49 protein-coding genes and 1 tRNA gene (2 of these 50 cut by a window edge) are annotated in these 57,671 nt (G+C 63.1%); 31 read left to right on the top strand and 19 right to left on the bottom strand.

Annotated features, from left to right (window positions below; all coding sequences use genetic code 11):
- A protein-coding gene (locus ACOY6C_RS08170; RefSeq protein ID WP_420904986.1) for a CHASE domain-containing protein crosses the window boundary here: on the top strand, positions 1 to 2,450 show its 3' portion. Its footprint begins 271 nt before the window's first position; the window shows 2,450 of its 2,721 coding nt (coding positions 272–2,721); its start codon lies beyond the left edge, outside the window; the stop codon is at positions 2,448 to 2,450.
- Positions 2,451 to 2,989: 539 nt separating this feature from the next.
- Here the strand turns inward: ACOY6C_RS08170 and ACOY6C_RS08165 are convergent.
- From ACOY6C_RS08165 to ACOY6C_RS08150, 4 genes are all read right to left on the bottom strand, one after another.
- Positions 2,990 to 5,383: a cache domain-containing protein gene (locus ACOY6C_RS08165; RefSeq protein ID WP_420904985.1), complete on the bottom strand. Its 2,394-nt coding sequence runs from the start codon at positions 5,381 to 5,383 to the stop codon at positions 2,990 to 2,992.
- Positions 5,384 to 5,714: 331 nt separating this feature from the next.
- Entirely contained in the window at positions 5,715 to 6,587 is an 873-nt protein-coding gene (locus ACOY6C_RS08160) for a CheR family methyltransferase (RefSeq protein WP_420904984.1), read from the bottom strand.
- 47 nt (positions 6,588 to 6,634) lie between these two features.
- Positions 6,635 to 7,744, bottom strand: a complete 1,110-nt coding sequence (locus ACOY6C_RS08155) for a protein-glutamate methylesterase/protein-glutamine glutaminase (RefSeq protein WP_420904983.1) — start codon at positions 7,742 to 7,744, stop codon at positions 6,635 to 6,637.
- Between the two features lie 306 nt (positions 7,745 to 8,050).
- Positions 8,051 to 10,894, bottom strand: a complete 2,844-nt coding sequence (locus tag ACOY6C_RS08150) for a bacteriohemerythrin (protein WP_420904982.1) — start codon at positions 10,892 to 10,894, stop codon at positions 8,051 to 8,053.
- A gap of 285 nt (positions 10,895 to 11,179) precedes the next feature.
- On the opposite strand from ACOY6C_RS08150, the gene ACOY6C_RS08145 reads away from it, so the two are divergent.
- Positions 11,180 to 12,370, top strand: a complete 1,191-nt coding sequence (locus tag ACOY6C_RS08145; protein ID WP_420904981.1) for a DUF935 domain-containing protein — start codon at positions 11,180 to 11,182, stop codon at positions 12,368 to 12,370.
- A 115-nt stretch (positions 12,371 to 12,485) separates the two neighbouring features.
- On the opposite strand, the gene ACOY6C_RS08140 is transcribed toward ACOY6C_RS08145, so the two are convergent.
- Positions 12,486 to 12,959: a methyl-accepting chemotaxis protein gene (locus ACOY6C_RS08140; RefSeq protein WP_420904980.1), complete on the bottom strand. Its 474-nt coding sequence runs from the start codon at positions 12,957 to 12,959 to the stop codon at positions 12,486 to 12,488.
- Positions 12,960 to 13,073: 114 nt separating this feature from the next.
- Entirely contained in the window at positions 13,074 to 14,060 is a 987-nt protein-coding gene (gene hemH, locus ACOY6C_RS08135) for a ferrochelatase (protein WP_420904979.1), read from the bottom strand.
- Between the two features lie 124 nt (positions 14,061 to 14,184).
- On the opposite strand from hemH, the gene ACOY6C_RS08130 reads away from it, so the two are divergent.
- The 10 genes from ACOY6C_RS08130 to gspE all read left to right on the top strand — a co-directional run bounded on the left by ACOY6C_RS08130 (position 14,185) and on the right by gspE (position 24,383).
- A complete protein-coding gene (locus tag ACOY6C_RS08130) occupies positions 14,185 to 15,585 on the top strand; it encodes a cobyrinic acid a,c-diamide synthase CobB (protein WP_420904978.1) in 1,401 nt (466 codons plus the stop codon).
- A gap of 163 nt (positions 15,586 to 15,748) precedes the next feature.
- Positions 15,749 to 16,105 carry a sulfurtransferase complex subunit TusD gene (gene tusD / locus ACOY6C_RS08125; RefSeq protein ID WP_420904977.1) on the top strand — a complete coding sequence of 119 codons (357 nt, stop codon included), beginning with the start codon at positions 15,749 to 15,751 and terminating at the stop codon, positions 16,103 to 16,105.
- An 18-nt stretch (positions 16,106 to 16,123) separates the two neighbouring features.
- Entirely contained in the window at positions 16,124 to 16,525 is a 402-nt protein-coding gene (locus ACOY6C_RS08120) for a DsrE family protein (protein WP_420904976.1), read from the top strand.
- A 100-nt stretch (positions 16,526 to 16,625) separates the two neighbouring features.
- Complete coding sequence (gene tusB / locus ACOY6C_RS08115; RefSeq protein WP_420904975.1) at positions 16,626 to 16,919, top strand: sulfurtransferase complex subunit TusB; 294 nt, start codon at positions 16,626 to 16,628, stop codon at positions 16,917 to 16,919.
- Between the two features lie 83 nt (positions 16,920 to 17,002).
- Complete coding sequence (locus tag ACOY6C_RS08110; protein WP_420904974.1) at positions 17,003 to 17,353, top strand: Hdr-like menaquinol oxidoreductase cytochrome c subunit; 351 nt, start codon at positions 17,003 to 17,005, stop codon at positions 17,351 to 17,353.
- Between the two features lie 22 nt (positions 17,354 to 17,375).
- Entirely contained in the window at positions 17,376 to 18,113 is a 738-nt protein-coding gene (gene dsrO, locus ACOY6C_RS08105; protein WP_420904973.1) for a sulfate reduction electron transfer complex DsrMKJOP subunit DsrO, read from the top strand.
- A 9-nt stretch (positions 18,114 to 18,122) separates the two neighbouring features.
- Positions 18,123 to 19,319 carry an NrfD/PsrC family molybdoenzyme membrane anchor subunit gene (gene nrfD / locus ACOY6C_RS08100; RefSeq protein WP_420904972.1) on the top strand — a complete coding sequence of 399 codons (1,197 nt, stop codon included), beginning with the start codon at positions 18,123 to 18,125 and terminating at the stop codon, positions 19,317 to 19,319.
- 173 nt (positions 19,320 to 19,492) lie between these two features.
- Positions 19,493 to 20,437 (top strand): type II secretion system protein N, encoded by a 945-nt coding sequence (locus ACOY6C_RS08095; RefSeq protein WP_420904971.1) that lies wholly within the window; start codon positions 19,493 to 19,495, stop codon positions 20,435 to 20,437.
- A 51-nt stretch (positions 20,438 to 20,488) separates the two neighbouring features.
- Complete coding sequence (gspD, locus tag ACOY6C_RS08090; protein ID WP_420904970.1) at positions 20,489 to 22,876, top strand: type II secretion system secretin GspD; 2,388 nt, start codon at positions 20,489 to 20,491, stop codon at positions 22,874 to 22,876.
- The gene (gene gspE / locus ACOY6C_RS08085) at positions 22,866 to 24,383 is read left to right on the top strand and encodes a type II secretion system ATPase GspE (protein ID WP_420904969.1); all 1,518 of its coding nucleotides are present in this window, start codon (positions 22,866 to 22,868) and stop codon (positions 24,381 to 24,383) included. Before gspD ends, gspE begins: the two co-directional genes overlap by 11 nt.
- A gap of 54 nt (positions 24,384 to 24,437) precedes the next feature.
- Here gspE and ACOY6C_RS08080 read toward each other — a convergent pair whose 3' ends face one another.
- The 6 genes from ACOY6C_RS08080 to ACOY6C_RS08055 all read right to left on the bottom strand — a co-directional run bounded on the left by ACOY6C_RS08080 (position 24,438) and on the right by ACOY6C_RS08055 (position 30,565).
- Positions 24,438 to 25,136, bottom strand: a complete 699-nt coding sequence (locus ACOY6C_RS08080) for a hypothetical protein (protein WP_420904968.1) — start codon at positions 25,134 to 25,136, stop codon at positions 24,438 to 24,440.
- Between the two features lie 104 nt (positions 25,137 to 25,240).
- Entirely contained in the window at positions 25,241 to 26,461 is a 1,221-nt protein-coding gene (locus ACOY6C_RS08075; protein ID WP_420904967.1) for a 6-phosphofructokinase, read from the bottom strand.
- 93 nt (positions 26,462 to 26,554) lie between these two features.
- Entirely contained in the window at positions 26,555 to 27,691 is a 1,137-nt protein-coding gene (locus tag ACOY6C_RS08070; RefSeq protein ID WP_420904966.1) for a CHAT domain-containing protein, read from the bottom strand.
- Complete coding sequence (locus ACOY6C_RS08065; RefSeq protein WP_420904965.1) at positions 27,688 to 28,953, bottom strand: amidohydrolase family protein; 1,266 nt, start codon at positions 28,951 to 28,953, stop codon at positions 27,688 to 27,690. Before ACOY6C_RS08065 ends, ACOY6C_RS08070 begins: the two co-directional genes overlap by 4 nt.
- Positions 28,950 to 29,654: an MTAP family purine nucleoside phosphorylase gene (locus ACOY6C_RS08060; RefSeq protein ID WP_420904964.1), complete on the bottom strand. Its 705-nt coding sequence runs from the start codon at positions 29,652 to 29,654 to the stop codon at positions 28,950 to 28,952. Before ACOY6C_RS08060 ends, ACOY6C_RS08065 begins: the two co-directional genes overlap by 4 nt.
- Positions 29,651 to 30,565, bottom strand: coding sequence for an outer membrane protein assembly factor BamE (locus ACOY6C_RS08055; RefSeq protein WP_420904963.1), 915 nt, complete (start codon positions 30,563 to 30,565; stop codon positions 29,651 to 29,653). The genes ACOY6C_RS08060 and ACOY6C_RS08055 overlap by 4 nt, the downstream gene beginning before the upstream one ends.
- A 144-nt stretch (positions 30,566 to 30,709) precedes the next feature.
- Between ACOY6C_RS08055 and ACOY6C_RS08050 the strand changes: the two genes are divergently transcribed.
- Positions 30,710 to 31,135, top strand: coding sequence for a ubiquinol-cytochrome C chaperone family protein (locus tag ACOY6C_RS08050; protein ID WP_420904962.1), 426 nt, complete (start codon positions 30,710 to 30,712; stop codon positions 31,133 to 31,135).
- 7 nt (positions 31,136 to 31,142) lie between these two features.
- Here ACOY6C_RS08050 and ACOY6C_RS08045 read toward each other — a convergent pair whose 3' ends face one another.
- A complete protein-coding gene (locus tag ACOY6C_RS08045) occupies positions 31,143 to 32,966 on the bottom strand; it encodes an oxygen-binding di-iron domain-containing protein (protein ID WP_420904961.1) in 1,824 nt (607 codons plus the stop codon).
- A 299-nt stretch (positions 32,967 to 33,265) separates the two neighbouring features.
- Here ACOY6C_RS08045 and ACOY6C_RS08040 point away from each other — a divergent pair, with 299 nt between their 5' ends.
- The 15 genes from ACOY6C_RS08040 to ACOY6C_RS07970 all read left to right on the top strand — a co-directional run bounded on the left by ACOY6C_RS08040 (position 33,266) and on the right by ACOY6C_RS07970 (position 47,926).
- Positions 33,266 to 33,628, top strand: coding sequence for a hypothetical protein (locus ACOY6C_RS08040; RefSeq protein ID WP_420904960.1), 363 nt, complete (start codon positions 33,266 to 33,268; stop codon positions 33,626 to 33,628).
- A gap of 4 nt (positions 33,629 to 33,632) precedes the next feature.
- Positions 33,633 to 34,337, top strand: a complete 705-nt coding sequence (locus tag ACOY6C_RS08035; protein ID WP_420904959.1) for a hypothetical protein — start codon at positions 33,633 to 33,635, stop codon at positions 34,335 to 34,337.
- Positions 34,334 to 36,151: a V-type ATP synthase subunit I gene (locus ACOY6C_RS08030; protein ID WP_420904958.1), complete on the top strand. Its 1,818-nt coding sequence runs from the start codon at positions 34,334 to 34,336 to the stop codon at positions 36,149 to 36,151. The genes ACOY6C_RS08035 and ACOY6C_RS08030 overlap by 4 nt, the downstream gene beginning before the upstream one ends.
- A 40-nt stretch (positions 36,152 to 36,191) precedes the next feature.
- Positions 36,192 to 36,542 carry an ATP synthase subunit C gene (locus ACOY6C_RS08025; protein WP_420904957.1) on the top strand — a complete coding sequence of 117 codons (351 nt, stop codon included), beginning with the start codon at positions 36,192 to 36,194 and terminating at the stop codon, positions 36,540 to 36,542.
- On the top strand, positions 36,543 to 36,842 hold the full coding sequence (locus ACOY6C_RS08020) for a hypothetical protein (RefSeq protein ID WP_420904956.1): 300 nt from the start codon (positions 36,543 to 36,545) through the stop codon (positions 36,840 to 36,842).
- Positions 36,839 to 37,438 carry a hypothetical protein gene (locus tag ACOY6C_RS08015; protein WP_420904955.1) on the top strand — a complete coding sequence of 200 codons (600 nt, stop codon included), beginning with the start codon at positions 36,839 to 36,841 and terminating at the stop codon, positions 37,436 to 37,438. Before ACOY6C_RS08020 ends, ACOY6C_RS08015 begins: the two co-directional genes overlap by 4 nt.
- A 123-nt stretch (positions 37,439 to 37,561) precedes the next feature.
- Positions 37,562 to 38,929: a heme-copper oxidase family protein gene (locus tag ACOY6C_RS08010; RefSeq protein ID WP_420904954.1), complete on the top strand. Its 1,368-nt coding sequence runs from the start codon at positions 37,562 to 37,564 to the stop codon at positions 38,927 to 38,929.
- A 179-nt stretch (positions 38,930 to 39,108) separates the two neighbouring features.
- Complete coding sequence (gene fabG, locus ACOY6C_RS08005; protein ID WP_420904953.1) at positions 39,109 to 39,846, top strand: 3-oxoacyl-[acyl-carrier-protein] reductase; 738 nt, start codon at positions 39,109 to 39,111, stop codon at positions 39,844 to 39,846.
- An 89-nt stretch (positions 39,847 to 39,935) separates the two neighbouring features.
- On the top strand, positions 39,936 to 40,172 hold the full coding sequence (locus tag ACOY6C_RS08000; protein WP_420904952.1) for an acyl carrier protein: 237 nt from the start codon (positions 39,936 to 39,938) through the stop codon (positions 40,170 to 40,172).
- Positions 40,173 to 40,401: 229 nt separating this feature from the next.
- Positions 40,402 to 41,646 (top strand): beta-ketoacyl-ACP synthase II, encoded by a 1,245-nt coding sequence (gene fabF, locus ACOY6C_RS07995; RefSeq protein WP_420904951.1) that lies wholly within the window; start codon positions 40,402 to 40,404, stop codon positions 41,644 to 41,646.
- Positions 41,643 to 42,674: an endolytic transglycosylase MltG gene (gene mltG, locus ACOY6C_RS07990; RefSeq protein WP_420904950.1), complete on the top strand. Its 1,032-nt coding sequence runs from the start codon at positions 41,643 to 41,645 to the stop codon at positions 42,672 to 42,674. The genes fabF and mltG overlap by 4 nt, the downstream gene beginning before the upstream one ends.
- Positions 42,661 to 43,407, top strand: coding sequence for a dTMP kinase (gene tmk, locus ACOY6C_RS07985; protein ID WP_420904949.1), 747 nt, complete (start codon positions 42,661 to 42,663; stop codon positions 43,405 to 43,407). Before mltG ends, tmk begins: the two co-directional genes overlap by 14 nt.
- A gap of 255 nt (positions 43,408 to 43,662) precedes the next feature.
- On the top strand, positions 43,663 to 44,637 hold the full coding sequence (gene holB / locus ACOY6C_RS07980) for a DNA polymerase III subunit delta' (RefSeq protein ID WP_420904948.1): 975 nt from the start codon (positions 43,663 to 43,665) through the stop codon (positions 44,635 to 44,637).
- A gap of 1 nt (position 44,638) precedes the next feature.
- Positions 44,639 to 46,519, top strand: coding sequence for a PSP1 domain-containing protein (locus tag ACOY6C_RS07975; RefSeq protein WP_420904947.1), 1,881 nt, complete (start codon positions 44,639 to 44,641; stop codon positions 46,517 to 46,519).
- A 3-nt stretch (positions 46,520 to 46,522) separates the two neighbouring features.
- Complete coding sequence (locus tag ACOY6C_RS07970; RefSeq protein WP_420904946.1) at positions 46,523 to 47,926, top strand: TatD family hydrolase; 1,404 nt, start codon at positions 46,523 to 46,525, stop codon at positions 47,924 to 47,926.
- 20 nt (positions 47,927 to 47,946) lie between these two features.
- Here the strand turns inward: ACOY6C_RS07970 and ACOY6C_RS07965 are convergent, their stop codons facing one another.
- Complete coding sequence (locus ACOY6C_RS07965) at positions 47,947 to 48,591, bottom strand: DUF2062 domain-containing protein (protein WP_420904945.1); 645 nt, start codon at positions 48,589 to 48,591, stop codon at positions 47,947 to 47,949.
- Positions 48,592 to 48,642: 51 nt separating this feature from the next.
- On the opposite strand from ACOY6C_RS07965, the gene ACOY6C_RS07960 reads away from it, so the two are divergent.
- Positions 48,643 to 49,407, top strand: a complete 765-nt coding sequence (locus ACOY6C_RS07960; RefSeq protein ID WP_420904944.1) for a polysaccharide deacetylase family protein — start codon at positions 48,643 to 48,645, stop codon at positions 49,405 to 49,407.
- A gap of 114 nt (positions 49,408 to 49,521) precedes the next feature.
- Positions 49,522 to 51,105, top strand: a complete 1,584-nt coding sequence (locus ACOY6C_RS07955; RefSeq protein ID WP_420904943.1) for a formylglycine-generating enzyme family protein — start codon at positions 49,522 to 49,524, stop codon at positions 51,103 to 51,105.
- A 204-nt stretch (positions 51,106 to 51,309) separates the two neighbouring features.
- Here ACOY6C_RS07955 and hisD read toward each other — a convergent pair whose 3' ends face one another.
- Positions 51,310 to 52,611: a histidinol dehydrogenase gene (gene hisD, locus ACOY6C_RS07950; protein ID WP_420904942.1), complete on the bottom strand. Its 1,302-nt coding sequence runs from the start codon at positions 52,609 to 52,611 to the stop codon at positions 51,310 to 51,312.
- A 170-nt stretch (positions 52,612 to 52,781) separates the two neighbouring features.
- On the opposite strand from hisD, the gene ACOY6C_RS07945 reads away from it, so the two are divergent.
- Positions 52,782 to 53,402: a DNA-J related domain-containing protein gene (locus ACOY6C_RS07945; RefSeq protein WP_420904941.1), complete on the top strand. Its 621-nt coding sequence runs from the start codon at positions 52,782 to 52,784 to the stop codon at positions 53,400 to 53,402.
- A gap of 26 nt (positions 53,403 to 53,428) precedes the next feature.
- On the opposite strand, the gene ACOY6C_RS07940 is transcribed toward ACOY6C_RS07945, so the two are convergent.
- The 4 genes from ACOY6C_RS07940 to ubiA form a co-directional block, all read right to left on the bottom strand.
- Positions 53,429 to 55,861 (bottom strand): DNA internalization-related competence protein ComEC/Rec2, encoded by a 2,433-nt coding sequence (locus ACOY6C_RS07940; RefSeq protein WP_420904940.1) that lies wholly within the window; start codon positions 55,859 to 55,861, stop codon positions 53,429 to 53,431.
- Between the two features lie 255 nt (positions 55,862 to 56,116).
- On the bottom strand, positions 56,117 to 57,013 hold the full coding sequence (locus ACOY6C_RS07935; RefSeq protein WP_420904939.1) for an RNA polymerase factor sigma-32: 897 nt from the start codon (positions 57,011 to 57,013) through the stop codon (positions 56,117 to 56,119).
- 336 nt (positions 57,014 to 57,349) lie between these two features.
- A tRNA-Pro gene (locus ACOY6C_RS07930) sits at positions 57,350 to 57,426 on the bottom strand.
- 76 nt (positions 57,427 to 57,502) lie between these two features.
- Positions 57,503 to 57,671, bottom strand: the final stretch of a protein-coding gene (gene ubiA, locus ACOY6C_RS07925; RefSeq protein WP_420904938.1) for a 4-hydroxybenzoate octaprenyltransferase. The gene runs 704 nt beyond the window's last position; the window shows 169 of its 873 coding nt (coding positions 705–873); the start codon falls outside the window, past its right edge; the stop codon is at positions 57,503 to 57,505.

Raw genomic sequence — 57,671 nt, 5'->3', positions numbered from 1 at the left:
CCCGGAACGCCTGGCATCGCTATGTGACCACGCTCCAGATCGACACCTACTGGCCCGGCATTCAGGGGATCGGTTTTGCCCGTCTGTTCGCGCCTGAGCATAAACAGGCGCTGATCGATCAAATCCGTGCCCAGGGGTTCCCGCAGTTTGATGTGCTCCCTTTGGGGGAGCGGGATTTATACAGTTCGATCCTCTATCTGGAGCCCTTCGAAGGACGCAATCTGCGCGCTTTCGGTTACGACATGTGGTCCGAACCGGTACGGCGCGCGGCCATGCAACAGGCCCGCGATACCGGCAAGGCGGCTCTCACCGGCAAGGTGACCCTGGTGCAGGAGACCGAACGGGATGTGCAGCCGGGCGTTCTGATGTATCTGCCGGTCTATCGGGATGGCATGGCCACCACGAGCGTGGAGGAGCGGCGTCGCGCTTTGTTGGGATTCGTCTACAGTCCGTTCCGGATGCGCGATCTGATGGAGGGGATTCTGGGCCTGGGCGTCCCGGATCTCGACTTCGAGTTGTACGATGGAATGGCGGTCGAACCCGGTCAACAACTGCACGCCACCCATCCGGAGCGGGTTGTCAAGCCCGACGCGCGCTATGCGCGGGAGAGCCGTCTGGAGTTGCCGGGCGGACGCATCTGGCTGGCGCGCTTCACCTCCCGTCCCGATTTCGAGGTCGATCTGGAGAGTCGGCAACCGTTGATCATCGCGCTTTTCGGCATGTTGGTTGACCTTTTGTTGTTCGTCAACGTGCTTGCCCTTTCCGGACAGAATGAGCGGGTGCAGCGCAAGGCCGAGGAGATCGCCAGCGCCTTGAACCAGGCCGAACGGCGTTATCGGCAGATGGTGGAGAATGTTCGGGATATCATCTTTCAGACCGATGCCGAGGGTCATTGGACCTTTCTGAACGCGGCCTGGGAGGAGGTGAGTGGTTTTTCGGTCCAGGAGTCGGTGGGGAGGCCATTCTTCGACAATGTTCATCCGGACGACAAGGAGCGATCCATGGCGCAGTTCGCCAAGATGATGCGCGGCGAACTGAACTATCTTCAGGATGAGTACCGGGGCGTGCATCGCAACGGCGAGTTGGTGTGGGTGGAGGTTTATCTTTCCGTATTGACCGACGACCGGGGCGTGCCGATCGGGAGTTCCGGGGTGTTGCGCGACGTGACCATGCGCAAGCAGGTCGAGATGGTGATGATGCGGGCCAGGGATGCGGCGGAATCGGCCAACCGTGCCAAATCGGAGTTTCTGGCCAACATGTCCCATGAGTTGCGTTCGCCGTTGAACAGCCTGTTGATCCTTTCGAAGTTGCTCTCCAGGGATGCCAATCTGACCCCCGAGCAGTTGGAGTCGGTGCGGGTGATTCACGAGAGCGGTCGGGATCTTCTGAACATGATCAACGACATTCTCGATCTTTCCAAGATTGAGGCCGGGCGCATGGAGTTGGTGGCCGATGAGCTGTATCCGGACCGTTTCGTTCGTGAACTCCTGGATCCGTTTCGTGTCTTTGCCACCAGCAAGGGGGTGGGGTTGACCTGTGAGCTGGTTGGGGAGTTGCCGGAGGTGTTTGTCACGGATGGTGGCAAGCTCAAGCAGATCTTGAGCAACTTTCTCTCCAACGCCTTGAAGTTTACCGATTCCGGTGGGGTGATGTTGCGGGTCCGCCGGCTGGAAGGGTCTGCCGGCAGGCGGGTGTTGTTGTTCCAGGTCGAGGACAGCGGGATTGGCATTCCGGGGGACAAGCTGGATATGATCTTCGAGAGTTTCCGCCAGGTCGATGGGGCGATGAGCCGCAAATATGGGGGGAGCGGTTTGGGTTTGTCGATCGCGCGCAAGCTTGCCGACTTTTTGGGTGCTCGGATCGAGGTGCGCAGTCGCGAGGGACAAGGCAGTCTTTTCTCCCTCACCCTGACCGAGATGGAACGTTCGGTGTTGGCGATCCCTTCGGACCCATGGGAGGTTTCGTCTCCGGCGGGTGACGGGGCCAAGGTGGATGGGGCGTTGATTCAGGAACCCGAGGAGGCGTCTCAACCGGAACCGTTGCGCATTCGCGGCAAGCCGGTGACGGTGCTGGTGGTGGATGATGACATGCGCATGGCCTTTTCCATTGCCAGCGGTTTGCAGAAGCGGGTGGAGCATGTTCTTTTGGCTGCCAACGGGGTGCGGGCTTTGCAGGAGTTGGAGAGTCATCCCGAGGTCGATGCCATGGTGTTGGACATTCGCATGCCGGAGATGGACGGTCTGGAGACCATGCGGATGTTGCGGGCGGATCCTCAGTATGCGCATCTGGTGATTCTCGTTCTGACCGCTCGGGCTGCTCCGGAGGATGAGGTGCGGTGTCTGGAGGCGGGTGCCGATGGCTATCTGATCAAACCGGCCTCGATGGAGGTGATCTGGAGCAGGCTTGAAGCGTGTCTCATGATGCGGGAGGGGGATAAGGGGAGGGGATAAGGGGGAGCGTGGTTGTGGTTCAGGCCCCTATTGTTGCAGGGGACGGGGGACCGAAGGTCCCCGGCAGAGGTTCGGAGACGGAGTCTCCGAGGTTTTGTTTTTGATTTTGGTCTTTGACTCTGGCTTTTTGCTTTTGACTTTATATTTTAGCGCGCCCTTCAAAAAAAGCATTTTTTCGCGCTTTTCGCGAAAAAATGCTGCGCGCTGCCTTGGCTGAGGCATCGTTTCGCGCCTTTGGCGAAACGATGCCGCGAACATGGCCCGGAGTCCTGCCGCCGGAGGCGACTCGTCTTCCGCGAGCCATTCCTCCATGGTTCTGGCGGGCAACGGAGAGGGTACATAAGACCGCGCGCTTGCGCGATTTTTCGCAAAAAACGCAACAAATCGCTTATCCTAAAAGCGCGCGAAAGGCCAATGAAAAGTCCCAAGGGCTTTGCCCTTGGATCCCACCAGGGGCCATTGGCCCCTGGACCCCGCCAGTTTCCTGCCGAAGCCCTCTCGGCCCCCGTCCCCGCCAGTTTCCTGCCGAATCCCTCTCTCTACCCCGACGTTTGCACCCGATTGGCCGCCTGTGTATAGAGCTGATCCAAACCCAGAAACAACTCCCGCCGCAAATTGTCAAAACGATCCATCTCCGCGACGGCAGTATCCAACTCCTGTCGATCCGCTGCCGCAACCACCGCGCGGGCAGTCTCGTGAACCGCCATGTGCACCGCACCCAACTCCCGGAAGACCTCCAGATCGCCGAAACGAGCCGTCCCCTCCCCATCATACCACTTGCCAAAGTCGCACTCGTGACCGCTGGCCACCTCCTGGGGACGCAGACGCGCACGCCCACGTACCACATGCTCCAATCGTCCCAGCCACTTCATGTGCGCCTGCTTGACCACACACACGTCAAAGGGTGCCTCCCCCACATCCTTGCCCTGCAAGGCTTCGCTCAACGCTGTGCTGGTCTCCTGGCTCACCACGGTCAACTTGCCTGCATGACGGATCGATCCATCCAGGAAATTAAGCAGTTGAATCGAGCGCATCATCATCTTCTGCACCTCGACCGAGGAGGTGTAGATCTCCACCGATGAGAATTGCATCGCCTGGGCACTCTCTTGCGCCAGATTCGAGAATTCTGCGGCGCGAGCGGCGTTCGTGGCCACATTACCGGCGGAACGGGCGATCTCCGTGGTGCCCAAAGCAGCCTCTTCGGCGGCACGCGCCACTTCGTTGGCCGCCTGCAACAACTCCGAGGCGTTGCGCGTCACCTCGTCGGTCGATTGCGTGACCCGATCCATCGATTCGGTGATCTTCGTGACCGAACGGGTCTGATGATCCACGGAACGGGCAATCTCCAGGTTCATGTCGGCAATGGTCTGGATCACATCGACGATCCGGTCCGCGCCGTCGGCCACGGTCTTGGAACGGATCTGCATCTGATCGATGCGTTCGCCAATCGTCACCGTCGCGTCCGAGGTCTGCTTGGCCAGCGCCTTGACCTCGTTGGCCACCACCGCGAACCCCTTGCCGGCCTCGCCGGCACTGGCCGCCTCGATGGAGGCGTTCAAGGCCAACATGTTGGTCTGCTCGGCGATGGCGTTGATCTCGCCAACCACATTGCGAATATCCTGGGCCGCGTTGGTCAAATCCTGAATCGAGATCACCATCCCCTGAGACTGATCGTTGGCCTCCTTGGAACGCTCCTCGGCCATGCGACACCGGTCGCGGATTCCGGCCTGCTCCCCGGTGACGCTCGCCAAGGCCCCGGAAACCGACTGGATGGCCTGATTGACACTGGCCAGATTGTCGTTTACCTGGGCCAGATTGGCGCTCATCTGCTCGGCGGCGGCAGCCATGGTTTGCACGTTCACGCTGGCCTGCTCCGAGGCCGCCGCGATCGAGGAGACATCCCCGGACAGGGTTCCAGCAGCCTGGGCCACCTCCTCGACATGCTCCTTGGTGATGCTGATCTTGACGTTGAGTTGCTGACTCTCCTCATCCAGGTGGTCGTTCCTTTCCACCACCTTTTCCGCCAGAGCGAAGGTGAGCCTGGAATCTTCGCTCAAGGTCTCCTTGAGAAGCATCTGTTCGTCGGCCACGGCCTGAATGGTGGCCGATTGCAATTGAATGGTGCGCACCATGTGGGTCAGACCATCGGCCAGCTGGTTGATGCCGACGCCGATGGAGAAAATTTCGTCGTGTTTGGGCGGGATGTCGATCCGTGTGGTCAGGTTGCCCCGCGCCATCTCTCCGACCACCCGTTGAATCCGGTTGATCGGTTGGATCACGCTTCTGGAGATGACCCAGGCCAGAAATCCCATGACCACCAGAAAGCCCCCGATCGCGCCCAGAAAACGCAGCGACTTGAGTCGGAATTCGCTCTCCACGTCATCCACGTACAGGCCGGTGCCGACGATCCACTGCCAGGGCTCGAACCCCTTCACATAGGAGATTTTCGGTTGCGGCTCGTCCATGTTCGGCTTCGGCCAGCGGTAATCCACGAATCCGGCGCCAGACTCGCGCACGGTTTTGACGAACTCGTTGAAGAGAAATTTGCCGGCGGGATCCTTGAAGCTGGAGAGATCCGTGCCATCCAGCTTGGGTTTGTAGGGGTGCATCACCATGTTGGGATGCATGTCGTTGATCCAGAAGTACTCGACCTCGCGATAGCGCATGGACTTGACGGCGGCCTTGGCCTGTTGCTGGGCGGCCTCGCGGGTGAGTTCCCCCTTGGCCTCCAAGGCGTGGTAGTGTTGCAGCACGCTGTACGCGCTTTCCACCAGCACGTTGGCGAGCATTTTTTTATGCTCCATCAGATCGCGACGTTCGATGCCCAGCTGGATCATCCCGCCGGCCACGATGCCGATGAAGATGATAATCAACATGAGCCAAAGGCGCGTATTGACACGCATCTGTTGCAAGAACCGAAAGATACGCTCCATGTGCAACGATTCCTATGTTGTAAAGATGGTACCAGCGAGTCGATATCGGACTGATTTTTCCGAGACTTATATAGGCATGATGCGAGCGTGGGTATCTTATGGGATGGTCAGGTGGATCGCAATGAACAATTTACGATGGTTTGTTCGGTTTTTTTGTGATACCACGCATGATCAATGAATTTTTGGATTGATAAATCGGATATGTGGTTATTCAGGTGATAACAAAGGAATCAATGCGCATTATTTCGTTCGTCAATCGTTGAGACGCGCCCGCATGGAATACGGAATGGCGCGCACACCTTCCCACCATCCGCGCGTTCAGGATCGGGTTTCAACCGGGCAGACGATAGATGGTGGGCGCGGCCTGGACCACCGGCACCTTGAGGTTGTTCAAGGTTTCGGAGTGGCCGACGAACAGATAGCCGCCCGGCGAAAGATAGCGGCAGAATTTGTTGATGAGCCGCTCCTGGGTGGGGCGGTCGAAGTAGATGATGACGTTGCGACAGAAGATCACATCCATCTTTTCGCGCAGGCCGAAGTCGGCATCCATGAAGTTCAGACGCCGGAAGTTGACCATGGCGCGGATTTCCGGGGCGATGCGCACCAGTTTTTTGGTGGGATCCTTGCTTTTGAGGAGATATTTGCGTTTCAGGGTCAAAGGGACCGGCCCCACTTTGTCCATGTCGTAAACCGCGTCCGAGGCGCTGCGCAGCACTCGGCTGGAGATGTCGGTGGCCAGGATGCGGGCCCGGAAATTGATGCCCGGATAGTGCTGGGCAAATTCTTTGAGCACCATGGCCAGGGTGTAGGGCTCCTCGCCCGTGGAGCAGCCGGCGCTCCAGATCATCAGTTCGCGGCGCACGCCGGCACCCGAGGTTTTGATCAATTCCGGCAGGACATTCTGGGCCAGGTATTCGAAATGGCCCGGCTCGCGGAAGAAATCGGTCTTGTTGGTGGTCACGATGTCGATGAACTGGATCAGTTCCTCTCCGGAGTGTTCCGGATCGAGCACCCAGTCGATGTACTCCTTGAAGGAGTGCAGACCCACCTGACGGAGCCGTTTCTGGATCCGGGCGGTGAGCATGGTTTTTTTGCTGGGCGGCATCATGATGCCGCACTGCGTGTAGATGAAATCGCTCAGACGTTGGAAATCCTTGTCCGAGATCCCGGCGTGCGGGTCGTGATCAGCACCAAAGGCATTCATGTGACTTGTAATCCCGTATTAAATCTTCCACACGTCATCCCGGACCGTCACATGCCGCACAGACGCAGCACTTCGGCGGCGATTTTGTCGAGGGGCTTGATCAGATCCACGCCGCCGTGCTTGATCGCCTCTTTGGGCATGCCGAAGACCACGCAGGATTGTTCGTCCTGGGCCACGGTGGAGGCTCCGGCGTTTTTCATTTCCAACATGCCCCGCGCGCCGTCGTCGCCCATGCCGGTCATGATCACGCCGACGCAGTTTTTGCCACCGTAGCGGGCCGCGGAACGGAACAACACATCCACCGAGGGACGGTGCCGGCTGACCAGGGGACCATCACGCACCTCCACATAGTAGCGGGCGCCGCTGCGCTTGAGCATGGTGTGTTTGTTGCCGGGCGCGATCAGGGCCCGTCCGCGCACCACGGAATCGTTGTCCGCGGCCTCCTTGACGGTGATCTCGCAGAGGGAGTTGAGACGGTCCGCAAAGGCGCGGGTGAAATTTTCCGGCATGTGCTGCACGATGACGATGCCGGGGGCATTGGCCGGCATGGACTCCAGAAAGATCCGCAACGCCTCGGTGCCGCCGGTGGAGGCTCCGACGATGATGAGCTTTTCGGTGGTCTGGCTCATGGCCCGGGATCCAGGATCCACGGGGGGCAGCATGGCGTCGGCGGTGAGTTTGGGCTGAATCTTGTTGGGGATCGGGCCAGCGCTGACGCGCGGGGTGAGGACGCGGTTCTTGACGTTGGTGGAGGATGCGGCCTTCACTGCGTCGCAGATGCGGATGCGAGATTCTTCCAGAAACTCCTTGGTGCCCATGCGTGGCTTGGTGATGATCTCGACCGCGCCATACTCCAGGGCGCGCAGGGCGGTTTCGGTCCCCTCGCCGGTCAGCGAGGAGCACATCACCACCGGGATCGGATGCTGGGTCATGATTTTCTTGAGAAAGGTGATGCCATCCATGCGCGGCATCTCGACATCCAGCGTGATGACATCCGGAACCAGGGTCTTGAGCTTTTCCGCGGCCACGAACGGATCCTGGGCCTGGCCGACGACCTTGATCTCCGGGTCGGATTCGAGCACGGCGGTCAGGGTCTGACGCACGACCGCAGAGTCATCCACGACGAGAACGGTGACAGGTTTCTTGGCGGCACACATGGCAGGGCATCCGATTGGTTCACACGGGATTTCGATCTTCCCCAAAACCCTTGGCCGGATCATCACTTGGAGCATGCTGATTGTTCCAGGTATTTGCCAGGCAAGGCAAGGGTAAACCGGGCTATTATGTTCGAAGGAAATGGAAACGTCAATACAACGGAATCAGGGATTCACGCAGGAGGGATGAAATCTTTGCGTGGGCCGGAAGATTTTATCTGGCCATGGAACCTCCGAAGCGGGGTCCATGGCCAGATAAAACGTGCGGTGTGGCGGGATCGAATGCCCGTCGGGCGGGGCGTCGAGGGATCAGATGATCCCCTTTTCCTTGAAATAACGGACATAGCGCATGTCCGTGCCCAGGATGTGATGGATGAGCCACGACTTGGCCATGGTCAGCAGATCCATCGGCGCGGCGAAGTCGCCTGCCTGGAATTTCTTCATCAGGTCACTGACTTCGTTCAACAGCTTGACGTGCTTCTCCTTGTGGGCGGGAGTTTCCGGATACTGGTACTTCTCGAACAGCTTCTCCTCGCGCCCGAAGTGAAAATGGGTGTAGTCGGCCAGCTCGGTCATCACTTTGGCCACCTGATCGCCTCCCGCGCTCTGCTTGAGGAGTTTGTGGATCTGGTTCACCATGTCCACCAGCTTCTTGTGGTCGTTGTCGATGTCCACCATGCCGGTATCCAGATTGCCGGTCCACGGGAAAAAGACCGAATCGTCCTCGATGTCCTTGCCGTTCTCCAGATAGAGGATATCCAACAGCGAGAAGATCTTGCGGATCAACCCCAGATATTCGACCAGATTCTTGTCCGCGATTTCCGGCCCCTCTGCGGAGACCTTGAGAATCCGCTCCAGGGTCTCGACCGCCTTGGCGAAGATCTGGCCGTGCAGGCGGCTCATCTCCTGGAAACGGGGATTGTTGCCGTAGTCGCTCCCGGCGGTGGCCTGGATCCAGGCGTGCAGCGGCGAATCCTCGGGCTTGAGCCACTGTTCGCGCGGGAGGTGGATGCGTCCGGAGATCGCCTGCTCCATGCGGCTGTGCCAGCCGAGGAAGAAGGCCTTGGAGGCGCGCATGTCGAAGATCGGGGCGCCCAGATCGGCCTCGGCCTGGGCGGCATAGAGCGCGCCGCACATATCCTGCAACACCTCGCCCATGCGGGCGAACTGGGTCGAAGAGCCTCGGGTCATCGCCACCACGGAGGAGGCCTCGCCCATGTTCTGCTGCACCACGTTGGAGGCCTCCATCGTGGTTTGGGTGGAGGCCATGATGTCGTTGGAGAGCACCTGGGCGTGACGGGTCATGTCGGCCATCGACTCGGCGGCCATGGCCACGGTCGAAGCCGACTTGGCCACCTCGCCGGTGCCGGCGGCGGCCTCCTGGGCGGCGCGCGCCACCTCCTGGGCGGCGGTGCCCAACTCCAGGGCGCTGCGGGTCACCTCGCCGGCGGCCTTGGCCACGTCATCCATGGCGTTCGAAATGGTCACCATGGCCATGGATTGCATCTCCACCGATTCGGTGATCTCGCGGTTGGCCTCGTTGATGCGGTCGATGCTCCCCGCCACGCTCGAATTGGCCTCGGTGGCCTCGCGGGTGTTGCCCTGGATGCGGTTGATCTTCTCGGAGATCATCCGGGTGGCATCCCCGGTCTGACGGGCCAGCTCCTTCACCTCGTTGGCCACCACCGCGAACCCCTTGCCCGCGTCGCCCGCGCCGGCGGCCTCGATCGAGGCGTTCAGGGCGAGCATGTTGGTCTGTTCGGCGATGTTGTTGATGATGTCCACCACGTCGCCGATCTCCTGGGCCGAGGAGGAGAGGCGATCCATCACCTCGCGCACGCCGAGGGCGTTGGAGTGGGCGGTTTCGGATTCGGCGCTGGCGCTCTGGCAACGACGGTTGATCTCCTCGAGGGCCGAGGTGATGTTCTCGATGGAGGCGGCGACGTTCTTGACCGACTCATCGACCCGCGTGAGGTTGTTGTTCACGCCGTCGATGTTGGCGGTGATCTCCTCGGCGGCGGCGGCCATGGTGGCGATGTTGGCGCTCGCCTCCTCGGCCCCGGCGGCGATGGTGACGATGTTGTGGGTCACCTCCTCGGCGGCGGTGGCGATGCCGTTGATGCTCTCGGTGGATTGCCCGATCGCCAGGGTGATGGTGTTGACCTCCTGGGAGAGGGTGTCGTTTTTTTCGGAGACCCCTTCGACGATCCGTTGCGACCGTCTGGCGTCGTCGCCGATCTGGTCGCGGATCTTGATCAGTTCCGCGACGCAGGCGGTGATGCCGCCGGAGTGGAGGTTGATGATGCGCATGATCTTTTCCAACCGGTCGGCCAGACGGTTCACCGCGCAGGCGATGCCGGTGGGATCCACCCCGTTCTGGCGGATGCGGACGGTCATGTCGCCATCTGCCAGACTCCGTACCGCGTTTTCCACCAGATGGATGTCGCCGCCCACCTGCGACAGAATGGTGCGGGCGATCAGCAGCGACAGGGCGAGCAGGATCGCCAGGCTGACGATCAACTCCTCGGCCAGCAGGATCAGATCATCTTTGAAGGCAGCATTCACGTCGTCGATGTAGATGCCGGTGCCGATCACCCAGCCCCAGGGCTTGAATGCCTTCACGAACGAGAGTTTGGGGATGCTGTTTTTCGTGTCGTTGGGAATCTTGCTCCAGTAGTAGTCCACGAAGCCGCCGCCATCCTGCTGGGAGACCGTGACGAAATCCAGGAAATACTTCTTGCCATTGACATCCGTCGTATCCGACACATCCTTGCCCTCGAGTTCGGGCTTGATCGGATGCATGACCATTTTCGGGCCGAAGTCGTTGATCCAGAAGTAACCTTTATTGTCGCTGTCGTAGCGCAAGGCACGAACCGCCGCCTTGGCCGCCTCCTGGGCCTGGGCCTGGTTCAATTCGCCGGAGGTCTGCTTGCCATGGAAATAAACGAGGATGTGATAGGCGGTCTCGACCAGATTGCGGGTTTTGATCTGCCGATCGGCCAGCATGCCCTCCTTTTTGGCGAACATGGCCAACATGCCCACGGCCAGAATGCCGACTACCGCCAGGATCAGGAGCAGACTGATTCGTTTTTGCAGGGTTAAACGTCCGAGAAAGGAGGACATGACGGGTTTGGAACAGGAATTCTCTTGCATGGTTTTGCCTGATGTTCGCTTGTTTCGGTGATGAAGAGGCAATGATGAACATTTATGATAAACCATGATAGCCAAAAAGGAAAGCCCGGATTCACCGGTGATCATCCTTCTCAGAAGTTTCATATAGGTGCAGTGATTGTCGTTTTGCAAGTTTTTTGAAAATTTTCTTGCTGAACGGTTGCATCTGTCGATTGTTTTCCATTCGGGACTACCTTGATTCGGGTTGAAGGTTCCTTACTGTTCTTTTTCTTTTGTCTGCAACCGATTCGAGGAGTCGAGATCATTATGGCCAAGGTCAAGTCGCGCGCCAAAGCGGTCAATCCCCTGTTTCGCGAAGTCGCCGTTTCCGGTGATGGCCGCGACATCACCCGCGATTTCGGCGGGTTGATGAATGCCCTCTTGCCCCAGGACTCGGTGCTGCGCGACCGGGGCGGAGATTACACCCTTTACGAGGATGTGCTGCGGGATGATCAGGTCGCCTCCACCTTCCAGCAGCGCCGCATGGCGGTCACCTCCGCTGAATGGGGGGTGCGTCCGGGCGGTCCGGATCGGGAGAGTCGCATGGCCGCCGATTTCCTCCTCGGCGCCCTCAACCGGATTGGTTGGGACAACGTGACCGATAAAATGCTTTACGGCATCTTCTACGGCTTCGCGGTGGCCGAATGTCTTTGGGGTCGGGATGGCCGATTCGTCACTCTGGAGGCGCTACGGGTGCGCAAGCAGCGCCGTTTCACCTTCGATCCCCTCGGCAGGCCGATGCTGGTCACCCCTGGCGAACCGAACGGTCTGGCACTGCCGGGGCGCAAATTCTGGCACTTCCACGCCGGCGCGGACAACGACGACGATCCCTATGGCCTGGGTCTGGCCCATTGGCTCTACTGGCCGGTCTTTTTCAAGCGCAACGGCTTGAAACTCTGGTTGATCTTCATGGACAAGTTCGGCATGCCCACCGCCATGGGGAGCTATCCGGCCAATGCCACCGACGAGGAGAAACGACGCCTGTTGGCCGCGCTGCGGGCGATTCAGACCGATTCCGGGATCATCGTGCCCGAGGGGATGAAGGTGGAATTGATCGAATCCTCCCGTGGCGGTCAGGTGAGTTACGAGAGCTTCATCGACCGCATGAACGCAGCCATCGCCAAGGTGACCCTCTCCCAGACCCTGACCACCGATGCCGGGGGCGGGCAGTACCGAGCGGACGTACACAAGCATGTGCGCAACGAGGTGGTGAAGGCGGATGCGGATTTGATCTCCGACAGTTTCAATCGGAGCGTTGGGGCGTGGCTGACCGCGTGGAATTTCCCCACGGCCCATCCTCCGAAGGTGTGGCGACGGGTTTCGGAAGATCAGGATCAGCGTCCCATCGCCGAGCGCGACCGCATGCTTTTTGGAATGGGGTTGCGTCCCAGCGCGGCGTACATTCGCGCTACCTACGGGGAGGGGTGGACATTTCCGGAGGACCGGGAGGCGGATTGACCAGGGTTTGGATGGTCGGAGATGCCGGGGGATGGAAACGCTTCGAGGCCAGACCTGTGGTGGCGTTGGCCTCGGCCTCGGTTGCGTTCTGGTCGCGAACGGCTGGTATCGGGTTTTAGCTCATGCCGCTGGAGTCGTGGGTGACCTGGATGATCTCGTCGTTGGCGCGACGGATTTTTTCGATGCTTTCGGTGATTTCGCGGGCGGTATCCGAGGCGCCGGCGGTATTCTTGAGGATGTCGGCCATCTTTTTGGAGATCAGGTTGGTGGCTTCGGCGGTCTGACGGGCCAGATCCTTGACTTCGTTGGCCACCACCGCGAACCCCTTGCCCGCCTCGCCGGCGCCGGCGGCCTCGATGGCGGCGTTGAGGGCCAGCATGTTGGTTTGACCGGCGATGTTTTTGATCATTTTCACCGCCTGGCCGATCTCCTGGGCGGAGATGGCGAGTTTTTCGATCACCTGGGCATTGTTGCGGCTGAATCCGTCCGCGCGTCGCAGTTCCTCGGTGGCCTCCTGAACCTTCTCATACAGCTCTTCCACGAGGAGTTGGGCCTCATCGAGAGATTGCAATTTCGGAATTTTATTCATGAGTTATGTTCCTAAATTTCGATAAAATCCAGATGCCCGCGATTCGTCTCCGGGAGCACCAAGGTCCGCATCCTTCATCATAGCGTGTAGGCACGCCGTTTGAAATGGTTTTTTTCAATTCTTTTCAAGCCAGCCCGACAACTCCCGCCGTGCGATTTCGGTCAGGGCGCCGATCCATGCGGGGGTGTCGTTCAGGCAGGGCACATAGTCGAACCGTTCCCCGCCAGCCCGGTGGAAAATCTCCGCGCCTCCCTCCGCGATCTCTTCCAGAGTCTCCAGGCAATCCGCCGTGAAACCGGGACAAAGCACCGCCAGATTCCGCCTTCCTTGACGTGGCAGCGCGTCGAACAGGCCGGCGGTATCCGGTGTCAACCAGACTTCCCGGCCAAAGCGCGACTGAAAGCCGACATGCCAGCGCTCAGAGGGTAAATGCAATTCTTCGGCCAGTCGTTGCGCGGTGATCCGGCACTGTTCGGCGTAGGGATCCCCTTCGTCGATGAACCGTTGGGGCAGGCCATGGAAGGAGAAGAGCCAGTCGCGGGGTACGGTCGGATCGAGTCGGGCGCGGGCCACGTCGGCCAGGGCGCGGATGTAGCCGTCATCCGCGAAAAAGGGCGGCGCGAAGCGCAGGGCGGGTTGCAGACGCTCCTCCGCGAACGCCATGGCCACGGCATCGGCGATCGAGGCGGTGGTGGCCGAGGCGTATTGGGGAAAAAGGGGAATGATCAAGAGCCGTTGGATTCCGGCGCGGGTCATGGTATGAAGGGTCTCGGCGATGGCGGGGGAGCCGTAGCGCATGGCGAATTCCACCCGGATTCCGGCTCCGAGTTGCGCGCCCAGCCCCTCGGTCACCCGCCGGGTATGGTGGAGCAGGGGGGATACCCCGTCCGGACGCCAGATTTTTCGATAGAGCCGGGCGGAACGGGGAGAACGGGCGGGCAGGATGACGCCGTGCAGGAGTGGCAGCCATTTCCATCGCGGCAGATCGACGACACGCCGGTCGGAGAGAAACTCCTTGAGAAAACGTCGCACCGCCTGGGTTTCGGGGGCGTCCGGGGTGCCGAGTTGCGCGAGCAGTACGCCGATGGAGGGAGTGGACACGCGCGGCGCTCCTTATTCTTTTGGCATGGGTATGGATCATCGATGGTAGAGAGGCGACGGTGACGCGAAACACGGTCTGCAACAGGATAGGGGGGAATCGCGCGGCATGCCAGGGGGGGCGCGCATGATTCCGCGTCTGCTCATCGCCGCCACCCGCAAGAGTTCGGGCAAGACCACCCTTGCCCTGGGATTGGCCTCGGCCCTGGCCGCGCGCGGTGTGGCGGTGCGTCCCTTCAAGAAGGGGCCGGATTTCATCGATCCGGCCTGGTTGAGTCGCGCCGCCGGGGCCACCTGTCACAATCTCGATTTCCACATCATGGGCCGCCCCGCGATCCTGGAGAATTTCCCCAGATATTGCGCGGGCGGTGATCTGGCCCTCATCGAGGGCAACCACGGCTACTTCGACGGACAGGATCTGGAAGGGGCCGATTGCGGGGCGGCCCTGGCCGAGTTGCTGCAAACGCCGGTCCTGCTGGTGGTCGATTGCAAGGGGGCATCGCGCGGCATCGCGCCGTTGATCCGCGGTCACCTCGATTTTCCGGGGGGTGCGTGGATTCGGGGCGTGGTGCTCAACAACGTCGCCTCCCCCCGTCACGAAGAGCGGCTGCGCATCGCCCTGAATCGTTTCGTGCCGGTGCCGGTCCTGGGCGCGATCCCCCGGACCCGTGCCATGGCCATCGATGAACGCCATCTGGGACTGCAACCGGTGGTGGAGGGAGAGAGCCTGGCGGAACGCATCCGTGCCATCCGCGACACCATCGCCGCCCATGTCGATCTGGATGCCATTCTGGCGCTCGGTCACGCCGCTCCACCCTGGCCTTATCCGCTCGCCCCGCACGATTCCGCCCCGCGACCCCACGGCGCATCCGCGGTGCGGGTGGCCATGGCCCTTGATCAGGCCACCCATTTCTATTATCCGGAGAACCTCGAGGCGTTGCGCGCTTTCGGCGTGGAACTCGTCCCCTTCTCCATGCTCGACGACGTGGCGCTTCCCGAGGGGTGCGACGGACTCTATCTGGGGGGCGGCTTCCCCGAGGTGTTCATGGAGGATCTGGCCGCCAGACGCCCCCTGCTCGACGAGATCCGTCGCCGCGCCGAGGCGGGGATGCCGATCTTTGCCGAGTGCGGCGGATTGATGATGCTCGCCGAATCGATCACCTGGGGGGAGAGACGGGTGGAGATGATCGGCGCCCTGCCCATCGAGGTGACGGTGGAGAAACGTCCGGTCGGCTATGGCTACATGCAAATCGAGGGGACCGGGGATCTCCCCTGGCCCGGCGCCGGGGTGGCGCTCCCCTGCCACGAGTTCCACCACTCCCGCGTCACGCGGGTGGGAGAGGGGGTGGGATACGCCTTTGGCGTCACCCGTGGCTTCGGGGTCGATGGCCGGCGCGACGGCCTGACATTTCGTAACATTCTGGCCTGTTACGCCCATCTTCACGCCCAGGGTTCTCCAGGATGGGCCGCATTCCTGGCCGATTTCTGGCGTGCGACGTCCAAAGGCGGGTCCACGGTCGGAGGGTGAGGGGGGATCTTCCCGTCATGCCAGTCTGGCGTGCAAAAAAGTGAAGATTATCGGTTCCAATATCATTGAATCGTGATATACTAATATGTGTTTGCGTCAGAGGGGATGCCTTCGGACGCCATTCAATCACACCCGTGGCAACATACGACAGAGAGACCGGACCATGAAACTTGCGGTATGTATCTACGAAGGACCTTATAATCATGAGGCGTCGGACACGGCCTACAACTTTCTTCAAGCGGCCATCAAGAAAGGGCATGAGATCAAGGGGATTTTCTTCTACCACGACGGGGTTTACAACGTCACCAAGCTGATGGAACCGCCGCAGGACGACCGGCACATCGCCAATCGCTGGTCGGCGCTGGGGGCCACCGGGATCGACATCGTTGTCTGCATCGCGGCGGCCAAACGGCGCGGCATCGTCGATGACGTGCTCGTGCCCAACGTGCGCATCTCGGGACTGGGACAACTGACCATGATGGCCATCGAAGCCGACCGGCTCGTGGTATTTGGCGATTGATTAGGAGGAGTTCGGAAAATGGCCGAAGAGATCAAGAAAATCATGTTCACGGTCCGCAAACCGCCGCACGGATCGATCTATGTCTATGAAGGGTTGGAGGTCAAGCTGATCATGGCCGCCTACGACGCCGACATCTCCGTGGTCTTCATGGATGACGGCGTGTTCGCGGTCAAGCAGGGCCAGAACACCAAGGAGCTGGGCATCAAGGGGTTCGCGGCCACTTACGGCGCGCTGGTCGATTACGAAATCTCCCAGGTCTACGTGGATCGCAAGTCCATGGAAGATCGCGGCATGACCGAGGACGATCTGCTGGTGATCGGCGAGGACGAGGATACCGAGGAGCCGATCAAGCCCGAAGTGGTCGATGGCGACCAGATCGCGGCCATGATGGCCCAACAGCACAACATTCTGGCTTTCTAACCTGCATGATGGGGGTCGCTCCCCCTCACCCCCTTGCTGTGGCCCTTCCTGGCGGGAGTTCCACGGCAAGAGCCAAACAGAATCGAGGAGACCCTGGATCATGTTGCATACCGTGAACAAATCCCCCTTCCAGAACACGACGCTGGAGAGTTGCGTCCGTTTTGCCAGCCAAGGGGATGTCATTCTGTTGATCGAGGATGGCGTGCTGGCGGCCCAGGCCGGCAATGTCAAGGTCGGACTGCTCGAAGAGGCAATGGCGAAGTGCGAGGTTTTCGCCCTGAGCGCCGATCTGCAGGCCCGTGCCGTCACCGAACTGGTGGAGGGGATCAAGACCACCGATTACGACGGCTTTGTGGATCTGGTCGAGAAGAATCTGACCCACTCCTGGCTTTGATCGCGTCCATGCGCATCTTCCGCCGGTGTCCGTCCCGGAGACCGGCGGGAGCATCAACCTTACGAGATGGAGGAGGAGAGTCCGTGAAGTCTCCCACATCCTGGGCGGGACGCTGGTCGCGAGCGTTTCTGCTGTTGTTGGTGCTGTTCGCGGCGTGGATCGCGGCGCCCCTTTCGGTTCAGGCCGATCCGCCCCAGCCGGAGAAGGCCGTGCGCGGACCGTGCGTGCGTGATGCCGAGTGGATGCGGCGCAACCACATGGACTTCTTGAAGCATAAACGGGAAGAGACGGTACGCGAGGGGAAGGCCGTCCCGACGGAATCCTTTCTGAGCTGCATCTCTTGCCATCCGAGCAAGGAGCGGTTCTGCGACCGCTGCCATGCTTACGTGGGGGTGGCGCCGAACTGTTTCGATTGCCACCAATATCCCAAATGACCCCTTTTTGGGAACTTCAGCCATGACCATGGATAGAAGATCGGTACTCGGCCTGGGTGGGGCCATCGCCGCGGGAGTGGCGCTGGCGCCGGGCCTCCATTTGATCGCCGCCCCGGCTGCGCCAACCCCCGCGTCGGGCACGGGTAAACGATGGGCCATGCTCATCGATACCACCCGATGCACCTCGGACTGCACGGCTTGCACCAAGGCCTGCCGCGCGGAGAACAACGTGCCGCTGTTCGGCGATCCGCAACGGGATATCCACTGGATTCGCAAGGTGGAGTTGAAGGATCAAAGCCTGCGCAAGCCGACGGTGAGTCTGCCGGTGCTCTGCAACCACTGCGAAAATCCGCCCTGCGTGCATGTCTGCCCCACCGAGGCGTCGTTCGTCCGTCACGATGGTCTGGTGTTGATCGACAAGCACCGTTGCATCGGCTGCCGGTACTGCATCATCGCCTGTCCCTACAAGGCCCGCTCGCTGGTCTTCCACAAGACCCGCCCCCCGAAGGATGCCAACCCGAACGTGCCGATCCGTGCCGCCGGCGTGGTGGAGAAATGCACCTTCTGCGCCCATCGCATCGACGAGGGCAAACTGCCAGCCTGTGTCGAGGCCTGCGCCAAGGCCGACAAGGGGGCGATGATCTTCGGGGACATCAACGATCCCAACTCCGAGATCTCCCAGCGGCTTCTCAAGGAGAAGAGCCAAACCATCCGTCCGGATCTGGGGCTCAAACCCCATGTCCACTACCAGGGCATCTAGGAGGCCATCATGCTGAGCGAATACTCCGCCATCGAGGGCCGTTCCCTCGGATATTGGAAGGTTCTCGGCGCCATGGTCGCGCTGGTGCTGCTGGGAGCGGCGTCGTTTCTGTACGTCGAAATCCACGGCCACGGCGTCACCGGCATGAACAACCAGATCGTCTGGGGCCTGCCGCACGTCTTCGCCATTTCGCTGTTGGTGATGGCCTCGGGCGCCCTGAACATGGGGTCCATGTCCACGGTCTTCGCGGTCAAGCAGTTCGAGCAGTTCGGACGCTTCTCGGCCTTTCTCTCCATCGCTCTCCTGAGCGGTGGCTTGGCCGTGCTGGTGCTCGATCTGGGTCGGCCCGACAACATGCTCCTGACCATGATCCACATGAACTTCCGTTCCATGTTCACCTGGAACGTCTTCCTGTACACCGGCTTTCTGACCCTGTGCCTGCTCTATCTCTGGACCATGTTCGAGTACAAGCAGTACAAGAAGTTCGTCGGCACCGCCGCCTTTGCCTGGCGTCTGGTGCTGACCACCGGCACGGGTTCGATCTTCGGCGTGATCCAGGGACGCGAAGTGTTCGGTTCGGCGATCACCGCCCCGACCTTCGTGGCCGTCTCCCTCTCCTCGGGTACGGCGCTGAGCATCCTGCTATTGGTCTACACCTTCCGCTACACCAAGCGCGAACTGGATGCGCGCCTGGTCTACGGCATGCGCAACGCCATGATCTTCTTTCTGTCGCTGGTGGCCTATCTGCTGGTGGTCGAGAAGTTCACCCGCATGTACGACCCATCCTCCTACGCGGTCGAAACCTGGATTCTCACCGGTCCGTGGGCCTGGCTTTACTGGCTGGGGGTGTGGGGTCTGGGGGTGATCCTGCCGATGGCGCTGCTGTTCAACCACAACATCGGCAACAGCATCAACGGCGTGCTGATGGCCTCGGCCTATGTGGTGATCGGAACCTTCTGTTTCGTGGGTCACACCCTGATGGCCGGTCAGGCCTATCCGTTCGACCTGTTCCCAGGGTATACCATCTCCAGCGTTTTCCGGGACGGGATCTCCGGAACCTATGTCCCAACCTTGCCGGAGTTGCTGCTGGGGTTGGGTGGCGTCGGCATCGCCGGCGTGATTTATGTGCTGGGGATTCGCTTCCTGCGCATGTTGCCCGCCAGGGGCGAGGCGCCGAAAGGTTGGGAGTTGCCCTGGAACCCGTAAGCGGTCTATGCTAACATGAAGGATGGGGGGTGACCCCCGCACCCCACGACCGTGGACCTCCCTTGTGGAGGTTCCATGGCAAGGGTCCCCGTGTCGTTCGCGGCACGGGGCTTTTTTTGTTTGCGGGGGGATGGTTCACGACCTTTGTCACGTCATCGGGAGGCGCCTCTGCCGTGAAATCCGTGTCACGCCCCATGCGGACCGCCAACCCGTTGAAACCGATCGGTGACGCCGTAGAGGTTCGCGCCTCGACCGGTGAGCGGCGTTTTCTGGGGCTCAAGCCCCTGACCTGGCTCGTGGTCGCGGGCAATCTGCTCCTGGCGTTCGCCATCGTCCATGATGCGTGGCGGATCCAGCGCGCCTGGTCGCGTTCCGAGACGGATGTCGTCGCGCCTGCCAATCCCGTGGCGCCGAAAAACGGGTCGGAACGACCGGCGCAGCTGCATGGCTGGAACGACTGGCATCCGTTCGGTCAGGATGCGGCGGCCAACCCCGTGACGGTCGCATCCGTCAGCGTGCCCGAGGATGCGCCGGAGACACAGTTGAATCTGGTGCTGACCGGCATCCTCAACGGTTCGGGTTCCGAAACCCGGGTGGCGGTGCGGTCGGGTGGCGATGCGGACAAGATCTACGCCATCGGCGACAAGTTGCCGGGGGATGCCCGCATCGTCGCGGTGCGCTCCGATCGGGTGATCCTGGAGAAGGGCGGACACCACGAAACCCTGCGCCTGCCGCGTACCCTCCTGCCGTTGGATGTGAAACTGGCCGGCACGGAGGTTCCACCCCCGGCGAGCGAGGCGGCGGAGCTGTTGCGGGAGCTGCGCGAGCAGTTCCAGACCAATCCGGACGCGGTGTTGGCGCGCATTCCCATGTCCGTCGAGAGCCGGGACGGGGTGTTCGGCGGCTATCGGTTGCTGGCCGGCAGCGAGCCGGGATTGCTGGAAAAATTGGGACTGATGCCCGGTGACGTGCTCACCTCGGTGAATGGGGTGGTGTTGAGTTCACCGGCCAAGGGGATGGAAGCCCTGGGGGGATTGAGCCGGAGTCGGGTGTTGCATGCCAGCCTGCTGCGTGGCGGCAGGGCGATAACCGTGCATCATGAGTTGGGCGGGAATTGATTCAACAGGATTTTCACCACGGCACACCAAATCCGAGGTTCTGATCGAGCGATGCTGGCGCGGGTTGCACGTCTGATGTTGATGGCCGGGATGGTGGCGTTCACCGTTCCGGCGCATGCTGCCGAGTTGACGTTGAACCTCAAGGGCGCGGATCTGACCACCCTGGTGGAGACCGTGGCCCAGGCCACCGGACACAACTTCATCCTCGACCCGCAGATCAAGGGCAAGGTGACGGTCATCTCTTCCAAGCCGATGACCGAAAAGGATCTCTACCGGATGTTTCTCTCCATCCTCGAGGTCCATGGCTACATCGCCGTGCCTACGGACAACGGCGCCATCAAGATCATCCCCGACACCGAAATGAAATACAGCGGCGCCCCCCGCCCGGACGAGGCCACGGACGGCAGCGAGGTGGTGACGCGGGTCTTCAAGTTGAAACACGTCAGCGCCGCCAAAGTTCTGGGCGCCCTGCGTCCGCTGGCCAGTCCCAAGGCGCATATGGCCTCCTACGACGATGGCAACATGCTGATCGTCTCGGACCATGCCGATGTGGTGGAACGGCTGGGGGTGATCGTCTCGCGGGTCGATCAGGCGGACGAGGGGGAGGTGGAGACCCTTGTGCTGATCAACGCCTCGGCGGTGGAGGTGGCGCGGGTGATCAACGCCCTGGAGCAGGGACAGCCTCCCGCGTCTGGACAACCGGCGGGACAGGTGGCCCGTCAGGTGGCGGTGGCCGACGAACGCACCAATTCGATCCTGTTGGGTGGCGACAAGGCCACCCGGCTGAAGCTGCGCACCATCATCACCCATCTGGATACCCCGGTCGAGGTGCGGGGGAATACCCGCGTCGTGCAGTTGAAACACGCCAACGCCAAAAAGATGGTCGATGTGCTCGCCTCCATGGGACAGGACTACCTCAAGAACACCCAGAAGGAGAAAAAGGTCGAGGCGACCGGATTGGTCAACGTGCAGGCCTACGAAGGGACCAACGCCCTGGTGATCACCGCCCCGCCGGCGCTGCTCCAATCGATGCAGGATGTGATCAAGAAGCTCGACGTGCGCCAGACCCAGGTGCAGGTGGAGGCGATCATCGTCGAGGTGTCGGTCTCCAAGGCTGCGGATCTGGGGGTGCAGTGGGGCATTCTCGGGGGCAAGGGCGACAACAAGGGGGTGATCGGCGGCACCAACCTGCCAACGAGCAACGGTCCCGGTCTGGTGCAGATCGGTGGCCTGATCGCCAAGGGGACGGCGGATGCCGCCACCGGCCTGGCATCGACCTCGGGTCTTCTGATCGGCGGAACCAACGGGGATAACTTCGTCGGTCTGCTGCGCGCCCTGAACGGCGACGGCTCCAGCAACGTCCTCTCCACCCCCACGGTCGTCACCTTGGACAACGAAGAGGCGGAGATCATGGTGGGCAAGCGCATGTCGGTCTCCACCGGCCAGACCACCACCATCCAGGGGGGCAACCCCTTCACCACCATCACCCGGGAGAACGTCGGCCTCACCCTGAAGGTCCGGCCCCAGATCAGCGAGGGGAACGTGGTGCGCATGGAGATCCACCAGGAGGTCTCCGAGATCGGCCTGGTGGACTCCTTCGGCAACCGCGACACCAACAACCGCGCCATCAAGACCTCGGTCCTGGTGGACGATCAACAGGTGCTGGTGTTGGGCGGGCTGATCAGCAGCGATCGGAAGATGAGCAACAAGCGGGTGCCGATTCTCGGGGATCTTCCACTGCTCGGCATGCTCTTTCAGGTGGAGGAGGCGACGGACGAGAAAAAGAATCTGATGGTCTTCCTGCGTCCCACCATCCTGCGTACCCGCGAGGATGGCATCCATCTTACCCACGAGAAGTACCGGGCCATGCGCGATCAGCAGTTGTCCGCGCCGCGCGGACGCGGACCGGTCACCCTGACCGATCAACCGCCCCTGTTGCCCGAGATCGGCGGACTGCGCATGGAGCGCGGCCTGGGTGGTGCGGACCGAACTTCCGGGGAGTCCGAGCCCGCCAGGCCTCTGGTTCGCCCCTCTCCGGTGCGCGAGGAACCCCTCCAGGATCACCCGACTGACGAACCGCCGGTCAAGAAGGAGAGCAGGAAGACCAAGCCGACCGCCAACAAGGGGAAATCCACCCCCGGAGCGGATCAGCCGGTGGTCAAAGCATCGAAAAAGACCACCAGGAGGCCCACCCCTGCCGTGACGGATGCGCCCTCGGAGGGAGGGAGTTCCCGAGTTCCCGAGGGAGGGAGTTCCCGAGGTCCGGAGGGTGGGAGTTCCCGAGGTCCGGAGGGTGGGAGTTCCCGAGGTCCGGAGGGTGGGAGTTCCCGAGGTCCGGAGGGTGGGCCACAAAGCGGCCTGCGCCAGTTGAACGGCCTGACGCCGCGCATCTCCGCCTGGCGCGACGACCAGTTCGATGCCTCGGATCATGTCAACTGACGCCTCTCGGTCCCCGTCCCCGCACCGGAGTCCGGTGCTCTCCTACTCGTTCGCCAAGCGGCATGGCGCCCTGGTGTCGGGTGTCGAGGAGCATGGCGTGCGCGTGCACCACCGTCCCGATGTCCATCTCGCGGTGTTGTTGGAGCTGCGTCGCGCCCTGCGTCGCCCGTTGCATCTGACCGAACTGGCGCCGGGCCCCTTCGAGGAGCTGTTGCGACGCACCTTCGAGGCCGGCTCCTCCCAGGCCATGGAGGAGATCGGAGCCCTGGACGAGGATCTCGATCTGGAACGGGCCGCCGAGCAGATCGGCGAACCGCGCGATCTGGCCGACAGCGCCGACGATGCCCCGATCATCCGCCTGATCAACGCCCTGGTGACCGAGGCGGTCAAGAAGGGGGCCTCGGACATCCATCTGGAACCTTACGAGGATCGGCTCGTGGTGCGGTTTCGCATCGACGGGGTGCTGCGCAAGGTGCTGGAGCCGAAACGAAGCCTCTCCCCGCTGATCGCCTCGCGCGTCAAGGTGATGGCCCGGCTCGACATCGCCGAGAAACGACTGCCGCAGGATGGACGCATCTCGTTGCGCATCGCCGGACGACCGGTGGACGTGCGCGTCTCCACCCTGCCGACCGGTCACGGCGAGCGGGTGGTGATGCGCTTGTTGGACAAACAGGCCGGACGGTTGACCCTGGAGGAGTTGGGCATGGTCCCGGCCATGCGCGATGCCCTGGACCGGTTGATCCATCGTCCCAACGGCATCATCCTGGTCACCGGTCCCACCGGTTCCGGCAAGACCACCACCTTGTATGCGGTGCTCAAGCGTCTCAACGAAACCAGCCGCAACATCATGACCGTCGAGGATCCCATCGAGTACGATCTGGAGGGGATCGGTCAGACCCACGTCAACACCAAGGTGGATCTCACCTTTGCCCGGGGGTTGCGGGCGATTCTGCGCCAGGATCCGGATATCGTCATGGTGGGGGAGATCCGCGACGTGGAGACCGCCCGCATCGCGGTGCAGGCGAGTCTCACCGGCCATCTGGTGCTCTCCACCCTGCACACCAACAGCGCCATCGGCGCCGTGGCCCGGTTGAAGGACATGGGGGTCGAACCCTATCTGCTCTCCTCGAGCCTGACGGCGGTGTTGGCGCAACGCCTGGTGCGGCTGCTGTGCGAGGCGTGCAAGGAGCCCTGTCCGGTCTCCCGTCAGGAGTGGTCCGATCTGGCCTTGAATGGCGGTTCCTGGTCTCACATGCCGGAGCGACTCTATCGCGCCAAGGGGTGCGAGGCGTGCCTGGGGAGCGGTTTCATCGGGCGCGGCGGGGTGTATGAGCTGGTGGCCATCGATGACACCTTGAAGGGACTCATCCACGACAACGCGGGCGAACGGGAGTTGATCGCCCACGCGCGCGGCTTTTCGAACAGTCTGCGTGACGACGGCTTGCGGTTGCTGCACACCGGACGCACCACCCTCGAGGAGATCATGCGGGTGTCGCGGGAGGATTGATCCGTTCGCTGCCGGGTCGTTTCCCCAAGTTGTGCCAGGGGGATCCGGCTGCGCTCAATGCCAGAATTTCAACACCGTGATGATGATCCCCGCCGTGGTCAGGTTGATCCCGAACGACCAGATCATGAAGCGGTCGATCCTCTGGGTCAGCGACTCGAACCGTTTATCCACCTGCTCGAAGCGTCGGTTCATCTCGGTCTGCATCATCTCGAACCGCTTGTCCACCTGCTCGAACCGCTTGTCCACCTGCTCGAACCGCTTGTCCACCTGCTCGAACCGCTTGTCCACCTGCTCGAACCGCTTGTCCATTTCGGTCTGTATCATCTCGAGCCGCTTGTCCACCTGCTCGAGCCGCTTGTCCACCTGCTCGAACCGCTTGTCCACCTGCTCGAACTGCTTGTTCACCTGCTCGAACCGCTTGTCCACCTGCTCGAACCGTTTGTCCACCTGCTCGAACCGCTTGTCCATTTCGGTCTGCATCATTTCGAAGCGCTTGTCGATCTGCGCCAGCTGTCTGTCCACCTGCGCCAGCTGTTTGTCCACCTGCTCGAAGCGCTTTTCCATCATGAAGAAGCCCTGCTGCATCAACTCCCGTTGATGCTTAAGCTCCTCTTCCACCCGAACGATCCGTTCGCGCATCTCCATTTCATACATCGAGGTGGATTGATCCAGACCACGCTCGATCAGCCAGCGGTTGAAATAGGGCTGAAGACTTGAGGCGAGTTGTTCGATCTCAAAGGGTTGCAAGGTCATGCTCGGCTCCTGTCATCCAAAGGTCAAACAGTCCCATCGTTCCCATCCCTTCAGCCCATCCACTCCCCGGGCAAACAGCCCCACCATCGTTTCCGTTCCGTCCATCAACTTCCCGGCAGGATCCTCGGCACGCGCGGGGCGCGCAACCGGAAGGCATCGGGCATGCCGGATCCCAACAGAGGGGTGAGATAGAACTTGAAGGCATCGGTCACGTCTGTGCCCTGGGGGGTGATGAAGGCGTCGGGCATGATGCGGGTTTTTCCCGCCACCGAGATCATCGGATCCAGGCGATACTCCACGGCGTAGTGTCCGACGCGGTGCAGGGTCACGGTGCCGCAGGCGTTGTTCCACAGGGCGAACTGGCAGGCCTTTTCACCGACCTCGCGCGCCTCGCGTTGATCGACATCCGACACCACGCCCAGAAACGATCGTTGCAGATAGCCGAAGGTGTCGCCGCGCACCCGTTTGATGCCCAGATTATCCCGGATGGCGTTGGTGAGCAGATCGGCCAGGGCGCCGGTTCCGGAGAGTTGGACGTTGCCGTGGGCATCTTTTTCCAAGGTGCGGGCCAGCATGGAGGAGAGGATCGGGGTTCCCTCGGCGTCGTGGATCCCCTCGGAAACGGCGATGACGCAGCGTCCCAGTTTGTCGTAGATCGATTTGACCTCGGAGAGGAACTGTCCGATCTCGAAGTTGCGTTCCGGCAGGTAGATCAGATGCGGACCATCATCGCGACACTTGCGGCCCAGGGCCGAGGCGGCGGTCAGGAATCCGGCGTGCCGGCCCATGACCACCCCGACATAGACGCCGGGCAGGGCGCGGTTGTCGAGGTTGATGCCGGCAAAGGCGCTGGCCACGAAGCGTGCCGCCGAGGGGAAGCCGGGGGTATGGTCGTTGACCATCAGATCGTTGTCGATGGTCTTGGGGATGTGGATGGTGATCAGATCGTACTGGGCCTTCCTGGCGAAGTCTTCGACGATGCGCAGGGTGTCGGAGGAGTCGTTGCCGCCGATGTAGAAGAAGCAGCGGATGTTGTGGGCCATGAGCACCTTGAGGATTTCGGCGCAGTATTTTTCGTCCGGTTTGTCGCGGGTGGAGCCGAGGGCGGAACCGGGGGTGTCGGCGACCCGTTCGAGGTTGTGGGTGGTCTCTTGGGTCAGGTCCAGGAAATCCTCGTTGATGATGCCGCGCACGCCGTGCAGGGCGCCGTAGACCCGTTCCACCCTCGGGAATTTGCGGGCTTCGAGGACCGCGCCCACCAGGGATTGATTGATGACCGCCGTGGGACCACCGCCTTGCGCGACCAGAACTTTACCGGGTTTCATGCCTGATCCTTCCTAGATAATGGACTTGATGAATGTCGATGATGCTCACCTCATGAAGCCGTGACCGGTCTTCATGTCTGTGGATACTATTGGTCATTCCGGCGCGTCATGCAACCATTTTGTGCGATGGGAGAGCTGGAATGCGCCATGGAACAGGTGGGGTTGTTCGCCGCGTGCGTACAGGGTCGGCAGCAACCAGTCGGGACGGCCCGAGGTGGCGGTCAGGGGCAGAAGGGCGCGTCGGGCGCGGGTGAGTGCGGCATCGACCCGTTCGCCTTGGGCGAGCGCGGTGTGCAGCGTGCCGAAAAACAGCCGTGCCGCGTCGTTCTCCAGGGTTTCCGGCCAGGCGAGGGCCATGGGGAACTCGCCGGAGGCGATCAGCCCCTGACAGAGCGCTCCGGTGGCGGCCAGGGGCGGGGATTTGCCCTGTTCGCGTCCGGAGACGATCAGGATTCCGGCCCCGGAGAAACGCAGCAGTTCGTGGGCGATCTCCCGTGCGGTGCGGGCATCGACCAGGCGGTCTTCCGGCTCCTCGAAGCCGAAGAATCCCTGGGTGCCTCGGATCAGGGCAGGTCCGGAGAGGTGGATCGCGTGGGGTTGATGGGAATCGATCTCCTGGCGGAGCGCGTCCCAGGTGCCGTTTTCGACCACCCGGAGGTCGGTGCGCGGGGCATCGGGTTGGGAGTTGTCCGGCAGGCAGGCTGCGAAGGCATCCCGAGCCTGGGTGGTGGTGGCGATGGGGAATCCATCCGGGGCGCTGGCCTGGAAGAGCAGTCGCAGCGGACCGGGGGAGAGGGCGCGGCAGCGGTTTGCGGGTGGCAGACCCAGGACGCGGCGTTGGATGGCGAAGGCCATGTCCAGTCCCAGGGGATCGCGTTCCGGCGGCAGCAGCGATTCCCAGGGGAGAAGCAGGATTTCGAGTGTGTCGCTGACGATGGCCAGGTTGGTGGTTTGGCCGGCGGGTGGCAGGGCCGGGAGGATCCGTTCCCAGACCGGGGAGAGCCAGGTATGGAACAGTTCGATGCCGATCGCGCGCGTGGCATCTTCGGCCATGCCGGGCGGGCCGGGATGGCTCAGGAGTTGGCGGACCCCATCCACCACCAGCCGCAAGGTGGCCAGTTCGTCGTCGGAGACGGCGCGATCCTCGCCGACCGGTTGGCCGGCGATGGCAATGCGGGTGACATGGATTCCCTCGCCGCGTTTGATTTTGAGTTCGACCGTGACGTTCACGGCGTACACACCCGTCTGGCCCGTTCGCGCGCCTCGCGTCGGATCTCCGCCTCGTCCGGCACGACGCGGTTTCGCATCAGGATCCGGCCAGCGACGATCATGGTATCCACCACATGTCCGGTGGCCGAGTAGACCAGATTGGAGATCAGATCGTGTTCCGGGGTCATCTCCGGCTCGTGGTGGCGCAACAGCAGCAGATCCGCCGGCGCGCCGACGGTGAGTTGACCGGTCTGGCCCACCAGCGGGGCTTTGGCGCCGGTCGCCACCTCCCACACCTGGTGGGCGGGCAGGGCGGTGGGGTCGTGCTGGGCGTGTTTTTGGATCAGGGCGAGGAATTTCATCTCCTGGAACAGATCGAGGGTGTTGTTCGAGGCTGCGCCATCGGTGCCCAGGGCGATGGGAATGCCGCGCGCCTGGGCGCGGGCGAAGGGGAAGACCCCGCCCACGGCGAGTTTCATGTTGGAGACCGGATTGGTGACCAGGGTCGCGCCTCGTCGGGCGATCAGATCGAGTTCGTCATCATCCAGCCAGACGCCGTGGGCCAGGATCACCCGCGGGGTGAGCAGTCCCTGGCGATCCAGATGGAATGCCGGTCGCACGCCGTGATGTTTCAGGCAGGTCTCGACCTCGTGTCCGGTTTCGGAGAGATGGATGTGGACCGGCAGATCGTGACGCGCGGAAAAATCGGCGGTCCAGCGCAGGCTCTCCGGGCTGACCGTGTAGATGGCGTGCGGGGTGAGGGTGAAGCGGACCCGATCCGAGTAGCGGCCCGACTCCTCGAAGGTGGTTTCCGCCAGCCGGCGGCAGGCTTCTCCCTGTTCGGGGCCGGCCACGTCGATCATCACCGCGCCCACCCCCGCCTTGAGGCCGCTGTCTTCGACCGCCCGCGCCATGCCGTGGAAGTGCCAGTACATATCCTCGAAGGCCACGGTTCCGGAGCGGATCATCTCCAGACAGGCCAGCCGCGCCCCCCAGTAGACATCCTCCTCGTCGAGTCGGGCCTCGGCGGGCCAGATGCGGGTTTGCAACCATTGCATCAGGGGCATGTCGTCGCCGAACCCCCGGAACAGGGTCATCGAGGCGTGGGTGTGGCCGTTGACCAGGCCGGGGGTCGCGGCCAGACCGCCGGCATCCAGGATGGGGATTTCGGGCGTGGCCGGGGTGATCTCCGGACCGATGGCCAGGATGCGACCATCCTGGATGGCGATGTGGACCGGATCCGGGTGATCCGGCAGGCGGGCATCACGAATGAAGAGGTTCATGGCGCGAGCGAGAGCAGGAGGGTTTCCAGAATGAGCAGCAGCGTGGCCTCGTTGGCCTTGACCTGCTCCTTGAAGGCCGAGAAGGTGATGGGGGAGTCATCCAGGCCGTTGGCCAGGTTATCGACCACGCACAGGGCGGCGTAGGGGATTTTCAGGTCTGCGGCCAGGATGCACTCCGAGGCCACGGTCATGCCGACGACGTGGGCATGGGATTGGAACATGCGGATTTCCGCCGGGGTTTCGAAACGGGGCCCCCGTGTTTGCCAGTAGACCCCGCCGTCGTGGGGTTTGGGCAGATCGGTCTGGCCCCAGACATTCAGAAGACGCTGCCGCCAGGCGGCGTCGAAACCGGGGGTCTGATGGCCGCGGGCATCCTCGAACAGGGAGAGGTTGACCCACGGGGCGAGGAAGTCGTTCGGGACCAGGAAGGTTCCCGGCGGGATCTCCCGGCGCAGGCTGCCGACCGAGCTGATGGCCAGGATCTTTTTGACCCCGGCCAGATGCAGCGCGGAGAGGTTGGCGCGATGGTTGATCAGATGGGGGGGCAGATAGGTGCCCAGGCCGTGGCGTTGCAGAAACAGCAGGCCATCCTGTTCGAGCAGCGTGACTGCGCCGTAGGGGGTTTGGATCCGGCGTGGTGCCGCGTCCTGGAAACGGCGCGATTCCAGAAGGCTGGTTCCACCGATGAGCGCGATGGTCATTCCTTGATGAGTCCCGAACCCTGGAGTTTGTTGGGGGTCTGCTCGGGCGGGGCAGAGGGTTTGGGATCGCTCGACCAGAATTTCCACCAGGGTTCCTTGGCATCGTTCTCGGGCGAACGCTTCTCCTGGAGTCCTGCTTCCGCCTCCTTGTGCAGTGCATCCTGTCCCGACAGGAGCGGATCCGGGTGTTCTTCCATCCCGTTCGCCGGGCCGGGCTCGCGGGCGAGCGGATCCCGCAGGGGGGCGTGCAGACGCTCCGAGGGGGCGAGGAAGCCGGGCAGGGCGCCATCCCCGTCGTGGAGCGGTGGGTGATCGTCGAGGGAGGGCGCGGGCGGCGAGGTCAGGGTGGTTTTTTCGCCGCGCGACCAGAATTTCCACCACGGCTTTTTCTCGTCGGCTGAGGAGGGGGACGAGTCGGCGTCTCCAGCGGAGGGTTTGCCCGGTGAGGAGGCATCGGCTGGGGCCGGTCCGTTCGGGTTGACCGCCGGATGGGCATACTGGGTGTCCCAGAGCCAGTGCATCCAACCCTTGTCGCTGTCGGCTTCCGGGAGGGTGGTGGGATCCCAGGGCTTGTCGGAGAAGTTTTTCCGGACATCCTGGACCACGCCGGAGCGGTCGAAGGTGATTTCGACCCGGTTGGCGACCCGTGCGAAGGTGCGCTGCATGTTCTTGAATTTGCGATCCTGGACATACAGCCAGCGGTTGCCGCGGTAGGGGTTGACCAGGGTGGGCGGTCCGAGGAGTTCGAGCACCTGGGCGCGGGTGGTGCTGCCCGCGTGGATGCGGTGCAGGGCGTCCTCGTCGAGAATGACGCCGCTTTCGTGGATCTGTGCTTGACAGCCCGCCAGGGCAAGGGCCACGATGAGTGCGCGCGTCCAGGCCAATGGCATGCGATGTGAGGTTTTGTTCATGATCTTTCCGGGTCTTGAGGGGGTCGGTGGTTACCGGTTCGTTTCATGATACCCTCGGCGGGAGGCGGGAGCCAAGTTTCCATGTGGTGGTTGTGGCGGAATCGGGAGAAAAATCGGATCGGACGTGCTTCCAGGAGCCGGATCATGGCTCTGCACGATCGGATGGTGACGGAGGCGTTGGGTTGGAGCGCCGGAGACCGGCTCGGGGTGACGGATGATTTCCCGTTGCGTTTCGACGTGATGATCCTGCTCGTGGCCGGGGTGGTGCATCGGCTGCATCATCGTGGCGAGAACGAGGTGGCCCAGGCGTTGTGGGATATGACCTTCGAAGGGTTGGAGGAGAGTCTGCGCCAGCGCGGGGTGACCGATCTGAGCATGGCGCGGCGCATGAAAAAACTGGTGCGTCAGGCCACGGGACGGCGCGATGCCTTTCTGGCCGCCTGGGACGCGGGCGACGGGGCGGCATTGCGTCAGGCGGTGGCGCGCAACGTGTTGAACGGCGCGGATCCGGACGACCCGCGGGTGACCGGGCTGATCGAGGGGGTGGCGGCCTTCGTGGCGGGCGTGTGAGCGTGTTTCACGCCTCGCCGGGCTTGCCGTCGGCCAGGCAGACCCGGTTGCGTCCGCCGCGTTTGGCGGCATAGAGGGCCAGGTCGGCGCGCTGCATGAACGCGTCCAACGTTTCGTGTTTGTCGCGGAAGGCCAGGCCGCAGCTGATGGTCACCTTTTCACCGGCCATGGCGCCGGTGAAGGTCAGGGCGCGCACCTTTTCCAGAATCCGTTCGGTGATTTTTGTCACCCCCTCCAGATCCGCGGCGATCAGAAAGATCACGAACTCCTCGCCTCCCAGGCGCACCGGCACATCCTCGATGCGCACGCTCTCCAGCAGTACCCCGGCCACCATTTTGAGCACCACGTCCCCCTCGGGGTGGCCGAAGGTGTCGTTGACCCGTTTGAAGTGGTCGATGTCGAAGGCGGCCAGGGCCAATCCGGACTGATGGCCGCGATCGTGCAGATCGCAGAGCCGGGCCACGGCGTCGCGCATGTAAAAACGGGTATACAGGCCGGTCAGTTGATCGCGGGTGGAGATCTGATAGAACTTCTCGCGCTCCTTGTTGAGGGAGTGGAAGATGATTTCCCGTTCCAGCGCCACCCCCAGCGGCAGTCCGAGCTGTTCGAGGATGGAGCGGGTTTCGGGATCCAGGGTGATCGTTTCGGTCAACCCCAGGGTGGCCACCCCATCGACGTTCGGCTTGCCCGGCGCGAAGAGGGGAAGAATCAGCGTTTGCACCACCTCCGGATCGGTCGCCTCCTCCGCGCAGGGGGAGCCTGAAACAGAAAAGAGCAGGGAGCCATCCGGCTGGCGCCACGCCTCGAGCGGAATGCCGAGGCGCTCGCGCAGGGCCGCCGGCGGTTGCGCCATCGCGCCGCGATAGTGGGTCTCGGGCCCGAAGCGGATGGTCTGGTCGTGGAGCAGGCCATGGAAACGCAGGGTCTTGACCGGCAGCAGCGGCATGGCCGAATGCAGAAGGGTGTTGACCACTTCGGAGAAATCCCGGCTCATCACCATCCGTTCCATGGATTTGCGCAGCAGGTCGTTGAGCATCACCAGGCGTTGCACGTTCGAGCAGCTGTGGGTGATCAGATACAGGCCGCAGTCGATCTCCTTCAAGCGGGTGAAGACGAACGGGATCAGCCGTTTCGGGATGATGCTGCCGTGCTGGGGGGCGATGAGCCGCAAGGGGAGGCTTTCGAGCTTGAACAGACCGTGCAGCAGAATCTCCCGGCTGGGCATGTAGTGCTCATGAAAAAAGCGGATTCCTTCCATCACCCGTTCGTCCTGGGCGAACAGATGCAGGGTTTCGGTGAAGCCGCCGAACAGGTCGCTGGAAAAAAGGATGCCCGTGGACTCCTCGAAGGTGCAGAAGGCGCCCGGCGAGTGCAGATAGGGGGTGAAGATGAATTTCAGGATTCTGCCGTCCAGATCGAGTTGCCAGCCGTTCTCCTCGATGCAGAGCATGGGCATGCGCAGGGCGTAGTGTTTCAGGAGGGCGTTGATGCGCCAGTGGCTCACCACCGTGGCCTGGGGGTGACGGTCGGGCATGCGGTCGATGATCGGCAGCACCCCGGCGATGTCCGGGTCCTGGTGTTGACAGACGAAGTAGCGGATCTGGTGGAAGGGGATGATCTTCTGGATTTTCTCCAGCACGATGGGAAACAGCAGCACCGAACCCGGATCGATGAGCACCGAGTGGTCGCCGTGGACGATCAGATAGACATGACACTGGAAGGAGTCGTCCCCCATCAGCGAGCCGACCCACCAGACCGATTCGGCGATCCGGACCGGATGATCGGGGGCTTCGAGGGTGAGGGGATCCAGGTTGGGGTTGGCGGTGGTCACGGGTCTGCTCGTCCTTCAAGGGGGAGAAAGGTCGATCGTGCGAAATCGGCAAGGTCCGCAAATATATATCCTCCGTTATACTTCATTCGTCAAGTCCGATGCACGGAAGATTCCATGCGCCGGTGTTGGAATCGATTGGTGGAAAGGTCGGTTTTTGCTATCATGGTGGCAGTCGGGACCGGAATGTCGGGGTGGACGGGCGCGGAGGGATCGGATCAGGATGAGAGGCTTTCGTTTGATCGGCACGGAATTTCCGGGCATTCAACCAATTCGCCAACATTAAAGCATGGTGAGCAACCGTGAATCGTGATGACACATCCCCCGACCGATGGCTCGAGGAGGCGATGAATCGTGCGCTGGAGGCCGATCGGGATGCCTTTCTGAGCGTGGCCGAGAGCCGTCGGGAGGCCGAGGCGCTGTTGTTGGAGGCGCGTCGGGTGGCGGCCTCGATTGAGGCGCGCGCGGACCGACGCATGGCGACCATTCAAAAGGAGCGCGCCAGGGCCCTGCGTCGTCAGCTCGACGCCCTGCAACGCCATCATCGTCGCGCGGCGCTCTTCAAGGAGGAGGGGGGGGACGCCCCCGATCCTTTGGTTTGGGCCGAGTCCGGCGTGGCGGCGCGACGGCTGGCGGCTCTGCTGACCGGCGGGGCGGAGCGTTGATCCGATGAGCGATCCCGGTTTCGCGCGACTTCAGGCCCGGTTGCAGGCCCGGCACGGCGAGCGGTTGACCGCGGCGCAATGGAACCGTCTGGTCGGGGTGGTCTCGCTCGAGGCTTTTCTGGCGCGCGCCCGTGAAACCTCTCTGGTCACCTGGCTGGAGGGGGTGGATCCCAGGGGGGATGTCCACCATCTGGAGGAGCGGATGCGACTGGCCTGGATCCGACATGTGGAGCGGGTCGCCGGCTGGACCCCCGAGGCGTGGCGGGATGCGGTGCGCTGGTGGGCGGTGTTGCCGGATCTGGAGGTGGCGGCCTGGCGGGCGCGACGTTCGGGTCCGGATCACGCCTGGTTTGCCCGGCTCGAGGGGTTGGAACGGTTGGAGATGCCCGCCGACGTGACGGATCCCTTCGCGTGGTGGATCGAAGCGTGGCGGGATCACTGGCCGGATGGGGGAGCGGATGAACGAACCTGGTCCGCGCTGACCCGATTGGCCCGTCAGGTGGTCGCCACGCTGGGCGCGGGCGAGCCCGCCGGAAGCACCGATTGGATCGGAGCCCAGCCGCGCGTCCTGCTGGAGCGGCAGTTTCGCAAGCAGGCGTTGCGACCGGGCGCGGTGTTCATCCATTTGGGGCTTGCCGCCCTGGAGTTGCTGCGGTTGCGTGGCGCGTTGTGCCGGCGCGCTTTGTTCGTTCACGCGGAGGCGGCGTGATCGCCCGTCCCAGAGCGGCGCGCTGGTTGCGGCTTCTGGCCGTGGACGACGACCTGCCCCTGGGACTGGAGACCCTGGCGCGCGCGGTGCCGTTCGAACCCGAGGCCGTGACCGGGGATGTCCGACCGGTGCTTACCCCGGAGATCCTGGAACGACTCAAGCGGTTCGATGGTCTGGTCGAGCGTTTCCGGCTCGGCTGGCCCGAGGCGCTCGGAGAGGCGGAAATCCCGCCGATTCCCCACGCCGCGCCGTTGCAATGGCTCGACGGGGCCCTGGCGGCGCTCGAGGCGTGGGGCGCCGAAGCCGAACCGCTGATTCAACTCGAACACGAACAACGGGCCCGCGAGGCCGAGTGGCTGCTTGTGCGGGATCTGGCCGGGGCGCTGGGAAGCGGCGGGTTGCGACTGGAGCCGTTCGGACGGGATTGGGCCGGATCGGTCGGGGTGCGCGGCGTGATCCATGCCCTCCCCCTGGACGCCCCGCCACTCGTGGGGGTTCCCGGCCTGCTGACCCGCCTGCTGCATGGGGAGCGGTGCGTGTTTCTGCTGGCCGTGGGGCGCGAGCAGCCGTTGGCCGCCCTGTCCGAGCAGGTGGCGGCGCTGCATGGCCGTTCGATGACGTTGCCGGAGTGGGCAAGCGGCACCGGACCGGAGGTGGCCGACAAGGCCGCCAGACGGCTGCAAATCACCTCGGCCTGGATTCGTGAGATCCAGGATCGTCTCCTGGCCATCGGCGCGCGCCATCGGGTCGCCGCGTGGATTCAGGCGGTGCGCCATCTGAAGTGGTATTTCCAGGCCGCGCGCACCGTGGGAGCCGGGCAGACCCTGCACCGCTTCGAGGGGTGGGTGGCGCCGGGCATCGGGGCCGCCGAGGTGAACGGGCATCTGCGCCGGGCCGGGGTGCGGGGATTGGCCTCCCTCGCCGATGACGGGCCGGGCGATCCGCCCCTCACCCTGGTCAACCCCTGGTGGGCCAGGCCGTTCGAACTCTTTCCCCGGCTGCTCGGCATGCCGGGCCGCGACGAGGTGGATCCGAGCCGGCTTCTGGCCGTGGTGGCGCCGCTGCTGTTCGGATACATGTTCGGCGATGTCGGTCAGGGGGCGGTGCTGCTCGGTGTCGGCATGGCGTTGCGCAAACGTCTCGAGGCGGCCTGGCTGTTGATCGGCGGTGGGGCTGCCGCGATTTTTTTCGGTTTTTTGTTTGGTTCCCTGTTCAGTTCCGAGGCGATCCTGCCGCCCCTCTGGCTCCATCCCACCGCCCACCCCCTGGCGGTGCTGGCCGCGCCCCTGACCTTTGGGGTCGGGTTGATCCTCACCGGCGTGGCCTTTTCCGCCCTGAACGCCCACTGGAGCGGTCACGGCCCGGCCTGGTGGCGTCACGAGGGCGGGGTGGTGTTGATTTATCTGGGAGCGCTGCTCGCCTTTTTCACGCCGATCGGGTACGATCTGGCTTTGCTGGGCTTGGGGCTTTTCGTGGTCGGCAACGGCCTGGACGCTCCGGCCCGGCTGCCGGGACGGCTGGCCCATCTGCTCGAAACCGTGCTGCAACTCGGGGTCAACACCTTCTCTTTTGCCAGGGTCGGCGCCTTCGCTCTGGCCCATGCCGGCCTCTCCCAGGCGGTGGTGACCCTGGCCGATCTGGCCGGCGGCGGGGTGGCCGGCGGGATGGTGCTGCTGTTGGGCAATGGCCTGATCCTGGCCCTGGAGGGGCTGGTGGTGTCGGTGCAGACCACCCGCTTGATCCTGTTCGAGTTTTTTGTCCGGTTCCTGACCGGCGGCGGGCGACCGTTTCGACCCCTGCCACCACCGGATTGACCGTGCTCTTAATTTTGATTCTTTTGCGGAAGGAACGGCCATGTCGCCACGCGCCAAGATCGCCATCGCCCTGACTCTCTTCACCGCCATTCTGGCCGTTGGGGCCAGCCTGGTTCTTTTCATCGCACCAGCCGTCGCCGGCGCTCCCGCGGCGGGAGCCTCGGGCGGGTCGCTGGATCCGGGCATGGGCTATCTGGCCGCGGCCCTGGCCACCGGGATTTCCGCCCTGTCCGCCGGCTATGCGGTGGCCAACGTCGGCGCTGCCGCCATCGGCGCCATCACCGAGAAGCCGGAGTTGATGGGCCGCATGCTGATCCTGGTGGGACTGGCCGAGGGGATCGCCATCTACGGTCTGATCGTCTCGATCCTGATCCTGAATCGTCTGGGTTGAATGCCCGCGCCGCTCTTCATCGGGGATGAGGTCGATGCCGCCGCCTGGCGTCTGACCGGCGTTCGCGTGCGCGATGTCGGGCCGGGCGAGGTGACCCGCGCGGTGGAGGAGGCCCTGGCCGGCGATTGGGAGCTGGTGCTTCTCTCTGCCTCCCGCGCTGGGGAGTTGACCCCCGAGCTTATGGAACGGTTCTCGGCCTCCGTGCGTCCTCTGACCCTGGTGGTGCCGGATGCGACTGGACGGTGGCATCCTCCGGATCTGGAACGGCTGGTGCGGTCGCGTTTGGGAATGGTCTCATGAAGCACACCTTGAACCAGATGCTGGACTTCGTGGAGTCCCGACGGGTGGAGGAGCGGGAGCGGATTCTGGATCAGGCGCGCGTCGAGGCGGCCCGTCTGATCGCCGAGGCGCACCGCAAGGCGCGGGCGCGGGTCAAGGAGATGGTCGCCCAGGAGCGGCGACTGCGGGAACAGGCGTTGCACGGCGCGCGGGTGCGCGCCGAGATCGAGCGACGCAACCACGAGATGCGGCTGACCCAACGCGCCCTGGAGCAGGAGCGACGTCTGTTGGAGGCGGCGCTGCTGGCCCGCTGGCGGGATGAGGAGGGTCGGCGCGCCTGGCTTGGAAGCGGTGTCGATCAGGCGTTGACGTCGCTGCCGGGCGGTACGTGGGAGATCGTCCGGCCCGCGGCACTCCCTCTGGAGGATCTGGCGTTTCTGCGGGCGCGGATCCGGGCGGGAGGGGTGATCGAGGTGGTGGAACGAAGCGATCCGACGCTTGTGGCCGGTATCCGGATCGGTTGCCGGGGCGCCTGGTTCGATGCGAGCCTGGCGGGCGTGCTCGCCGATGGCCAGGGGATCGAGGCGCGACTGTTGGCGCTGATGCGTCAGCCGTGACGATTGCGATGGATCGGGACAGCGCGCGGGGTGGTGCGTCTCCCCATCGGGGTGATACGATCCGACCCGATCGCGGGAGGATGGTCCTGCTTGTTTTGATTGGCGACACGAAAGAGGTGATGCATGTCTGAAAACGAATTCTCCCTGCCCATGCCCGAAGGCTCCGCGCGACGTCTGGCGGTGGGCTGGTTCTGTCTGTCGCTCTACTCGCTGATCGGCGCCGGGCTGGTGGTGATCCTGATTCTGATCGCCCGCATGCCGATGATCCATGATCTGATCCCCTGGACCGGCTCCTTCAAGACCGCGCTGGTGGTGCATGTCGATCTGTCGGTTCTGGTGTGGTTTCTCTCCGTTGCCGGCCTGCTGGCGAGCCTCAACCTGCGCCAGGGGAGCGGACGGATCGGTCTGGCGGCATTGGGGGTTTCGTCCATCGGCGCGCTGTTGATCACCTTCGCGCCGTTTCTGGGGGTCGATGCCCCCTTCATGAACAACTATGTGCCGGTGCTCGAGAACGGCGCCTTCTTTCTCGGTCTGATCCTGTTTCTGGTCGGCGTCGGGGTGATGGCCCTGCATGCCCTGCTCACCCCCCGTCCCTCGGAAGGGTGGTCGAGCGGCGCCGGGGCGCTTCGGTTCGGCGTGCAGACCGGCCTGTTGATTCTGGTGGCATCCCTGATCTTCTGGTCGTGGAGCTATCTGGTTCTCAACAAGGGGCTGGATGGTCTGCTCTACTACGAGGCTCTTTTCTGGGGCGGCGGACACGTCCTGCAATTCACCCATACCCAACTGGTGATCGTGGCCTGGCTGTGGCTGGCCACCGCCGGAGGCGGAACCCATTCGCTGACTCCGAGGGTCGCGGCGTTCCTGTTTCTGTTGGGGGCGCTCCCGGTGCTGGTCGCGCCGGTGCTGCACGCTCGTTACCTGCCCGGCGAGGCCGCATTTCAGGTGGGCTTTGCCGATCTGATGAAATACGGCAATGGCGTCGCCGCCCTGCCAGCCGGACTCGCCGCCTTTCTGGCCTGGCGGAACAGCGTCTCCACGGATCCCCATGCCCGACCGTTGCGCCTGGCCCTGATCCTGTCGTTGGCGCTGTTTGGTCTGGGTGGCGGAATCGGTTACATGATCAAAGGGGTCAACGTCACCATCCCCTCCCACTATCATGGTTCGATCGTCTCGGTGACCGTGGCCTACATGGGGTTGGGCTATCTGCTGCTGCCGCGTCTGGGGTTCGCGGCGCCTCCGGTTCGGTTGACGCTCTGGCAACTCTGGCTCTATGCCGGTGGATCGATGCTGCACGTATTCGGTCTGGCCTGGTCCGGCATCCTCGGGATCCAGCGCAAGACCGCCGGCGAGGCCCAGGGTCTGGACACCCTCGCCAAGAAGATCGCCATGGGGGTGACCGGCGCCGGTGGCGCCATCGCGGTGATCGGCGGCATTCTGTTCATCGTTATTTGTTGGCGGGCGCTGCGAAAACGGGCGGAAAACCGGGCCTGAAGCACGGATTGCAACGATCGGGATGTTTTGTCTCTTGCAAATCGTTGCTCTCCATGTCTGACTTCTGGTAATCTGTGCGGATGCATCCATCGGTCATCAACCGAGGAATTCCCGCGAGGGAGCTCCTCGGGTGGGGTCTCCCCCCCCATCATCCATTCATTTGAACGCGGGTAGTCGATATGCAGGATCGTGTCGCCATTGTCACCGGATCGAGCAGCGGTATCGGGCGGGTCATCGCCGTGCGCCTGGCCCAACTCGGAGCCCGGCTCGTTCTGATCAGCAACGAATCGATACGGCTTCTCGAGGCCCTCGAGGAGGTGCGCGCCATCTCCCCCGAGTCCGAGGCATTCGAAGCCGATGTGACCTCCTCGCCGTGTCTGGAGGAGTCGCTTAAACTGACTCAGGAGAAGTTCGGACGCATCGACATCCTGGTGAACAACGCCGGCATCACCCGCGACGGACTGTTGGTGCGCATGTCGCCCAAGGATTGGGACCGGGTGCTCGAGGTGAATCTGACCAGCGTCTTCCATATGACGCGCATGGTGCTCAAACCCATGATGAAGGCCCGCTACGGACGCATCGTCAACATCGCTTCCGTGGTTGGCGTCACCGGCAACCCGGGACAGGCCAACTACGTGGCTTCCAAGGCGGCCCTGATCGGCTTTTCCAAGAGCGTCGCGCTCGAAACCGCCTCCCGCAACATCACCGTCAACTGCGTCGCGCCAGGATTCATCCGTACCGCGATGACCGATGCGTTGAATCCGAAAGCGAGAGAGGCTATTCTTTCCCGAATTCCCCTGGGTACCATGGGCGAGGCCGAAGACGTGGCCAACGCGGTGGCGTTTTTGGCCGCCGAACGTTCCGGGTACATCACGGGCGAGACCATCCACGTCAACGGAGGTCTTCACATGGCCTGAAGCCTCGCCGCGGATTCGATCACGGCGGGCGTGGGGGCTTGGGTTTCAACTGGGCAGGTTTTGTCATCCATCAATAAGGAAATGCAAACATGAGCAACATTGCCGAACGGGTCAAGAAGATCGTCGTCGAACAGCTGGGCGTCGATGCCAGCCAGGTCACCGAGGAGGCCAACTTTGTCGATGACCTGGGCGCCGACTCCCTGGATACCGTCGAGCTGGTGATGGCCCTGGAGGAGGAGTTCGGTTGCGAGATTCCCGATGACGCAGCTGAAAAGATCGTCACGGTCCAGCAGGCGATCGACTTCATCGAAAAGAATCAGGGTTGATCGTCGCGCCTGGTTTGATTGATCCGGTGGATCGCGCCCATGCGTGGCACTCCCGAGCTGGAGTTCCACGCATGGGGGGATCCCCATCGGGCAGGTTTTTTTCACGAATTCGGTTGGCGCGCCAGGCATGGATGCGTATCGAACCCTGACGGCTCAAGTCCGAGCGGGTTCGGGCTGATCTTTGCGCTTCGGTGCCAACCGTCCATCGCGCTTAAGGAGAGAGCGAGCTGTGTCTGAGCGTCGCGTGGTCATGACCGGTATCGGATTGGTGTCCCCATTGGGAATCGGGGTTGCTCCGGTTTGGCAAGGATTGACCGAAGGTCGTTCCGGCATCGGTCCCATCACCCATTTCGATCCCACGGAGTATGCCTGTCGGATCGCCGGCGAGTGCCGTGGCTTCGATCCCGAGCAGTGGGTGGACAAGAAAGACGTGAAGAAGATGGATCTCTTCATGCACTTCGGCGTGGCCGCCGCCAAACTGGCCTGGGAGGATTGCGGGCTGACGGTCACCGAGGAGAATGCCACGCGCATCGGGGTGATCATCGGTTCCGGCATCGGCGGTCTGACCGCCATTCAGAATCAGGCCTTCATCCTCAAGGAGCGCGGTCCCAGGCGCATCTCCCCCTTTTTCATCCCCATGTCCCTGATCAACCTGATCTCCGGCCATGTGGCGATCCGTTACGGCATGCAGGGTCCGAACCATTCGGTGGTGACCGCCTGCGCCACGGGCGCCCATGCCATCGGCGATGCGATGCGCCTCATCCAGCGTGGCGAAGCGGATGTGATGCTGGCCGGCGGGGCCGAGGCGGCGATCTGCGAGCTGGCGGTGGGTGGTTTCGCCGCGGCCAAGGCATTGACCAGCCGCAACGACGACCCGACCGGGGCTTCGCGTCCCTGGGATCGCGGGCGTGACGGCTTCGTGATGGCCGAGGGTGCGGGCGTGGTGGTGCTCGAGACCCTGGATTCCGCCCAGGCGCGCGGCGCCACGATTTACGCCGAGATGGTCGGTTACGGTATGTCCGGCGATGCCTATCACATCACCGCGCCGCAGCCGGACGGTTCGGGCGCGGCCCGGTGCATGACCGCCGCCATGCGCGATGCGCGGGTCGATCCCGAGCGCATCGGCTACATCAACGCCCACGGCACCTCCACGCCGATCGGCGATCACATGGAGACCCTGGCGGTCAAGCTGGCCCTGGGCGAGGCGAATGCCCGCAAGGTGATGATCTCCTCCACCAAGTCGATGACCGGTCATCTGCTCGGAGCCGCCGGCGGGGTCGAGGCGATCTTCACCGCGTTGGCGTTGAAGAATGGCGTGCTCCCTCCGACCATCAACCTCACCGATCCGGATCCGGAGTGTGATCTCGACTACATTCCCAACACGGCGCGCGACAAGGTGATCGAATATGCCATGTCGAACTCGTTCGGATTCGGCGGCACCAACGCCACCCTGCTCATGAAGCGGTTTCATTGAAACGGTGGATTCTGCATATCGCCTCCATTGCGTTGCTGGGGGGGCTGATTGTGTTGGGAGCGGTCGCTTACGCTTTCGTCGATTTTCTCAACACCCCATCCCCTGTGACCAGGCGGGTGATGATCGACAAGGGGTGGGGACCGAAACGGATCGCGTTGCATCTGGAGTCCCAGGGGGTGGTGGGATCCGCGGTGTGGTTCGGTTTGTTGATGCGCATGCATCGTCCGGGACCGATCCGTTTGCATGCCGGCGAGTATCAGATCGACGCCGGGGAGTCTCCGGCGTCGTTGTTGATCCGCATGGAACATGGCGACGTGGTGCGTCATCGATTCTCCTTTCCCGAGGGGGTGACGGTCGAGGAGATTGCCGCGCGCTTGCGCAAACTCGGCTGGACGGATGCCGAACAGCGGGTGCGCGAGACCGCTTTCGTGCGTCGTTTCGGGGTGAACGCTCCCTCCCTGGAGGGGTGGCTGTTTCCCGAGACCTACCAGTACGTGCGGGGGGACACCATCGAAGAGGTGTTGACCCGCATGGTGCGCATGACCAAAAAGGTGCTCGAACGGGAGTGGTCCGCGCGTGCGCCGGAGGTGAATCTGACGCCGCTCGAGGCATTGACCCTGGCTTCGATCATCGAAAAGGAGACGGGTCGGGCCGAGGAGCGTGGACGCATTTCCGGGGTGTTTCACAACCGGTTGCGTCGTCACATGCGTTTGGAGAGCGACCCCACGGTCATTTATGGCCTGCCTGATTTCGATGGCGATCTGACCCGCAAGGATCTGGCCACGCCGACCCCCTACAACACCTATGTGATTCATGGTTTGCCGCCGACGCCGATCTGCAATCCCGGCGCGGCATCGATCCATGCCGCGCTCCATCCGGAGGCGACCGAGGAGCTGTTCTTTGTAGCCACCGGGGATGGTGGGCATCATTTTTCCAAGACCTATGCCGAGCATCGGGCCAAGGTGAACCGTTATCAGCGCGGTGGGCGCGGGGAGGTTCGATCCAGGGAGCCTCATGAGCAGCCTTGAGGGTGATCCGGCGGGTGGTATTGCCGTGGCTCTTCCGAGGGGGGCGGGTGGTGTGGATCTTCCGAGGGTGGCGGGTGGTGTTGCCGTGGAACTTCCGAGGGAGGATCCAGACCCGGGCGATCTTCGCCGGTCAAGCCGGTTCGTGACCTTCGAGGGGGGCGAGGGAGCGGGCAAGTCGAGTCAGATGGCGGGTGTTGCCGGAAGGTTGCGGGGGTTGGGGGTTGAGGTGGTGACCACGCGCGAGCCGGGCGGGTGTCAGATGGCCGAGCGGATTCGTGAGCTGGTCGTGGGGGGTGGGCCTGGGGCGTTCGATCCGCGGGCTGAGTGGTTGTTGATGTTGGCGGCGCGCATCGAGCATCTGCGCGCGGTGATCCGACCGGCCCTGGCGCGGGGGTCCTGGGTGTTGTGCGACCGGTTTTCCGGCAGCACGGTGGCCTATCAGGGGTATGGACGCGGCTTGGATCTGGCGTGGATGGGGGAGGTGCATCGGTTCGTGCAGGAGGGGCTGGAGCCGGACCGGGTGATTTTGTTGGATGTCGATCCCGAGGTGGGATTGGGGCGGGCGTTGGGTGCGAACCGGTTCGAGCGGGAGAGTTCAGGGTTTCATCGACGGGTTCGGGCTGGGTTTCTGGCCATGGCGGGTGCGGATCCGGAGCGGTGGCGGGTGGTGGATGCGCATGCGGACAAGGCGGTGGTGGCCGAGGCGGTGTGGCGGGCGGTGGTGATGTCGTAAACCGTTACGGCGGACCGGGGGCCGAAGGTTGCCGGCGGAGATTCGGAGGCAGCGACTCCGAGGTTTTGTTTTCTTGGCGAGATCTGCAAAAAAGCGATTCTTGCGAAGAAAAATGCCGCGCGTTGCCCTGTGCGCGGGATCGTTCTGCGATTTCGGCCAAACGATCCCGCGTACAGGGGCCAAAAAACAGGCTGCCAGAGGCGGCAGGCCAGTCGCGACTGGTCGTATGCCTTGTCACGAACTTTGGGTTGTATCATGACCGAATCGGTTTTCTCCACCATCGTGGGTCATGACGCCATCGTGGCCCGCTTGCGGCACGCATTGGAAATGGGGCGTCCCGGCCATGCGTGGCTGTTCCATGGTCCCGGCGGGGTCGGCAAGCGCACCTTGGCGCTGGCCTGGATCCAGAGCCTTTTCTGTCCCACGCCGATCCGGGAGACGTCGGGTGTTTCGGGTTGCGGTCGGTGCCTGACCTGTCGCAAGTGTGCCGAAGGACACCATCCGGATCTGCGTATCCTCGAGGTCGAGGAGAACAAATCGCGCATTTCGGTGGACCAGGTGCGCGATCTGACCCGTTTCATCGCCTTCACCCCGCTGGAGGCGGCCTGGAAAGCCGCCATCATCGACGATGCCGCCTGGATGAACGAGGCCGCGGCCAACGCGTTGTTGAAAACCCTGGAAGAACCACCGTCCGGATCGTTGTTGATTCTGGTCACCGAGCGTCCTGGCGCCTTGTTGCCGACGATCCGTTCGCGGTGTCTCAAGGAGCGCTTTGCGTTTCTGGACGACGCGAGTCTGACGCGGTTGTTGGAACGACTCGCTCCGGAGAGCGATCCGGGTGCGCGGCAGGCGGCGATCGGACTGGCGGGAGGGAGTGTCGGGGTGGCGCTGCGCTGGTGCGATGCCGGGATGCTGGAGGGGCGTCAACGTCTGTTTTGCGATCTGGACGCCCTGGGCGGACGCTCCCTGGCGGACCTGATCGAGTCGGCGCGCGTCTGGAGCGAATCGGAACGGTTTGCCCTGGTGCCCGAGTTGTTGGAAACCTGGTGCGCGGAACGGATCCACCAGGAGGTGGCGGACGGTCGGGCCGGGGAGGTCGAGCGATGGCTGGAGACCGTCTCCGCGGTCACGAGCCTGTTGCGTGATTGCCGGACGATCAATCTGAACCCGCGTTTGACCCTGGAGTCGATTTTCATCCGCCTGGCGCGGATGCGAGGAGTGGCGTTTTGACATGAGTGGCGCATGGCGGGATAGGGGGTCGGACGATCCGGCGGGGGGGGTGAATCTGGAGTCGCCGGGACCGGAGGAGAGGGGCGGGGCGTTGTCCCTGGGCTGGAGGGACGACTTGTCCGTGGCTTTTGGGGACGATTCGGACGTATCCGGCGAGGACGGGGAGACGGCGCCGGGTTTCGGTCCGGAGGATCTGGAGGCGTTGGACGCGGATGAGGAACCTTACGCGCCGCCGATCATGAAGATTCCGGTGCCGGTGGTGGCGCCGGCGGGTCGAAAACTGCTTGGGATCACGATTCCCGACTCCTGCATGGTCTATCGGGTGGCCTGCGATCCCGGCGCGGTGTCGGTGGGGGATCGGTTGTTGGTGCAGGTGGCCGACGGCGAGGTGGTGGCCACCATTCGTCACATCTTCGAGTTGCCTTCCGAACCCTATCCCGGTCCGATCCGGCGCGTGGTGCGGCGGCTCAACGACAAGGATCTGCGATTTCTCGACGGGCGCGCCGAACAGGAACTCAAGGCGCAACGCATCTGTCGCGAGCGGATTCGCGAGTTGAAACTGCCGATGAAACTCTCCAAGGTGGTCTATCCCCTGGGTGGGAACAAGGCGATCATCCATTTCACCTCCGAGGAGCGCATCGACTTTCGCGATCTGGTGCGGCTGTTGTCCGCCGATTTGCGCGTGCGGGTCGAGATGCGCCATGTGGGGGTGCGCGACGAGAGCAAGCTGTTGTGCGGGCTGGGTCCGTGCGGCAAGATGCTCTGCTGCGGTCAGTTTCTGACCCGGTTTCATCCGGTTTCGGTGCGCATGGCCAAGAATCAGGATCTGTCGCTCACCCCGGAGGGGATCTCCGGGGTGTGTGGCCGGTTGATGTGCTGTCTGGCCTATGAGAACGATGTCTATCTCGCGCTGCGCAAGAATCTCCCCAAACTCAAATCCAAGGTGACCCTCAAGGATGGCCGGGAGGGGGTGGTGCGCGGACTGTTCCCGCTGGTCAACCGGGTGGAGATTTGGTTTGGCGAAGGTGTGATCGAGACCATGGACCTGGATAAACTGGCCGGAGAGTATGTCGGCACGGTGAATCCGGATGCCGATGAGGGAGGAGACGCGACGGCGGAGGATGAGACGTCGCGCGCTCCGGTGCCGTCCACCGGTTTGTCGCGCGGCAAGCGGGGCGTGCCGATGCGTTGTCCGCGTCAGGAGTCCGGAAACCGGGGCGAGATCCGTGCGAACGGGTCGGCATCCGGTGGCGCGATACGGGATGGAGCGGGTCAGTCTGGCGAGAAGCGGGGCGAGCGCGCGGAGAACAGGAGCGCCGAGAGGCCGATGGAACGGTCACGGGTGCGGAAACGTCCCGTCGAGGTGGCTGAGGTGGAGGTGGTGACACGTCCGGTGGTCGAAGCGACGACGGAGACCGGGGAGACCGGGGAGATCGGGGAAGGGGGGCGCAAGCGTCCTTCCCGACGCCGGCGGCGCGGTGGGAAGGGGAGCGGTGTCGGAGGCGAAGCCGGATCCCAGGTTGGTTCCGAAATGGCGGAGAACGGCGCGATCGGGGAGCCGGTGGTTTCGGGCGGCGCGGTCGGAGGGTCGGCCAGGGGGGGCGAGGATGGCGGCGCGGTCGGAGGGTCGGCCAGGGGGGGCGAGGATGGCGGCGCGGTTGGAGGGTCGGCCACCAGGGGGGGCGAGGATGGCGGCGATGCCGGAGGGTCGGCCAGGTGGGGCGAGGATGGCGGCGATGAGGCCGGAGAGGAGGAGTCCACCCAGGCCGAGCCGGGCAGGCCGGCCCGGCGTCGGCGCCGCCGGCGGCGGGGACCCGGCGTGCGACGCGAGGGAAGTGGATCGGACGGCGCGGCCTCACCAGCGACCGGCGGGGAGTCTTGAGCGATGTTGCGTTTTGCGGACAGTCACGCCCATTTGGATTTTCCCGATTTTCGGGACGACCTGCCGGAGGTTTTGCACCGGGCCCGCGCGGCGGGCGTGGCGTGGATCAACGCCATCACCACCCGCTTGAGCGAGGTGGAGCCGCTGTTGGCGCTGATCGGCGCGGATCCGGATCTCTACGCGTCGGTGGGGATCCATCCCCATCATGCCGCCGAGGCGCCGGAGTTTTCGGTGGAGGCGATCCTGGCCCACTGTCATCATCCCAAGGTGGTGGCCATCGGCGAGACCGGCTTTGATCTGCACTACGAGTTCAGCCCGCGCGCGCAACAGGAGATCGTTTTTCGCAACCACATCCGCGCTGCCCGCGAGATGGGGTTGCCGCTGGTGGTCCACACCCGCGAGGCGGAAGAGGAGACCCGGCGGGTGATGGAAGAGGAGCGCGCGGCCACCTGCGGCGGGGTGATCCACTGTTTCACCGGTTCGGCCCGGATGGCCCGCTGGGCCCTGGATCAGGGGTTTCACCTCTCCTTTTCCGGGATTCTCACCTTCAAGGCCGCGCGCGAGTTGCAAGAGGTGGCCCGGACCCTGCCTTTGGATCGCCTGTTGATCGAGACCGACGCTCCGTATCTGGCGCCGATTCCCCATCGGGGCAAACGCAACGAACCGGCCTATGTGGTGCGCGTGGCGGAGTTTCTGGCGCAACTGCTGGATCGTCCCCTGGAGGAGGTGGCGCGGGTCACCACCGGGAACTATCTGCGCCTGTTCCGCATCCGCCAGGAAGATCGGCCCGCTTCGGCGGCAGAGGATGAGAAACTCGCCTATGTGATCGGCAATGCCCTGTATGTCAATTTAACGAAAGCCTGCACCCTGCATTGTGCATTCTGTCCCAAATGGGAGGGGCAGACCGTGGTCAAAGGGCACGACCTGACGTTGCGCCGTCATCCGGATGCCCGGCGGGTGCTTGAGGCGTTGGGGGATGTGTCCGGTTATCAGGAGGTGGTTTTCTGCGGTTTCGGCGAGCCGACCTTGCGCCTGGAGACCCTGCTGGAGGTGGCCGCCGAGATCAAGCGGCGCGGTCCGAAGCGGATCCGCATCAACACCGATGGATTGGCCAACCGGGTTTTTGGCACGGATGTGACGCCGCGTTTCGCCGGGTTGATCGATGCCTTGTCGGTGTCGCTCAACGCCCAGGACGAGGCGACCTACACGCGCATCTGCCGTCCGGCCCTGTCGGGATCCTATGAGGCGGTGAAGGGGTTCATTCGCGCCGCGCGGGCGCATGTGCCGGAGATCACGGCCACGGCCATCCAGGGGGTTGAGGGGGTGGATATCGCCGCCTGTCGGCGCATTGCCGAGGAGGAGTTGGGGGTGCGGTTTCGGGTGCGGTATCTCGACGCCCTGGGTTGAAGCGGGGCGCGTGCGCGGCATCAGGAGTCGGGCAGGGCTTCTGGCGACCTCCGGGTGGCGGCGTGGCGGCGGGCGCGGTGACGGTTGATCATGCGCACGGTCCAGATGTAGGCGAGCCAGCCGGTGCCGAATCCCCACGGCAGTGAGCCGATGAACAGCGGCATGCCGAACAGATCCCACAATTGCGTCAGTTCCACCCAGAGCGACTCCAGCCAGTCGGATCCGCCGTGCATGCCGTGCAGGGCGTTGGTGAAGAGATCGAAACCCGCCGGCATCTCCCAGCGTCCGAGCATGAGTTGTCCGGTGAGATAGAAGGCGTAATACATCGGCGGCGCGGTGGGCACGCTGGTCAGCAGTGTCCAGGCGCAGGCTACGCCGAGGTGAAAATTCCAGCGCGGCACGAGGGCGCGGGTGAGGGTCCAGATCGCCACCAGCAGGGGGATTTGCGCGCCGACGGTCGGGGTGAAATTGAAGAAGAACCCCACAGCCGAGGCGCGGGCATAAAAGGTGGGGTCGTGGTTGCCGCGCAGAATCGGAGTGATCAGTTGCCGGCGGGCGATCACGCGCAGGATCGCCCAGCGGCGGCGCCAACCGGTCGGTTTGTCGGCGGCGGGTTTCAGCGCTTCGGTGTTGACTGGCGGGGTGTTGGGTGGATCGAAGCTCATGGTTCGTGTGTTCAACCGGGTTCAGGTCTGAGGGGAAAGAGTCGGCAAACGATGATGGTGCGCAAACAATCGGTTTGGATGATCCTGATCGGTCTGGTGCTCGGTTGGTCGATGGCCCCGGCGGTGGCCGGGGAGTCGCTGGAGAACAAACAGGTCTATTTGACCTTTGACGATGGTCCGCTCACGGGTACGAGGGAGATTCTGGCCGTGCTGACCCGCGAGGAGGTGCCGGCCACCTTTTTTCTGGTTGGCGATCATGTGGTTGCCAACGCCGAACGTCGCGAGACCTTGGGGTTGCTTCGGGACTCCCCGTGGGTACGCATCGCCAACCACTCCTACAGCCACGCCTGGGAGCGGTATCGGACCTTTTATGCCGATCCGGATGGCATGTTGGCCGATTTCCGCAAGAATAACGAGGTTCTCGGTTTCACGCAACCACCCTATCCGACCCGTTTGCCGGGTCGCATCGACTGGCGTTATGAGAATCGCTACGTGAGTGCCGATTCCCATCCCAGGGATAGCGCCAACAAGGCTCCCAAGGGGATCGAACAGTTGTTCGAGAACGGTTTCGTGATCTATGGCTGGGACATCGAATGGGGGCGTCCGGGCCGCAGGGGTGCGCTGGAACCCGCCGAGTCGCTGTTGAACCGTATCCGCCAGAGGTTGACGGGTGGCAAGACGGTGAAACCGGATCGGATTGTGATTTTGATGCATGATTTTCATTTCAACGTCAAATCGACGCTCGAGTCGTTGGAGACGCTGATCCGTGGTCTCAAGCGCGAGAAGTTGGTGTTCAAATGGATGCATGATTATTGAAAAACAGCGCCAACTCTCTTACGATACGGTGTGAAAGAGGGGTTGAACGGTTTGCGGGAGTCGCGTGTGCAAGATCCGTGACCGGGTTTCGAGGGCCATTGAAGGGTGATTGCCATGTCGCATTGTCCAACCTGTCAGATGCCGGTGTTCAAGAGTGAGCAGATCTGTCGGCGGTGTGGAACGGATCTGGAGAAGATCAAGCCGGAGGGGAGTGGTGGTGGCCCGTTGAGCGGCTTGTGGCGCGCATTGTTCCAGGGGTGGCATCCCACCGGGGCCAAGACATGGATCGTGGGTGGATCTTTGTTGTTGGCGGTTGGCTTGAGTTATTGGAACCATGTGAGCGAGCAGCGTCAACTTGAGGAGCGCCAGGCCGTCGAGCGGCGTTTGATCGAGGAGCGGGCCGAGGCAGAGCGGCGACGTGTCGCCGAGCAGAAGGCCGCCGCCGACAAAAAGGCCGCCGCCGAAAAGGCTGCTGCCGAGAAAGCCTCTGCTGCCGAGAAAGCCGCGATCGAGAAAACCGCCGCCGAGAAAGCCTCTGCCGAAAAGGCTGCTGCCGAGAAAGCCGCTGCCGAAAAGGCTGCTGCCGAGAAAGCCGCTGCCGAGAAAGCCGCTGCCGAAAAGGCTGCTGCCGAGAAAGCCGCTGCCGAAAAGGCTGCTGCCGAGAAAGCCGCGACCGAGAAAGCCGCCGCCGAGAAAGCCGCCGCCGAGAAAGCCGCCGCCGAGAAAGCCGCGACCGAGAAAGCCGCGACCGAGAAAGCCGCTGCCGAGAAAGCCGCGACCGAGAAAGCCGCCGCCGGGAAAGCCGCCGCGGACAAGAAAGCCGCCGCCGAGAAAGCCGCCGCGGACAAGAAAGCCGCCGCCGAGAAAGCCGCCGCGGACAAGAAAGCCGCCGCCGAGAAAGCCGCCGCGGACAAGAAAGCCGCCGCCGAGAAAGTCGCCGCGGACAAGAAAGCCGCCGCCGAGAAAGCCGCCGAGAAGGTCAAGGGCTCGACACCCACCACCTGGCGTGATCCCCTCTCCGGCATGAGCTTCGTGGAGGTGCCGGCAGGGCGCTTCGAGATGGGATGCGGTTTTTGGCAGGAGCGGTGCGACGGCGACGAGAAACCGGTTCATCCGGTGCGTTTGAACGGCTTCTGGCTGGGTCAGAAGGAGGTGACCCAAGCCCAGTGGCGCGCGGTGATGGGGAGCAATCCGTCGCGTTTTACCGCTTGCGGGGATGACTGCCCGGTGGAACAGGTCTCCTGGAACGATGCCCAGGCCTTTCTCGCCAAGCTCAATCAGGGAGGGGGACAGTGCCGCTTCCGCCTGCCGACCGAAGCCGAATGGGAGTATGCCTGCCGATCGGCGGGCAAGCCGGAACGTTATTGCGGAGGAAATGGCTCGTGGTCGTTGGGTTGGGTGCGTCGCAACAGCGAGGGTACCACCCATCCGGTGGGTCAAAAGCAGGCCAATGGCCTGGGACTGTACGACATGAGCGGCAACGTTTGGGAGTGGACCGCCGATCGTTACGACCCGAAAGGGTACGCGGGGGCGGATCAGGAGAATCCGCAAGGTCCGCAAAAGGGCGATAAACGGGTGATCCGGGGCGGCAGTTGGCACTACTACGCCCAGATGCAGCGTTCCACGGCCCGATATGCCCTCGACCCGGAATTCCGCCACGGCAATGTGGGGTTGCGGCTCGTGCGTCACTGTCCGTGAGTCTGGCGCAGGGCGGCGGTTCGTGTGGTTGACGCCGGGCGGGGCTCGTGCGGTTTGACGCCGGGAGGTGTGCGTTTGACGCCGGGCGGTTCGTGCGGTTTGACGCCGGGCGGCTCGTGAAGAAGGTCGGAAGAAGGTCGGCGGTGAGGGAGGGAGGCCGGATCGGGCAACCACGCGGGGTGGATGCCCGATCCGGAGATTCACTCAATAGGGACGCTTCAGAATCGCGTTGGCGTGGGAGGCGAACCCTTCGTACTGGGCGAAGCGCAGGGCGGTATCCTTGATGTTGGCGTATCCCTGACGGCTTACCCAGCCGATGGAGGAGCGTTTGAGGAAATCGAACACCGTGACGCACGAGAAGGTCTTGGCGAATCCGCCGGTCGGCAGGATGGCGTTGACCCCCAGGGAGAAGTTGCCGATGGTGATCGGGGTGTGGGAGCCGAGCAGGATCTCGCCGGCATGCTGGATGCGGTTGGCCACGAACAGAGGATCCTCGGTCATCACCTCGAGATGCTCGGGGGCGAAATCGTTGGTGAAGGCGATGGAGGCTTCCAGACTGGAGGTGAGCACCACGCCGCCGTAGTTGGTGAGCACGGTGGTGCAGAAGTCGCGACGCTGCTCTGGCAGATCGGCGATCAGACCCGGCAGGATCTCCAGCACCCGTTCGGCCAGCGTGCGATCGTGGGTGACCAGCATGGCGGTGGAATCGGGTCCGTGTTCGGCCTCGATCAACAGATCCAGCGCGGCCACGAACGGATCGGCGTGCTCGTCGCACAGAATGATCGCTTCGCTCGGACCCGCCGGCGCGCCGACATCGATCTTGCTGTACAACAGCCGTTTGGCTGCCGAGACGTAGCTGCTGCCCGGACCGCTGGTTTTGACCACCTTGGGCACGGTTTCGGTGCCGTAGGCCATGGCGGCGATCGCCTGGGCGCCACCGGTTTTGTAGACCTCCTTGATGCCGCACAACTCGGCGGCGAACAGGGTGGCGTCATCCACCAGTCCGCCTGGCGCGGGGGGCGTGCAGACCATGATGTGTTCCACGCCGGCGATCTTGGCCGGCAGGCCCAGCATCAGCATCACCGACGGGAACGCCCCCTTGCCGCGCGGCACGTACAGGCCGATGGAGGGGATGGGGGTGATTTTTTCGCCGGCCATGATGCCGGGTTGGATCTCCTTGAACCACATTGCGTCGGGCATCTGCGCCTCGTGAAAGGAGCGGATGTTGTCCGCCGAGCGACGGATCACCTCCTTGACATCCTCCGGGAGGTTGCGATGCGCCTGTTCGAACTCCGCCTCGGTGGCCTTGAGCTGGGAAGCCTGCATCTCCACCTTGTCGAATTTGGCGTTAAAATCGACCAGGGCGGCATCTCCCTCGTTCTTGACGCGCTCGATGATCGGCGCGACCACGGACAACAGTCGTTCGATGTCATTCTCCGAGCGGGTCAGCAGGGCGCTGATCGCGGCGGGTTGCATCTCGTCCAGGACGAACAGATTGATTTTCATGCTGCGCTCTCCATCGCGACCCGAGAGGGTCATGGGTTGAATAGGGCGGTTGAAAGGTGTTTCGGACGGGTCGGATTCGTCGGTTGAAGGGCGAAATTTACGCCATGGGCCCGAGAATTCCGCTCCGGGTCCATCCAGTCGCCCACCTTATCTATTGAGGTTGTCCTGATTTGTCAAGATCTCCCGCCGCCCCCCTGTTCTCCGACCTCTTCGGGGCCACGCCATTGAGCGGGCATTTGTTGGGAATTCTCGCCGCGCATCCGGAGGGCTTGCGGGAATACGACCTGGTGAAACATCTGCAAAAGGAGGGCGTGCCCCCCTTCGATGGCTGCGTGCTGTCGGACGAACTCTCCCTGTTCCGCACCCATTTTTTTCTGTTTCATCAGCTCTATCTGTTGCAGGGGCAGTTGCGGCGCGCGCAACGCGGGGATCTGGAGATCCACTGCCTGGGCATCGTGTTGCGTCCGTGGCGGGCGGGCGATCCCGTGGCCGTGGAGATCCCGGATCCGTTGCGGGCATACTATCTGGATACCACCCATCTGGAAGAGACTACCCGTGAGCAGGTGATCGCGCTGTTGGCCGGTTTCTGGCGGCGTCTGGACCGCTGGGAGAGGCGGGATTCGGCACGGGCCGTGCTCGGGGTGGGTCCGGATGCCGATTCCGGGGCGATCCGGCGCCGCTATCGGGAGTTGTCGTTGCTGCACCATCCGGACCGGGGGGGAGAGGCGGAACGGTTTCGTGCCATTGCCGAGGCTGCGGAGATCCTGCTCAAAGCGCCGTCCGGTTCCTGATTCGCCAAGGGCTTCAGTCTGGCGTGTCACTCTGCGGAGGTCACTTCGAGCCGTTGACCATCGCTCATGAACGAAACCGCCCCCTGCCGGTCGGTGCGCCAGATGCGCGCGCCTGCCGCTTCCCAGCGTCGCACCACCTCGGGCTTGGGAAATCCCCACGGATTGGTCGCTCCCACGCTGATCACCGCGTGTTCGGGTCGCGTGGTCCGAACGAAGTTCGGGGTCGATGAGGTGCGCGAGCCGTGATGGGGGACGATCACCACGCTCACCGGACCCAGGGCGCGTCGGGAGAGCAACCAGGACTCCTCGCGCGCCTCCATGTCTCCGGTCAGAAGAAACGCATGGGCGCCGTGGGTGATCTCCATGGCCTGGGAGCGGTCGTTGAGGGAGGCTTTCGTGGTGGCATCCATGGGCGGGAGCATGCGGATCAGCGCCGATCCGTCGCGCATGGCCGCCGGACCCTGGATGCGCACCACCGGCACGTCGCGACGGGCGGCGGTGGCCATCAACTCCTGGAACATTCCCCCGGATTCGTCCTTTTCCGACCACTGCCCGATCCAGAGCGATCCCACCGGAAAGTTGCGGAGCACCCGCGCCATGCCGGCCATGTGATCCCGTTGCGGATGGCTCAACACCACCCGTTCCAGCCGTTCCACCCCATGATACCACAAGGCGGTGGAGATGGTGGCCTCGCCGATGTCGAACCGGGCATTCGCCGTGCCCCCGGCATCAAAGAGCGACCAGCCGCCACCAGGACTCTTGACCAGCACGGACAGCGCCTGACCCACGTCGAGCACGGTCATGCGCAGTTCATGTTCCGGAATCGTGCTTCTGGGCCATTGCAATCCGAGGATCGCCACCAGCACGAACACCATCCGGCGCCAGGCCCACGGGCCCGCGTCGCGGATGAGGTTGGCCACGAGCAGCGCGGACACATACAGCGCCACCCCTGGCAGGATGGGGCCGGCCATTCTCGTGTCCGCCCCTGGCCAGGTGACGATCTGCTCGATCAGCCGGCGGTAGATCTCCAGGCTCCAGCCGGTGAGTTCGATCAGGCTGTTGCCCAGCCAGGGCCAGACGGGTTGCACCACCATGGCGGTCAGTCCCAGCGGGGTGGAGAGTTCTCCGACCCAGGGGATCATCAGAAAATTGGCCAGCAGTCCAAAGGGGGTGAGCCGGTGAAATGCCCCTGTTGAGATGGGGGCGATGACCAGTTCGATGGCTGTGGTGCAAGCCAGGGCGAAAACCAGTTTTTCGCGCCAGTTGCGGGCCGGAAGATGCTCGTTGAGAAACAGAATCACCACCACGCACAGAAACGAGAACTGGAAGCCGGCATTGAGCAGTTGCGAAGGTTGCCAGGAGAGCACCAGGATCGCGGCCAAGGTGAGGATGCGCCACGCCTGATGCTGCCGGCGCAGCGCCACGGCGATCAGGAACAGTCCCACCATGATGAAGGCGCGTTGCGTGGAGACCGACCATCCGGCCAGAAAGGCGTAGGCGGTGACCGGGATCAGGGAGAGGGCGGCGGCGGCGGGTTTCAGATCCCAGCGACGGGAGAGCGGGAGGATCAGGGTCAGCAGCAGGCGGCTGAAATAAAAGACCGTGCCACCGATGAGGGTGAGATGCAGCCCGGAGATGGCCACCAGGTGGAAGGTGCCGGAGACGAACAGGGCGTTTTGCAACGCGCTGTCCAGATGGCCGCGCTTGCCGACCAGCAACGTTTCGGTCAACCCCCGTTGCGACTCGGGCAGGGTGGCGCCGATCCACTCGGCGATCCGTTGGCGTTGTCGGTTCCAGAACCACGTCTCCGTGGCGCCGATGGTTTCGATCGCCCCGGAGGCCGAGCCGGTGGCGACGATGTTGTTTTCGAGCAGATAATTCCGATAGTCGAATCCGCCCGGATTGCGCGCGCCGGTCATGGGATGAAAGCGGGCGGTCAGCCGGATCCGGTCACCGGGGTGGACGGTTGTTTTCTGTCGATACAGGGATATCCGCGCCAGTCCGTCCGGCTGCCAGTTTTCGCCGCGCGCCGCGTCGAGGATCAGCACCGTTGAATCGTCCCGGTCGTCCCGATCGGCCACGATGGCCTCGAGGGTGATCTGGTGTTTGGGGGTGTCGGGCAAAGGGGCCGGGTTGGGCAGGGGGGAGCCGATCACGACGATCCCGCCCCAGATCAGGCCGAGGAGCAGGGGGAGAAAAACCGACGACCGGCGCGTCTCGAAGCGTGACCAGGTGGCGGCGAAAGCGGGCAGCAGGGCGATGGCGATCAGGGCCGGGCGGTGTTCGCCGACACTGGGGAGTCCGATGAGGATGCCGGGGATCATCCAGGCCAGAAAAAGGGTCGGCACGCCGATGGAGGCCGTGTTCGGGGGAGGTGTCGGGCGGGGTGGATGATGACGCGATGGACGGGGTGCGGGGGGCTTTGCGACGTGGGGAAGCCAGGTGCGCCAGTCGATCATCCAGGAATCCCCATCCAGACGGCCCGGATCTGTCAGGATTGCCGTGAAACTCCCGAAAGGGGAGCCACACAGGCGTCGCGCGCGGCTTTCGTGAGCGTCGTTTCCGTTTTCTGGAAACGACGCTCACATCTTGAGCCGTGCAAAAAAAACGACGCGTCCCAAAACAGGTGCGGTTCAGAGCGGAACGATACGCCTGGAACGGCTGCGTGGAGTTCCAGGCGTATCGACTACTCTACAATGGGGATGCAGGGCTGGTCAAACCGTCTCGAGGGCCAACTCGCGACCGTCGGGCAGGCTCTCCATGAAGGCCTTGAGTTTTTCGAGAGCCCGTTTTTCGATCTGGCGCACCCGTTCGCGGCTGATGGCCAGGGTGGTGGAGAGGGTGTCGAGGGTCTGTTGTCGTTCGGAGAGAAACCGTTCGGTGATGATCATCCGCTCGCGGGGATTCAGATGGTTCAGCCCCTGGCGCAGCATGTCGCGCTGACGGTTTTTTTGCTCATGGGCGATACAGAGGTGCTCCTGGTTGGGGCGGCGGTCCGGGATCAGGTCGATGATCTCGCCATCCTCCTCGAGGATCGACTGGTTGAGCGAGGTGTCGGAACCGCTCATGCGGCCATCCATCTCCAGGATGGTGGATGGATCGGTGCCGAACTTGCGGGCCAGTTCCTCGGCCTCCTCCCAGTTCAACGGAAGCGAGGAGTCCTTGGCCTGGCGCAGTTTGAAGAAGAGCTGTCGTTTGAGCTGCGTGGTGGCGATCTTGACCATGCGCCAGGAGTTGAGGATGAATTCGTGGATCGAGGCGCGGATCCACCACACCGCATAGGATGACAGGCGGTTGCCCAGGGAGGGGTCGAATTTTTTCACGGCATGCATCAACCCCACGGTCCCTTCCTGGACCAGATCGGGCATGTGCAGGTGGTAGTTGCCGTATTCGCGGGCGATTTTCAGCACCAGGCGCAGGTAGGCATGCACCAGTTGATGGGCGGCATCCAGATCGTTGTCGCGTTTGAAGCGGGTGGCCAGTTCCTGTTCCTCCTCGGCGGTGAGGATCGGGGCCTGGAAGGCGTGACGCACGAACTGGCGAAAGCTGTCCCCACCTTCGGCGCGGGTCAGCTCGGAAGAGCGGTGCAAGGCAACGGGATAGGCGGTCATGGTCGGCTCTCCAAATCTCCATGGAAGACAGATCAATGCTCTACCTTGTTGGATATATCCACGCCTCGCGAAGTTTCAAGAGGGGAGGTGCATTTTTTTTCGTGGCATTTTGGCCTGCGTCAAGAGACACCGATCCGGATGAACCGGCGTCCCGGTCCGGGCACGTTGCCATGGCGCATCTCCACCGGCGCCCCGAATACCGGCGCGACCGTTTGAATGGGTGAAGCGGGGTTTTGGCTTGAAGTGGGTGCCGCGAATACGAAAAAAAAGCACGATCCGTAGAGCGATCGTGCCTTCAAAGGGAGAAAATTTCAACATCAAATTTTGTAAAAAAACTGGTCGGGACGAGAGGATTTGAACCTCCGGCCCCAAGCGCCCCATGCTTGTGCGCTACCAGGCTGCGCCACGCCCCGAAACCAGAACCGGAACTCTATACCGTTTCCGGGTGGTTTGTCCAGAAAAAATTTGCGATCTTCTGTTCGCAGTGGGTCACCCTCCGGCGAGGAACGCTGAAAAAATGAGCATTCCGAACCACTTGTTGGCCACGAAGGCACGCATCAGGGCGCTGTTTTCCTGGTTGCGGATCGAGACGATCTGCCAGATCGCATGCAGCAGTGCTCCGCCAAGGAGCAGAAAATAGCCCCAGCCCATGCCGAGC

Source organism: Candidatus Magnetaquiglobus chichijimensis, from assembly GCF_045865675.1.
Classification (GTDB): domain Bacteria; phylum Pseudomonadota; class Magnetococcia; order Magnetococcales; family Magnetaquicoccaceae; genus Magnetaquiglobus; species Magnetaquiglobus chichijimensis.
This window is presented reverse-complemented; position numbering and strand designations above follow the sequence as displayed.

Bases quoted from the DNA above. Each gene is read 5' to 3' on its own strand.
- ACOY6C_RS08065 (WP_420904965.1), bottom strand. From the start codon at position 28,953: ATGAACCTCTTCATTCGTGATGCCCGCCTGCCGGATCACCCGGATCCG.
- ACOY6C_RS07935 (WP_420904939.1), bottom strand. From the start codon at position 57,013: ATGACCGCCTATCCCGTTGCCTTGCACCGCTCTTCCGAGCTGACCCGC.
- ACOY6C_RS08130 (WP_420904978.1), top strand. From the start codon at position 14,185: ATGATTCCGCGTCTGCTCATCGCCGCCACCCGCAAGAGTTCGGGCAAG.
- ACOY6C_RS07960 (WP_420904944.1), top strand. From the start codon at position 48,643: ATGATGGTGCGCAAACAATCGGTTTGGATGATCCTGATCGGTCTGGTG.
- ACOY6C_RS08150 (WP_420904982.1), bottom strand. From the start codon at position 10,894: ATGCAAGAGAATTCCTGTTCCAAACCCGTCATGTCCTCCTTTCTCGGA.
- ACOY6C_RS08020 (WP_420904956.1), top strand. From the start codon at position 36,543: ATGCCCGCGCCGCTCTTCATCGGGGATGAGGTCGATGCCGCCGCCTGG.
- gspE (WP_420904969.1), top strand. From the start codon at position 22,866: ATGTCAACTGACGCCTCTCGGTCCCCGTCCCCGCACCGGAGTCCGGTG.
- dsrO (WP_420904973.1), top strand. From the start codon at position 17,376: ATGACCATGGATAGAAGATCGGTACTCGGCCTGGGTGGGGCCATCGCC.
- ACOY6C_RS08080 (WP_420904968.1), bottom strand. From the start codon at position 25,136: ATGACCTTGCAACCCTTTGAGATCGAACAACTCGCCTCAAGTCTTCAG.
- ACOY6C_RS08145 (WP_420904981.1), top strand. From the start codon at position 11,180: ATGGCCAAGGTCAAGTCGCGCGCCAAAGCGGTCAATCCCCTGTTTCGC.
- ACOY6C_RS08155 (WP_420904983.1), bottom strand. From the start codon at position 7,744: ATGTGTGCCGCCAAGAAACCTGTCACCGTTCTCGTCGTGGATGACTCT.
- ACOY6C_RS08165 (WP_420904985.1), bottom strand. From the start codon at position 5,383: ATGGAGCGTATCTTTCGGTTCTTGCAACAGATGCGTGTCAATACGCGC.
- ACOY6C_RS07975 (WP_420904947.1), top strand. From the start codon at position 44,639: ATGAGTGGCGCATGGCGGGATAGGGGGTCGGACGATCCGGCGGGGGGG.
- ACOY6C_RS08060 (WP_420904964.1), bottom strand. From the start codon at position 29,654: ATGACCATCGCGCTCATCGGTGGAACCAGCCTTCTGGAATCGCGCCGT.
- ACOY6C_RS08055 (WP_420904963.1), bottom strand. From the start codon at position 30,565: ATGAACAAAACCTCACATCGCATGCCATTGGCCTGGACGCGCGCACTC.
- ACOY6C_RS08000 (WP_420904952.1), top strand. From the start codon at position 39,936: ATGAGCAACATTGCCGAACGGGTCAAGAAGATCGTCGTCGAACAGCTG.
- ACOY6C_RS08025 (WP_420904957.1), top strand. From the start codon at position 36,192: ATGTCGCCACGCGCCAAGATCGCCATCGCCCTGACTCTCTTCACCGCC.
- ACOY6C_RS08120 (WP_420904976.1), top strand. From the start codon at position 16,124: ATGGCCGAAGAGATCAAGAAAATCATGTTCACGGTCCGCAAACCGCCG.
- fabG (WP_420904953.1), top strand. From the start codon at position 39,109: ATGCAGGATCGTGTCGCCATTGTCACCGGATCGAGCAGCGGTATCGGG.
- tusD (WP_420904977.1), top strand. From the start codon at position 15,749: ATGAAACTTGCGGTATGTATCTACGAAGGACCTTATAATCATGAGGCG.
- ACOY6C_RS08140 (WP_420904980.1), bottom strand. From the start codon at position 12,959: ATGAATAAAATTCCGAAATTGCAATCTCTCGATGAGGCCCAACTCCTC.
- ACOY6C_RS07970 (WP_420904946.1), top strand. From the start codon at position 46,523: ATGTTGCGTTTTGCGGACAGTCACGCCCATTTGGATTTTCCCGATTTT.
- ACOY6C_RS08050 (WP_420904962.1), top strand. From the start codon at position 30,710: ATGGCTCTGCACGATCGGATGGTGACGGAGGCGTTGGGTTGGAGCGCC.
- holB (WP_420904948.1), top strand. From the start codon at position 43,663: ATGACCGAATCGGTTTTCTCCACCATCGTGGGTCATGACGCCATCGTG.
- ACOY6C_RS07955 (WP_420904943.1), top strand. From the start codon at position 49,522: ATGTCGCATTGTCCAACCTGTCAGATGCCGGTGTTCAAGAGTGAGCAG.
- ACOY6C_RS07940 (WP_420904940.1), bottom strand. From the start codon at position 55,861: ATGATCGACTGGCGCACCTGGCTTCCCCACGTCGCAAAGCCCCCCGCA.
- ACOY6C_RS08010 (WP_420904954.1), top strand. From the start codon at position 37,562: ATGTCTGAAAACGAATTCTCCCTGCCCATGCCCGAAGGCTCCGCGCGA.
- ACOY6C_RS08035 (WP_420904959.1), top strand. From the start codon at position 33,633: ATGAGCGATCCCGGTTTCGCGCGACTTCAGGCCCGGTTGCAGGCCCGG.
- tmk (WP_420904949.1), top strand. From the start codon at position 42,661: ATGAGCAGCCTTGAGGGTGATCCGGCGGGTGGTATTGCCGTGGCTCTT.
- nrfD (WP_420904972.1), top strand. From the start codon at position 18,123: ATGCTGAGCGAATACTCCGCCATCGAGGGCCGTTCCCTCGGATATTGG.
- ACOY6C_RS08160 (WP_420904984.1), bottom strand. From the start codon at position 6,587: ATGAATGCCTTTGGTGCTGATCACGACCCGCACGCCGGGATCTCGGAC.
- ACOY6C_RS08075 (WP_420904967.1), bottom strand. From the start codon at position 26,461: ATGAAACCCGGTAAAGTTCTGGTCGCGCAAGGCGGTGGTCCCACGGCG.
- ACOY6C_RS07965 (WP_420904945.1), bottom strand. From the start codon at position 48,591: ATGAGCTTCGATCCACCCAACACCCCGCCAGTCAACACCGAAGCGCTG.
- ACOY6C_RS08015 (WP_420904955.1), top strand. From the start codon at position 36,839: ATGAAGCACACCTTGAACCAGATGCTGGACTTCGTGGAGTCCCGACGG.
- tusB (WP_420904975.1), top strand. From the start codon at position 16,626: ATGTTGCATACCGTGAACAAATCCCCCTTCCAGAACACGACGCTGGAG.
- gspD (WP_420904970.1), top strand. From the start codon at position 20,489: ATGCTGGCGCGGGTTGCACGTCTGATGTTGATGGCCGGGATGGTGGCG.
- hisD (WP_420904942.1), bottom strand. From the start codon at position 52,611: ATGAAAATCAATCTGTTCGTCCTGGACGAGATGCAACCCGCCGCGATC.